Source organism: Vreelandella rituensis, assembly GCF_003336665.1.
GTDB lineage: Bacteria > Pseudomonadota > Gammaproteobacteria > Pseudomonadales > Halomonadaceae > Vreelandella > Vreelandella rituensis.
In genome coordinates this window covers 1-56,759 of record NZ_QPIJ01000015.1, presented here as the reverse complement: position 1 = coordinate 56,759, position 56,759 = coordinate 1, and the positions used below count along the sequence as shown (strand labels likewise).

At 57.9% G+C, this 56,759-nt stretch carries 54 protein-coding genes and 2 pseudogenes (1 of these 56 running past the window's edge); 16 read left to right on the top strand and 40 right to left on the bottom strand.

Features of this window, described 5'->3' with window-relative positions:
- Window positions 1-2,917 carry the 3' portion of an efflux RND transporter permease subunit gene (locus DU506_RS08590; protein ID WP_114486525.1) on the top strand. It extends 164 nt beyond the left edge of the window, so 2,917 of the gene's 3,081 nt are visible here — the last part of the coding sequence; its start codon lies beyond the left edge, outside the window; its stop codon occupies window positions 2,915-2,917.
- On the opposite strand, the gene rsd is transcribed toward DU506_RS08590, so the two are convergent.
- The 9 genes from rsd to yrfG all read right to left on the bottom strand — a co-directional run bounded on the left by rsd (window position 2,914) and on the right by yrfG (window position 12,821).
- A complete protein-coding gene (rsd, locus tag DU506_RS08585; RefSeq protein ID WP_114486524.1) occupies window positions 2,914-3,408 on the bottom strand; it encodes a sigma D regulator in 495 nt (164 codons plus the stop codon). The two genes, DU506_RS08590 and rsd, sit on opposite strands and share 4 nt — an antisense overlap.
- A gap of 82 nt (window positions 3,409-3,490) precedes the next feature.
- Window positions 3,491-4,006, bottom strand: coding sequence for a disulfide bond formation protein B (locus DU506_RS08580; RefSeq protein ID WP_114486523.1), 516 nt, complete (start codon window positions 4,004-4,006; stop codon window positions 3,491-3,493).
- A complete protein-coding gene (gene gshA, locus DU506_RS08575; RefSeq protein ID WP_114486522.1) occupies window positions 4,003-5,670 on the bottom strand; it encodes a glutamate--cysteine ligase in 1,668 nt (555 codons plus the stop codon). The genes DU506_RS08580 and gshA overlap by 4 nt, the downstream gene beginning before the upstream one ends.
- Window positions 5,671-5,863: 193 nt before the next feature.
- Window positions 5,864-8,209, bottom strand: a complete 2,346-nt coding sequence (locus tag DU506_RS08570) for a Tex family protein (protein ID WP_114486521.1) — start codon at window positions 8,207-8,209, stop codon at window positions 5,864-5,866.
- 65 nt (window positions 8,210-8,274) lie between these two features.
- On the bottom strand, window positions 8,275-8,772 hold the full coding sequence (gene msrB / locus DU506_RS08565) for a peptide-methionine (R)-S-oxide reductase MsrB (RefSeq protein ID WP_114486520.1): 498 nt from the start codon (window positions 8,770-8,772) through the stop codon (window positions 8,275-8,277).
- Between the two features lie 164 nt (window positions 8,773-8,936).
- Entirely contained in the window at window positions 8,937-10,493 is a 1,557-nt protein-coding gene (locus DU506_RS08560) for a phosphoenolpyruvate carboxykinase (protein WP_114486519.1), read from the bottom strand.
- Window positions 10,494-10,816: 323 nt separating this feature from the next.
- A complete protein-coding gene (gene hslO, locus DU506_RS08555; RefSeq protein WP_114486518.1) occupies window positions 10,817-11,692 on the bottom strand; it encodes an Hsp33 family molecular chaperone HslO in 876 nt (291 codons plus the stop codon).
- Window positions 11,693-11,751: 59 nt separating this feature from the next.
- Complete coding sequence (hslR, locus tag DU506_RS08550) at window positions 11,752-12,144, bottom strand: ribosome-associated heat shock protein Hsp15 (RefSeq protein WP_114486517.1); 393 nt, start codon at window positions 12,142-12,144, stop codon at window positions 11,752-11,754.
- Window positions 12,141-12,821 carry a GMP/IMP nucleotidase gene (gene yrfG, locus DU506_RS08545; protein ID WP_114486516.1) on the bottom strand — a complete coding sequence of 227 codons (681 nt, stop codon included), beginning with the start codon at window positions 12,819-12,821 and terminating at the stop codon, window positions 12,141-12,143. The genes hslR and yrfG overlap by 4 nt, the downstream gene beginning before the upstream one ends.
- A gap of 73 nt (window positions 12,822-12,894) precedes the next feature.
- Between yrfG and nudE the strand changes: the two genes are divergently transcribed.
- Window positions 12,895-13,491: an ADP compounds hydrolase NudE gene (gene nudE / locus DU506_RS08540; protein WP_181870720.1), complete on the top strand. Its 597-nt coding sequence runs from the start codon at window positions 12,895-12,897 to the stop codon at window positions 13,489-13,491.
- Between the two features lie 122 nt (window positions 13,492-13,613).
- Here nudE and ilvD read toward each other — a convergent pair whose 3' ends face one another.
- The 3 genes from ilvD to DU506_RS08525 all read right to left on the bottom strand — a co-directional run bounded on the left by ilvD (window position 13,614) and on the right by DU506_RS08525 (window position 19,118).
- Window positions 13,614-15,458 (bottom strand): dihydroxy-acid dehydratase, encoded by a 1,845-nt coding sequence (ilvD, locus tag DU506_RS08535; RefSeq protein WP_114486514.1) that lies wholly within the window; start codon window positions 15,456-15,458, stop codon window positions 13,614-13,616.
- 140 nt (window positions 15,459-15,598) lie between these two features.
- Complete coding sequence (locus tag DU506_RS08530; RefSeq protein ID WP_114486513.1) at window positions 15,599-17,767, bottom strand: methyl-accepting chemotaxis protein; 2,169 nt, start codon at window positions 17,765-17,767, stop codon at window positions 15,599-15,601.
- A 325-nt stretch (window positions 17,768-18,092) separates the two neighbouring features.
- Entirely contained in the window at window positions 18,093-19,118 is a 1,026-nt protein-coding gene (locus DU506_RS08525) for a sigma-54 interaction domain-containing protein (RefSeq protein ID WP_114486512.1), read from the bottom strand.
- Window positions 19,119-19,609: 491 nt separating this feature from the next.
- Between DU506_RS08525 and DU506_RS22130 the strand changes: the two are divergent.
- The 3 genes and pseudogenes from DU506_RS22130 to DU506_RS08510 all read left to right on the top strand — a co-directional run bounded on the left by DU506_RS22130 (window position 19,610) and on the right by DU506_RS08510 (window position 21,558).
- Window positions 19,610-20,452 (top strand): annotated as a pseudogene (locus DU506_RS22130) (CsgG/HfaB family protein).
- Window positions 20,442-21,098 (top strand): hypothetical protein, encoded by a 657-nt coding sequence (locus DU506_RS08515; protein WP_114486511.1) that lies wholly within the window; start codon window positions 20,442-20,444, stop codon window positions 21,096-21,098. The pseudogene DU506_RS22130 and the gene DU506_RS08515 overlap by 11 nt, the downstream one beginning before the upstream one ends.
- Before the next feature lie 61 nt (window positions 21,099-21,159).
- Entirely contained in the window at window positions 21,160-21,558 is a 399-nt protein-coding gene (locus DU506_RS08510) for a hypothetical protein (protein WP_114486510.1), read from the top strand.
- 77 nt (window positions 21,559-21,635) lie between these two features.
- Here DU506_RS08510 and lon read toward each other — a convergent pair whose 3' ends face one another.
- The 9 genes from lon to nrdR form a co-directional block, all read right to left on the bottom strand.
- The gene (lon, locus tag DU506_RS08505) at window positions 21,636-24,116 is read right to left on the bottom strand and encodes an endopeptidase La (RefSeq protein ID WP_114486509.1); all 2,481 of its coding nucleotides are present in this window, start codon (window positions 24,114-24,116) and stop codon (window positions 21,636-21,638) included.
- A gap of 80 nt (window positions 24,117-24,196) precedes the next feature.
- The gene (locus DU506_RS08500) at window positions 24,197-25,450 is read right to left on the bottom strand and encodes a DUF945 family protein (RefSeq protein ID WP_114486508.1); all 1,254 of its coding nucleotides are present in this window, start codon (window positions 25,448-25,450) and stop codon (window positions 24,197-24,199) included.
- Between the two features lie 61 nt (window positions 25,451-25,511).
- Window positions 25,512-25,985 carry a phosphatidylglycerophosphatase A family protein gene (locus DU506_RS08495; protein ID WP_114486507.1) on the bottom strand — a complete coding sequence of 158 codons (474 nt, stop codon included), beginning with the start codon at window positions 25,983-25,985 and terminating at the stop codon, window positions 25,512-25,514.
- On the bottom strand, window positions 25,982-26,956 hold the full coding sequence (gene thiL / locus DU506_RS08490) for a thiamine-phosphate kinase (RefSeq protein WP_114486506.1): 975 nt from the start codon (window positions 26,954-26,956) through the stop codon (window positions 25,982-25,984). Before thiL ends, DU506_RS08495 begins: the two co-directional genes overlap by 4 nt.
- A gap of 23 nt (window positions 26,957-26,979) precedes the next feature.
- Complete coding sequence (gene nusB / locus DU506_RS08485) at window positions 26,980-27,483, bottom strand: transcription antitermination factor NusB (protein ID WP_114486505.1); 504 nt, start codon at window positions 27,481-27,483, stop codon at window positions 26,980-26,982.
- Window positions 27,480-27,968: a 6,7-dimethyl-8-ribityllumazine synthase gene (gene ribH / locus DU506_RS08480; protein ID WP_114486504.1), complete on the bottom strand. Its 489-nt coding sequence runs from the start codon at window positions 27,966-27,968 to the stop codon at window positions 27,480-27,482. The genes nusB and ribH overlap by 4 nt, the downstream gene beginning before the upstream one ends.
- Before the next feature lie 13 nt (window positions 27,969-27,981).
- Window positions 27,982-29,139 carry a bifunctional 3,4-dihydroxy-2-butanone-4-phosphate synthase/GTP cyclohydrolase II gene (gene ribBA / locus DU506_RS08475; protein WP_114486503.1) on the bottom strand — a complete coding sequence of 386 codons (1,158 nt, stop codon included), beginning with the start codon at window positions 29,137-29,139 and terminating at the stop codon, window positions 27,982-27,984.
- A 45-nt stretch (window positions 29,140-29,184) separates the two neighbouring features.
- Window positions 29,185-30,315, bottom strand: a complete 1,131-nt coding sequence (gene ribD, locus DU506_RS08470; RefSeq protein ID WP_114486542.1) for a bifunctional diaminohydroxyphosphoribosylaminopyrimidine deaminase/5-amino-6-(5-phosphoribosylamino)uracil reductase RibD — start codon at window positions 30,313-30,315, stop codon at window positions 29,185-29,187.
- A 38-nt stretch (window positions 30,316-30,353) separates the two neighbouring features.
- Window positions 30,354-30,815 (bottom strand): transcriptional regulator NrdR, encoded by a 462-nt coding sequence (nrdR, locus tag DU506_RS08465; protein WP_114486502.1) that lies wholly within the window; start codon window positions 30,813-30,815, stop codon window positions 30,354-30,356.
- Window positions 30,816-30,943: 128 nt separating this feature from the next.
- Between nrdR and DU506_RS08460 the strand changes: the two genes are divergently transcribed.
- The 5 genes from DU506_RS08460 to dsbG all read left to right on the top strand — a co-directional run bounded on the left by DU506_RS08460 (window position 30,944) and on the right by dsbG (window position 37,085).
- Window positions 30,944-32,698: a sugar phosphorylase gene (locus DU506_RS08460; RefSeq protein ID WP_114486501.1), complete on the top strand. Its 1,755-nt coding sequence runs from the start codon at window positions 30,944-30,946 to the stop codon at window positions 32,696-32,698.
- A 117-nt stretch (window positions 32,699-32,815) separates the two neighbouring features.
- Window positions 32,816-33,106 (top strand): type II toxin-antitoxin system HigB family toxin, encoded by a 291-nt coding sequence (locus DU506_RS08455; protein WP_114486500.1) that lies wholly within the window; start codon window positions 32,816-32,818, stop codon window positions 33,104-33,106.
- A gap of 2 nt (window positions 33,107-33,108) precedes the next feature.
- Entirely contained in the window at window positions 33,109-33,540 is a 432-nt protein-coding gene (locus DU506_RS08450) for a helix-turn-helix domain-containing protein (RefSeq protein WP_114486499.1), read from the top strand.
- 397 nt (window positions 33,541-33,937) lie between these two features.
- The gene (gene katG / locus DU506_RS08445) at window positions 33,938-36,115 is read left to right on the top strand and encodes a catalase/peroxidase HPI (protein WP_114486498.1); all 2,178 of its coding nucleotides are present in this window, start codon (window positions 33,938-33,940) and stop codon (window positions 36,113-36,115) included.
- A 157-nt stretch (window positions 36,116-36,272) separates the two neighbouring features.
- A complete protein-coding gene (dsbG, locus tag DU506_RS08440; RefSeq protein ID WP_415843558.1) occupies window positions 36,273-37,085 on the top strand; it encodes a thiol:disulfide interchange protein DsbG in 813 nt (270 codons plus the stop codon).
- Window positions 37,086-37,175: 90 nt separating this feature from the next.
- Here dsbG and DU506_RS08435 read toward each other — a convergent pair whose 3' ends face one another.
- The 11 genes from DU506_RS08435 to DU506_RS08385 form a co-directional block, all read right to left on the bottom strand.
- Window positions 37,176-38,222, bottom strand: coding sequence for a c-type cytochrome (locus DU506_RS08435; RefSeq protein WP_114486497.1), 1,047 nt, complete (start codon window positions 38,220-38,222; stop codon window positions 37,176-37,178).
- 12 nt (window positions 38,223-38,234) lie between these two features.
- Window positions 38,235-38,885: a c-type cytochrome gene (locus DU506_RS08430; RefSeq protein ID WP_114486496.1), complete on the bottom strand. Its 651-nt coding sequence runs from the start codon at window positions 38,883-38,885 to the stop codon at window positions 38,235-38,237.
- A 30-nt stretch (window positions 38,886-38,915) separates the two neighbouring features.
- Window positions 38,916-40,238, bottom strand: coding sequence for an ATP-binding protein (locus tag DU506_RS08425; RefSeq protein WP_114486495.1), 1,323 nt, complete (start codon window positions 40,236-40,238; stop codon window positions 38,916-38,918).
- On the bottom strand, window positions 40,235-40,936 hold the full coding sequence (locus DU506_RS08420) for a response regulator (protein ID WP_114486494.1): 702 nt from the start codon (window positions 40,934-40,936) through the stop codon (window positions 40,235-40,237). Before DU506_RS08420 ends, DU506_RS08425 begins: the two co-directional genes overlap by 4 nt.
- A 206-nt stretch (window positions 40,937-41,142) precedes the next feature.
- Entirely contained in the window at window positions 41,143-41,553 is a 411-nt protein-coding gene (locus DU506_RS08415) for a DUF6691 family protein (protein ID WP_114486493.1), read from the bottom strand.
- Entirely contained in the window at window positions 41,550-42,011 is a 462-nt protein-coding gene (locus DU506_RS08410; RefSeq protein ID WP_114486492.1) for a YeeE/YedE family protein, read from the bottom strand. The genes DU506_RS08415 and DU506_RS08410 overlap by 4 nt, the downstream gene beginning before the upstream one ends.
- Window positions 42,012-42,040: 29 nt before the next feature.
- On the bottom strand, window positions 42,041-42,232 hold the full coding sequence (locus DU506_RS08405; RefSeq protein ID WP_114486491.1) for a YgaP family membrane protein: 192 nt from the start codon (window positions 42,230-42,232) through the stop codon (window positions 42,041-42,043).
- Between the two features lie 80 nt (window positions 42,233-42,312).
- Window positions 42,313-43,179, bottom strand: coding sequence for an MBL fold metallo-hydrolase (locus tag DU506_RS08400; RefSeq protein ID WP_114486490.1), 867 nt, complete (start codon window positions 43,177-43,179; stop codon window positions 42,313-42,315).
- Between the two features lie 130 nt (window positions 43,180-43,309).
- Window positions 43,310-44,530 carry a glycosyltransferase family protein gene (locus DU506_RS08395; RefSeq protein ID WP_114486489.1) on the bottom strand — a complete coding sequence of 407 codons (1,221 nt, stop codon included), beginning with the start codon at window positions 44,528-44,530 and terminating at the stop codon, window positions 43,310-43,312.
- Entirely contained in the window at window positions 44,527-45,441 is a 915-nt protein-coding gene (locus DU506_RS08390; protein WP_114486488.1) for an HAD-IIB family hydrolase, read from the bottom strand. The genes DU506_RS08395 and DU506_RS08390 overlap by 4 nt, the downstream gene beginning before the upstream one ends.
- Window positions 45,442-45,733: 292 nt before the next feature.
- Window positions 45,734-46,747, bottom strand: a complete 1,014-nt coding sequence (locus tag DU506_RS08385; protein WP_114486487.1) for an OmpA family protein — start codon at window positions 46,745-46,747, stop codon at window positions 45,734-45,736.
- Between the two features lie 251 nt (window positions 46,748-46,998).
- Between DU506_RS08385 and DU506_RS08380 the strand changes: the two genes are divergently transcribed.
- From DU506_RS08380 to DU506_RS08370, 3 genes are all read left to right on the top strand, one after another.
- The gene (locus DU506_RS08380; RefSeq protein ID WP_328587963.1) at window positions 46,999-47,736 is read left to right on the top strand and encodes a hypothetical protein; all 738 of its coding nucleotides are present in this window, start codon (window positions 46,999-47,001) and stop codon (window positions 47,734-47,736) included.
- A 5-nt stretch (window positions 47,737-47,741) separates the two neighbouring features.
- Complete coding sequence (locus tag DU506_RS08375) at window positions 47,742-48,350, top strand: FlgO family outer membrane protein (RefSeq protein ID WP_268877313.1); 609 nt, start codon at window positions 47,742-47,744, stop codon at window positions 48,348-48,350.
- A 221-nt stretch (window positions 48,351-48,571) separates the two neighbouring features.
- Complete coding sequence (locus DU506_RS08370) at window positions 48,572-49,753, top strand: DcaP family trimeric outer membrane transporter (protein ID WP_114486485.1); 1,182 nt, start codon at window positions 48,572-48,574, stop codon at window positions 49,751-49,753.
- Between the two features lie 125 nt (window positions 49,754-49,878).
- Here the strand turns inward: DU506_RS08370 and DU506_RS08365 are convergent, their stop codons facing one another.
- The 4 genes and pseudogenes from DU506_RS08365 to DU506_RS08350 form a co-directional block, all read right to left on the bottom strand.
- Window positions 49,879-50,115, bottom strand: coding sequence for an MBL fold metallo-hydrolase RNA specificity domain-containing protein (locus DU506_RS08365; protein ID WP_114486484.1), 237 nt, complete (start codon window positions 50,113-50,115; stop codon window positions 49,879-49,881).
- Window positions 50,116-50,226: 111 nt separating this feature from the next.
- Window positions 50,227-50,685 (bottom strand): annotated as a pseudogene (locus tag DU506_RS08360) (RNA-guided endonuclease InsQ/TnpB family protein); the annotation flags it as partial.
- A 262-nt stretch (window positions 50,686-50,947) separates the two neighbouring features.
- Window positions 50,948-51,268, bottom strand: coding sequence for an RpnC/YadD family protein (locus DU506_RS08355; protein WP_181870719.1), 321 nt, complete (start codon window positions 51,266-51,268; stop codon window positions 50,948-50,950).
- A gap of 105 nt (window positions 51,269-51,373) precedes the next feature.
- The gene (locus DU506_RS08350) at window positions 51,374-52,975 is read right to left on the bottom strand and encodes a hypothetical protein (protein ID WP_114486483.1); all 1,602 of its coding nucleotides are present in this window, start codon (window positions 52,973-52,975) and stop codon (window positions 51,374-51,376) included.
- Between the two features lie 173 nt (window positions 52,976-53,148).
- Between DU506_RS08350 and DU506_RS08345 the strand changes: the two genes are divergently transcribed.
- On the top strand, window positions 53,149-53,880 hold the full coding sequence (locus DU506_RS08345; RefSeq protein ID WP_114486482.1) for a LexA family transcriptional regulator: 732 nt from the start codon (window positions 53,149-53,151) through the stop codon (window positions 53,878-53,880).
- Window positions 53,881-53,921: 41 nt separating this feature from the next.
- Here DU506_RS08345 and DU506_RS08340 read toward each other — a convergent pair whose 3' ends face one another.
- The 3 genes from DU506_RS08340 to DU506_RS21445 form a co-directional block, all read right to left on the bottom strand.
- Window positions 53,922-55,118: a Calx-beta domain-containing protein gene (locus tag DU506_RS08340; RefSeq protein ID WP_114486481.1), complete on the bottom strand. Its 1,197-nt coding sequence runs from the start codon at window positions 55,116-55,118 to the stop codon at window positions 53,922-53,924.
- A gap of 111 nt (window positions 55,119-55,229) precedes the next feature.
- On the bottom strand, window positions 55,230-55,439 hold the full coding sequence (locus tag DU506_RS08335) for a DUF6447 family protein (protein WP_114486480.1): 210 nt from the start codon (window positions 55,437-55,439) through the stop codon (window positions 55,230-55,232).
- A 31-nt stretch (window positions 55,440-55,470) separates the two neighbouring features.
- Complete coding sequence (locus tag DU506_RS21445; RefSeq protein ID WP_147273743.1) at window positions 55,471-55,659, bottom strand: hypothetical protein; 189 nt, start codon at window positions 55,657-55,659, stop codon at window positions 55,471-55,473.
- A 177-nt stretch (window positions 55,660-55,836) separates the two neighbouring features.
- Between DU506_RS21445 and DU506_RS22685 the strand changes: the two genes are divergently transcribed.
- Window positions 55,837-56,034: a type II toxin-antitoxin system RelE/ParE family toxin gene (locus tag DU506_RS22685; protein ID WP_235825484.1), complete on the top strand. Its 198-nt coding sequence runs from the start codon at window positions 55,837-55,839 to the stop codon at window positions 56,032-56,034.
- A gap of 93 nt (window positions 56,035-56,127) precedes the next feature.
- Entirely contained in the window at window positions 56,128-56,448 is a 321-nt protein-coding gene (locus DU506_RS08325; RefSeq protein WP_114486479.1) for an addiction module antidote protein, read from the top strand.
- A 78-nt stretch (window positions 56,449-56,526) separates the two neighbouring features.
- Here the strand turns inward: DU506_RS08325 and DU506_RS08320 are convergent, their stop codons facing one another.
- Window positions 56,527-56,700: a hypothetical protein gene (locus DU506_RS08320; protein WP_220254328.1), complete on the bottom strand. Its 174-nt coding sequence runs from the start codon at window positions 56,698-56,700 to the stop codon at window positions 56,527-56,529.
- Window positions 56,701-56,759 lie beyond the last annotated feature (59 nt).

Sequence of the window (56,759 nt, the reverse complement as noted above, 5' to 3'; positions counted from 1 at the left end):
TAGCCCCGAAGACGGCGAACGGCTACTGGTTCGGCCCATGGAGCAGGAACTCAGCGGTATCGAAGGGCTGCGAAAACTCAGCGCCCAGTCCAGCGAAGGCCATGCCTCCATCACCCTGGAATTCGACCCGGGTTTCGACCCCGACGCCGCCCTTTCGGAAGTGCGCGAGCAAGTCGATATCGCCCGCACCACCCTGCCTTCAGAGGCTGATGAACCTCGCGTCATGGAAGTCAATGTCTCGGAGTTTCCGGTACTGAGCCTAGGACTTTCGGGACAACTGGACACCCGCCAGCGAATCACCCTGGCCCGGCGACTCAAGGAGGAGTTCGAAGGCATCGCCGACGTTCTGGAAGTGGATATCGGCGGTGACCGCGACGAGCTTCTGGAAATCGTCATCGACCCCCTGGTGCTGGAAAGCTATGACGTGAATTTCGATACCCTGTTCAATCAGGTAGCGCGCAACAACCGCCTAGTGGCCGCGGGCAGCCTGGATACCGGCGCGGGTCGCCTGGCACTGAAGGTTCCCGGGATTATCGAGACGCTGGAAGACGTCATGAACATGCCGGTCAAGGTGGAAGGGGACCGCGTGGTCACTTTCGGCGATGTCGCCTGGATTCATCCTACTTTCAAGGACCCGCAAGGCTTTGCGCGCATCGATGGCCAACCGGCGGTGGTATTGGAGATCTCCAAACGGGCCGGTGCCAATATCATCGCCACCATCGGCGCTGTGCGTGAGCGGCTTGCCGAAGCCGAGGAGATGCTTCCGGAGTCGCTGCATATCACCACCATTCTCGACGAGTCCACCACGGTTCGAGACATGCTCTCGGAGCTTTTGAACAATGTGCTTACCGCCGTGGTGCTGGTGTTGATTGTGGTGGTGGCGGTCATGGGGTGGCGTACCGCCTTGTTGGTGGGCCTGACCATTCCCGGCGCCTTCTTGACCGGCATCCTGCTGATAGGCACCTTAGGCTTCACCCTCAATATCGTAGTGTTGTTTGCGCTGATTCTGGTGGCAGGCATGCTGGTCGATGGCGCCATCGTGGTGAGTGAGCTGGCCGACCGTCATCTGCGTGAGCATCAATCCCCGCGAGACGCCTGGCTGAACGCCTCGGCGCGCATGAGCTGGCCGGTAATTGCTTCTACCGCCACTACCCTGGCGGTGTTCATTCCTCTGTTATTCTGGCCCGGGGTGGTCGGCCAGTTCATGAAATACCTTCCGGCCACGGTAATCCTCTGCCTGCTGGCGTCACTGGCCATGGCCCTGATATTTCTACCCACGCTAGGCAGTATTTTCACCCGCAAGACGGCTCGCCCCACCAAGGGTTCTTCCGACCAGCAACGCACGACCACCCTGGGCAGGTTCTACCGAACCACGCTAAGCCGACTGCTTGTTCATCCCGGCTGGGTCCTGACGTTCACCTTGCTGCTCATCGCCTTGATCTACACCGGTTATGCCCGTTTCAACCACGGGGTGGACTTTTTCCCGTCGGTGGAACCGGAGAGCGCCCAGGTACTGGTACGCGCTCGAGGTGATTACTCCGCCGAGGAAACCGATGCCATCGTGCAGCGCGTCGAAAGACGCCTGACCGGCATGAGCGAAGTCCAGGCGCTGTATGCCCGCTCCTTTGCGGTGCCCAACGAGCAGTTAGGTAATGATGTTATTGGAGTGCTTCAGTTTCAGTTGATCGACTGGCATCAAAGGCGCCCGGCTCAAGCGATTCTGAACGACATGGCCGAGCGCAGCCGCGATATCCCCGGCATCATTCTGGAGTTTCGCGAACAGGAGATGGGCCCCGGGGGCGGCAAACCCATCGTACTGGAAGTCAGCGCCGTTCAACCGGAACGTATCGCCGATGCGGTAGAGCTTCTGCGCCGGCAGATGGCTGAGCTGGGCGGCTTCGAGGATATTCAGGATAACCGCAGCTTGCCGGGCGTGGAGTGGCGGCTAAACGTGGACCGTGAGGCGGCGGCTCGTTTCGGAACCGACGTCACCACCATTGGCAGTGCCGTGCAGTTATTGACCACCGGCTTGCGCGTTTCCTCTTATCGCCCCCAGGGGGTCAATGACGAGGTGGATATTCGCGTTCGCTTGCCTGAGCAGTGGCGCTCTTTGAATCAACTCGAACGTCTGACCCTCAATACCCCACGCGGCCAAGTGCCCATCACCAATTTCGTCAAGATCACGCCGGGTCCCAAGGTAGGCACTCTGCACCGCATCGACGGTCGCCGGACGATTACCCTGGAAGCCGACCTGGCCCCCGGCTACCAGGCTGACGAGCGCCTGCGCGCCCTGGCCGAAACCGCTTTTTCCTCATTGCCAGAGGGTGTCATGGTCAATGTCGCCGGCGAACAGGAAGATCAGCAGGAATCGGCCCAGTTTCTGGGAACCGCCTTCATGGTAGCGATCGGCTTGATGGCGTTGATCCTGGTGACTCAGTTCAACAGTTTCTATCAGGCGGGGTTGGTGCTCTCGGCGATCGTGTTTTCCACCGCCGGCGTCTTGATGGGGTTGCTTGTGACCGGGCAAGCCTTCGGTATCGTGATGGTCGGCATGGGGGTGATTGCCTTGGCGGGCATTGTGGTCAACAACAATATCGTACTGATCGACACCTACAATGAGCTGCGCGGCACAGGGCTTGAGCCGGGCGCCGCAGCCCTTGAAGCGGGTTGCCTACGTTTACGCCCGGTGCTGTTGACCGCCATCACCACGGTGCTGGGTCTAATGCCCATGGTGCTGGGCGTGAACGTGAATCTGTTTGCGCCATCTCTGGGCTTCAATGCCCCTTCGGCTCAGTGGTGGTCGCAGATGTCGAGCGCCATTGCCGGCGGCTTGACCTTTGCCACCGCCCTTACCTTGCTGCTGACCCCCTGCATGCTGGTGCTCGGCAGCAGGCGGCATCGCCAAAGGGCCGTTTAGGGTGCTGCTGAAGCCACGACTGCACTGGGACTATGCACGGCGTGCATCCGGGCGATCAGCTGATCCTCGAGAACGAAGCGATCGCTCAACCCCTTGGCCAGACGCTCGAGCCAGGCCGGCAGGCGAGAAAGATTATGCTCACAGCTCAGTGCGGTGGCGTAATCGGTATCGAACGCCAAGACCAATTCGGTGGACATTTCCAGGCGTTCAAGCAGCTTGTCGGCAATCAGCAGCGCCTGATCATCATTGAAGGCGCGAGCTTCTTCCGCCAGTTGCGGGTAGATCTCGAAATGCCCCGCACTGATGTAATCCATCAGCACTTCACTGAAATGATCGATCCCCGCCTTGCTGACCGTTTCAAGCTCCGCATCACAGGCGTCATTGAGTTCAACGAAACTCACCAGTAGCTCGTGGCGCTGATCCAGCCAGCGATCGATCAGCGAGTGCACACCGCCCCAGCGTTCCCGGGCATTTTTACAATCTTCGAGCATGGAATTCTCTCCTTGGTGATACCAGCTCTCTCTATACGAGGCTAGATTCGCTTGTTCCTGTTCCCGCTGTCAATCCCGCCGACTAATGAACTTGGCGGTCCTTGGCCCATGCCAGCCAAAGGAGCCTCAGCGGGACCAGCGCCAGGATGGCAAAACCGATCAGCGTCCAGGCGGGCAGAGAAAGACCCAACAGCATGAAATCTATCTCGGCGCACTCGCCTGAGCCTGAAAGCACCATTCCCACCACGTCCTGAAGCGGCAGAATATCCAGCATGTAGTCCAGCCCGGGCCCACAGCTGGGAACTTTATCCGCAGGCAGCGTCTGCAGCCATACATGCCGACCGGCGATGAATGCACCACCACTCACAGTCACAAGCCCAAGCACACCGTATACCGCCGCGCCCAACCGCCCGCCGGGGTTATGCACGGCTGCCACCGCAAGTACCGCTGCCGTGGCCAATACCGCCACACGCTGAAAGATGCACAGCGGACACGGCGCCAGCCCGGCGATATGCTCAAGACTCAGTGCGACGACCATCATCAGGGCGCAGAATGCCAGGCCCACCAGCGCTACCGGACGTACGGTCGTGACATTCAAGAAGCGGCTCCGGAGGCAAGCGAGCTCGACACACGCGATTCGCGAGCCCGGCTGAAATAATCGTCAAGAAACGCATCGAAACTCTGCGTATCGGCTTGCTCGATATCTTGCTGCTGCTGATGAGAGGTTTCCACCAGCTGCTCCAGCAACGCCTCCCGGGCGCGCTGAGACGCAGGCTGCGCCATGAATTCCGCCTGCTGTTGCTTGGCCAGCGCCAGCATGGCATCGCTCAGCGATTCTTGATTGTCCTGCAGGCGAGTCAACAAGCGGCCGGAAGGAGTGAGATCCGGGTTCTCCAGCAGAGGCGCCAGGGCTTGCAACGCCTCGGCATGCGGCGAGCCGTCTTCCATGGCGTCCAGCAAACGGCTTACCTCAGCCATTTCAGCAAAGATCTGCCCACCCCACTGGGCGATGGAACAGGCGTCGCCATCGTTGAGCAGACGCAACGCCGGGTCACGGCCGCGCTCCACCACCAGGCGCCGGTTGTCATCCAGACGGTCGCATTCCTCGTCGCTGATCCAGGGGCTGTCACTGAGCAGACACCACATCAGGAAGGTATCCATGAAGCGCATCTGCGTCTCGGTAATCCCCAGGGCATCAAAAGGATTGAGGTCCAGGCAGCGCACTTCGATGTACTCCACGCCACGCGATTCAAGCGCCTGGCTTGGGGTTTCATTGTGACGTGTCACGCGCTTGGGGCGAATATCGCTGTAGTACTCGTTTTCGATCTGCAGGATATTGGCGTTGAGTTGTTGCCACTGCGTCTCGCCCGACTCGTCGGTAACCTTGACGCCCAGCTTTTCATAATCCGGCCAGGGGCTGGAGATCGCATGGCGCAAGGTGTTGACGTAATTCGACAAGGAGTTGAAGCAGATCTTGAGCTGTGCCTGCACCTTGTTCTGATAGCCCAGGTCGGACATGCGCAGGGTGGTCGCATAAGGCGCGAAGTACGTCTGTTCATCGAGCACCTTGAGTTTTTCCGGCACCTTGCCGCCGGGCAGGGCGTGCTTGTCGAGAAAGCTCTTGTCGATGGCCGGTGACGCACCGAACAGGTAGAGCAACAGCCAGCTGTGTCGCCGAAAATGCCGGATCAAACCAAAATAGCGTGTCGAGCGATAATCGTTGAACGGCGTTGCGGTGGCGCCATCCAGCTCACGCAGCGCCTGCCACATGTCGTCGGCCAGCGAGACGTTGTAATGCACGCCGGCAATCGCCTGCATGATGCGCCCGTAGCGCACATCCAGCCCCTTGCGATAAACCTTTTTCATCTTGCCCACATTGGACGTGCCGTAATCGGCAATCGGAATACTTTCATTGCCCGACAGACGCGCGGGCATGCTGCCCGGCCAGATCAACTCCTCACCCAGGTAGCGATAACTGAAGCGGTGCAGATCAGCCATGAAGGACAGCGCTTCGCGCGGCTGCGAATATACCGGGGTGATATATTCCAGCAGGGCTTCGGAGTAATCCGTGGTGATATGCGGATGAGTCAGCTTGGAGCCTAACGCCCAAGGGTGCGGGGTCTGAGCGATGCGCCCCTCAGGATCAACGCGCAAGCCCTCTTTTTCCAGACCACGGCGCAGACGGCTGATACGCCCCTGGCGGGCCGCCGGGATCAGGCGATCCACCTGCTGGGTAAGTGCAGTGGGCACCGAGTCTGTCATTGACTCAGTGGATGAGCTTGGCACAGCAAGAGGTTCAAGCAAGGTGAACGCTCCTTGTCAAAAGGCCCGCCGAGCGGGCCTGGGTGAAATCGATCGGCGGAGCCATCAAACCAGAAGGATATGGCGTCGCCATGGCAAGATTCAAGCCACACAGGCTTAGAGTCATCTCACAGGCTTGGTTATCTCACAGGCATTAGTTATCCCGGCGTGCCTTGAGCAGCGCCGCACCCAACGCCCCCATGGGGGCGCTGTCTTCCTGTGTCGCTTTTCCCCGACTCTTGGCCGGGCGACGCCGGGCATTGGCGCTAGTGTCCGGCTGGCGGGAAGGCGCGGCACCCTCTTCTTCCACGCTGTCATCCAGACGCATGGAAAGCCCGATGCGCTTGCGCGGAATATCCACGTTCATCACTTTGACCTGGACGATATCACCGGCCTTGACCACGCTGCGCGGGTCTTCGACAAAACGATCGGCAAGCGCAGAAATATGCACCAGACCATCCTGGTGAACGCCGATATCCACAAAGGCACCGAAATGGGTCACGTTGGTGACCGTGCCCTCCAGAACCATGCCGGCTTCCAGGTCCTTCAGGGTTTCCACCCCTTCACGAAATTCAGCGGCACGGAATTCAGGCCGCGGGTCCCGCCCGGGCTTGTCCAGTTCCTTAAGAATGTCACTGACCGTGGGAATACCAAAGCGTTCATCGGCAAAGTCGGCGGGATCGAGCGCCTTGATCGCGGCGCTGTCACCGATCAAGCCGCCCAGATCACGCCCGCTGTGCTTAGCCATACGCTTCACCAACGAATAGGCTTCCGGGTGGACGGCACTGCCATCCAAGGGATTTTCCGCCCCGTTGATACGCAGGAAACCAGCGCACTGCTCGAAAGTTTTCGGCCCCAGACGGCTGACCTCCAGCAAGGCCTTGCGTGTCTTGAACGCGCCCTGCTGGTTGCGCTGCATGACGATGTTTTCGGCCAGGGTGGTACTCAGCCCGGCCACCCTTGAAAGCAAGGCACTGGAAGCGGTATTGAGATCCACCCCCACGGCGTTCACACAGTCCTCGATCACCACTTCCAGACTTTTCGAGAGCTGCAGCTGGGAAACGTCGTGCTGGTATTGACCCACCCCGATGGACTTGGGCTCGATCTTGACCAGTTCCGCCAAGGGGTCTTGCAAGCGCCGGGCGATCGACACCGCGCCGCGCAGCGTGACATCCAGATCGGGAAATTCACGGGCGGCATATTCCGAGGCCGAATACACCGAGGCGCCCGCCTCACTGACCATGACCTTGCTCAGACGCTGCTCGGGCGCCAGCAGCTGTACCAACTCGGCGGCCAGCTTGTCAGTTTCACGACTGGCGGTCCCGTTGCCGATGGCCACCAGTTCCACATCATGGGTTTTCGCCAAGCGGGCAAGCTCGGCCAGGGATTCCCGCCATTGCTTCTGCGGCGCATGAGGGTAGATGGTGGCATGCGCCACGAACTGACCGGTGGCGTCCACCACCGCGACCTTGCAGCCGGTACGCTGGCCGGGGTCGATCGCCAGGGTGACCTTGGGCCCGGCGGGCGCGGCCAGCAGCAGGTCTTTCAGGTTGGCGGCAAACACTTCGATCGCGGTCAGTTCGGCCTGCTCACGCAGGCGGCCCAGCAATTCCGTTTCCAGGGCGGTATAGAGTTTCACTCGCCAGGTCCAGCGCACCACCTCGGCCAACCAGCGGTCGGCGGCACGCCCTTGATCGCGAAGGCCGAACTGCCGGGCGATCATCACCTGGGCGGGATGCAGCGGTGCCTCCTCTTCCCCCGGCAAACGAATCGCCAGGCTCAGCACACCTTCGTTGCGGCCACGGAACATGGCCAGCGCCCGGTGAGAGGGCACCTTGGCAAGGGCTTCATCGTGCTCGAAATAATCGGAGAACTTGGCGCCTTCCTGCTGCTTGCCCTCAAGCAAACGCGCGCTCAGCCGTCCTTCGGCCCATAACCGTTCACGCAACATGCCGATCAATTCCGGGTCTTCGGCAAAGCGCTCCATCAGAATCTGCTTGGCACCGTCGAGTGCCGCCTTGGCATCTTCGATGGCGGGAATATCACCTTCAGCGGGGCGCAGGTAGTGGGCAGCCTCGGACTCCGGATTCAAGGTCGGGTCGCCAAGCAAGGCATCGGCCAGCGGCTCCAGACCCGCCTCTCGGGCTATCTGGGCCTTGGTGCGACGCTTTTTCTTGTAGGGAAGGTAAAGGTCTTCCAGCCGTTGCTTGGTATCGGCAGCTTGCAGCTTGGCCGCCAACTCATCGCTCAGCTTGCCCTGCTCATCGATGGCGGCGATAACCGCGGCACGCCGCTCTTCCAGCTCACGCAAGTAACGCAGACGTTCGTCCAACTGGCGCAACTGAGTATCGTCCAGGGCACCGGTGACTTCCTTGCGGTAACGGGCAATGAAAGGCACGGTAGCGCCGCCGTCAAGCAGCTCGACAGTGGCGGAGACCTGCTGAGGGCGAACGGCAAGCTCGTCGGCAAGGCGCGAGATAATACGCTGATTGACATTCATATATCGCAAATAACTCATGCGGCATCAAAGATGCGACAAGGTATCACAATCGCCGCAATGGCGCTTCATGCCGGTACAAAGCGCAATGCCACCCCATTGTTGCACCACCGCAAGCCGCTGGGATCAGGCCCATCTCCGAAAACATGGCCCTGGTGACCACCACAACGCGCGCAGTGATATTCGGTACGCGGCCAGATCATGCTGACGTCGAGTTTCGACAACAGGTGTCCCTCGACATGCTCGAAAAAGCTTGGCCAGCCGGTACCCGACTCGTATTTCATGGTGCTTTCGAACAACACCAGCTCACAGCCGGCACACTGATAGCGACCTTCTCTCCATTCATCGTTCAGTGGGCTGGAAAAAGCCGGCTCCGTAGCATGGTCACGCAGGACGTCATACTGCGCCGGCGTCAGTCTTTCCTGCCACTCGGCATCGCTGAGTTCGAGGGGCGTGATGTCAGCAGCACGTGAAAGCTTCAACCGTGGAAAGCCAAAGGCGACACCCGGCAAACTTCCCACCAGACCGGTAGCCGCTGCCAACCCTAAAAAATGCCGACGCTTCATCAGAATTCTCCCGTCTGATCTGTACCAAGGTTGTAAACGATTCTTCGCCCTTCCCCAGATGCCAGAAACGCAACGGGGGAAGCGATATACGCTTCCCCCGTTCAGACTGCCGATTGTGCGGTCAGTTCATCCAGGCAAAATAACTATACAAACCTGTCATGCAATCAGGTCAGCTGCGGACCGGCTTTGACGATGGCCTCACTGACGCCTTCGAATTTCTTGAAGTTATCCACGAACTTGGCCGCCAGCTCCTGGAGGTTGCGATCGTAGGCATCACGGTCTTGCCAGGTATCGCGCGGGTCGAGCAGGCTGGAATCCACCCCCGGCACGGCAACCGGCACCGCCAGATTGAGGCCGTCCACGTGGCGTGTTTCCACCTCACGCAGCACACCGGACTGAATCGCGCTGATAATGGCACGGGTGGTGGGAATCGAGAAGCGAGCACCGCCCTCACCGTAGGCACCACCGGTCCAGCCGGTATTGACCAGATACACCTGGGCATCCTTGGCATCCACCCGCTTGATGAGTAGATCGGCGTATTCACGTGCGGGGCGCGGGAAGAACGGCGCGCCGAAGCAGGTCGAGAAAGTAGCTTCGAGCCCGTCGGAAGAGCCCATCTCGGTGGACCCCACCTTGGCGGTATAACCGGAAAGGAAATGGTACGCCGCGGCTTCCTTGCTCAACACGGATACCGGCGGCAATACGCCGGACATGTCGCAGGTCAGGAAGACGATGGCGTTGGGTTCACCGGCACGGTTTTCCGAGACACGCTTTTCGATGTGCTCAAGCGGGTAGGCAGCGCGCGAGTTCTGGGTCAGGCCGTCATCGGCGTAATTGGGTTCGCGCCGGTCATTCAACACCACGTTTTCCAGCACGGTGCCGAACTTGATGGCCTTCCAGATCACCGGCTCGTTTTTCTCGGAAAGGTCGATACATTTGGCGTAGCAACCCCCTTCGATATTGAATACTGTGCCTTCACCCCAGCCGTGCTCGTCGTCACCGATCAAATAGCGCCCCGAGTCGGCGGAGAGTGTCGTCTTGCCGGTACCGGAAAGCCCGAAGAACAGGCAGGTTTCGCCGTCTTCTCCGACGTTAGCCGAGCAATGCATGGGCAATACATCAAACGCCGGCAACAGGAAGTTCTGTACCGAGAACATCGCCTTCTTCATTTCCCCGGCGTAACGCATGCCGGCGATCAACACTTTCTGCTGGGCGAAGTTGATAATCACGCAACCGTTGGAGTTAGTCCCATCGCGGTTGGGTTCACACTCGAAAAACGGCGCATTGAGAATCTGCCAGTTGTTCTTGGCAGAGGGGTTGTATACCTCGGGACGCACGAACATGGTGCGGCCGAAGAGGTTGTGCCAGGCGGTTTCGGTGGTCACGCGTACCGGCAGATAATAAGTCGGGTCACTGCCGACATGCAGTTCGGAAACGAAATGATCGGCACTGGCCAGATAATCGTCTACACGCCCCCAGAGGGCATCGAACTTTTCCGCATCGAACGGACGGTTGACGCTACCCCAATCGATTTGATCGCGAGTCGACGGCTCGTCGACAATGAAGCGGTCCTTGGGGGAGCGACCGGTACGTTCACCGGTGTTGACTACCAGGGCGCCATCGGCCGACAGGCGGCCTTCACCACGGGCCACGGCGCGCTCGATGAGTTCGGCGCTGCTGAGATTAACATGGACTTGGGGAGCGGCTTGAGTCGTGGTCATGTCGATTCCTTGGCCTTTGGGCCGATTCACTCGTTTACCAGGCGTCACCGACGCCGTAAAAAAATCATCCCAACCCCATGCAACAACCACTTACCGGGCCAGGCTCGATGAAAACGCAGGCATTATGCCAAAAACAACGCCCTCAGGGAACGGGGGCGTTGGCAGAAGATCTTGTAGTTAAACTACGAAAAAACCACCATATGGTGTATTGCTACGCAGCCGAAATTAAAACGCTCATTTGCTCGGGAGGCTGACAGGCCTGAATCGTCTGGCTCTGTACTTTTCCGGCACCGGCAGTCACTTTTAAAACCGCGACTACATAATCAGTGAATCACGGGTGATGGCGCGTCGGGATTATCCAACATTGTTTCAATTTCAGCCGCCGTGTAGTGATAGCGAGAGTGACAGAAGTGGCATTGGGTGTCGATCGCGCCCTGTTCTTGCAGGATTTCGCGCAGCTCATCCGCTCCCAGCGTCAATAGCCCGGCCCCCATACGCTCACGCGAACAGGTGCACCCAAAACGCAGCGCCTTGGGTTCGAATACCCGCACGGTTTCCTCGTGATACAGCCGATACAGCACCTCGCGCTGCTCAAGACCGAGTAATTCCTCGGTCTTGATGGTATCGCCCAATACAACGCTACGTTCCCAGGCATCCACATCCTGATTCTGCGCCTGCTGCGGCAGGCGTTGCAGCAAAAGCCCCCCGGCACGCTTGCCATCCGCCGCCAACCACAGGCGAGTGGGCAACTGTTCGGATTGGGAGAAATACGCTTCAAGGCAACCCGCCAGGCTTGGATGATCCAGCGCCACGATGCCTTGATAACGATTGCCCTCCCGCGGGTCGAGGGTGATCACGATCTGGCCATTACCCACCAGCTCGCGGAATTCGGCATGCTCCGTCGGCAAGCTGGCATCTTCCGCCACCCGCGCAATCGCTCGCAATTCGCCGCCGGGGTTGGACTCGGCCATCAACAGGGAAAGCACTCCCTGGCCGCGCACCTCGATGCTCAGGGTACCGTCGAGTTTGACGGTATCGGTCAAAAGCGCCACTGCCGCCAGCAGTTCACCCAGCAGCACATTGACGGCCGCTGGGTATTGATGGCGGTCGAGGACATCCTGATAGGCGCGCTCCAGGGTGACGATTTCACCGCGCACGTTGGTCTGGTCAAACAGGAATCGTTGTATCTGGTCGGTCATATCACTCTCAATTCAGAACTATCAATTCAGAACTATCAATTCAGAATTCACAAGTCGGTTCATTCATCGCCCTGGTGGCGTTGAAACCGTTGGATGTCGCGGCGCTGTTTCTTGTCCGGGCGTTTCAGAGGATGCTGCATGACCTCGTTGGTCAGGCGGCGGGCTTCGGCTTCGCGCTCACGACGCTCACGGCTCTCGGGGGTTTCTTCATAAAGCTTGCGGGCTTCGGGTGCCCCTCGGCGCTGATCGGAAACCGCCAGCACTTCCACTTCGAGAACATCCCAACCTTGAGGCACGCGAATCAATGCTCCCTGCTCCACGACCTTGCTGGTTTTCGAGCGCCCGCCATTGTAGTGAACCTTGCCACCCTCTATGGCCTTCTTCGCCAATTGGCGCGTCTTGAAAAAACGCGCCGCCCATAGCCATTTATCCAGGCGTACAGTATCGCTCATCCACTCTCTCCTTGGGGGTACGGTAGCTCCGAGGGTAGCAAACGCGCGAAACGATCCAGCGCAATGAATTCTTCCAATTCCTTCTCCGGCTTGCGGCTATCGGGTTGCTTGATACCCATCAAGTAACGGATCCCGAACTCGCGGGCACTTTCCAGCACGGCGGCATTATCATCGATGAACAAGGTGCGTTCGGGGTCGAACGGCTCGACGTCCTGCAAGGCAAACCAGAATTCCTGGGCCTCCTTGGGTACGCCGAAGTCGGCCGATGAGACAATCGCATCCAGATACTGTTCGATGCCGGTCAGAGGCAGCTTGAGCGCCAGGCTTTCGCGGTCGGCGTTGGTGGCCAGCACCACGCGAGGGTGGGCTTGCTTAAGCCATTGGAGAAAATCCAGGGCATCGCTACGCAAACCGATCAAATGTTGGATTTCGCGCTTGAGGGCGACGATATCCACCCCGAGCTCCCGACTCCAGTACGCCAGGCTGTACCAGTTGAGCGTACCTTGCTCGCGGATGATTCGCGCACGCAATGTCTCTTGGGTGGCTTCATCCAGACGGTGCAGTTCGGCATAACGTCGGGGCAAGTGGTCGAGCCAGAAATGGCTGTCGAAATGCAGATCCAGCAGGGTGCCGTCCATGTCCAGCAGGACGGTATCAATAGCGCGCCAATCGATCATCGCGGCTCCGGTCGTGGCGTTGATAAGCATGCTATTGTAGCGTAACCACCTACCGCCAGCCATGGAGGCCAGCATGTCCGAGTCCGAGACAGCCCCCGCTTATTTGCAGAAACCCCATATCCTCAAGCGTACCAGCGTGGCTCGCAGCCGCCTGTTTCATGTCGAGTCGCTCGAGTTGCGTTTTTCCAATGGCGAGGAACGGGTGTTCGAACGCCTGACCGGCTCCGGGCATGGCGCGGTGATGATCGTGGCCATGCCCGACCCCGAGCATGTGCTGTTGATTCACGAGTACGCCGCGGGCTTCGAGGATTATGTGCTGACCCTGCCCAAGGGTCTGGTCGACCCCGGGGAAGACGTGGTGACCGCCGCCAACCGCGAACTGATGGAAGAGTGCGGCTTCGGGGCCCATTGCATCGAGCCGCTGGTGGAATTTTCGCTGGCCCCCAACTACATGAGCCACCGCATGCAGGTCATGCTTGCCACCGACCTTTATCCCAAGCGCCTGCCCGGCGATGAGCCTGAACCCTTGATTGTGGAAACCCACGCGCTCGATGAACTTCCCGCCCTGCTGCTGCGAGAAGATTTTCACGAAGCCCGCGCCATCGCCGCCCTGTATATCGCCCGCGACAAATTGCGCGCCGATAACGCAGAAACACCCAAGCTGCTTTGACATCCACCCCCTCGCACGATGAATCGCCCTCCCACCCGGTCAAAACCCTGTCAGCCCGGCTTTGTGGTGGGAGGCCGGTTTACCGGGCGAGCTCTTGGGGGTGGTGACAGCCTCCTGCCAGCTCAATCCAGCTTGGAAAGATCGCGCACTGCGCCCTTGTCGGCGGAGGTGGCAAGCAGCGCATAGGCCTTGAGCGCGGGAGTCACCTTGCGCAGGCGCTGGATGCTGGGTTTCCAGGCATCCTTGCCGCGTGCGTTCATGGCCTCACGTCGGGCGCTCAATTCAGCGTCGCTCAGTTTGACATTGATAGTGCGGCTGGGAATGTCGATGCGAATCAAATCGCCCTGCTCCACCAACCCGATGGCACCGCCCGCACCCGCTTCCGGCGACACATGGCCGATGGAAAGCCCCGAGGTGCCCCCCGAAAAGCGCCCATCGGTAAGCAACGCACAGGCCTTACCCAACCCCTTGGATTTCAGGTACGACGTCGGGTAGAGCATTTCCTGCATGCCCGGGCCGCCCTTGGGGCCTTCGTAGCGAATCACCACCACATCGCCGGCTTTCACCTTATCGTTCAAAACGTGTTCCACCGCCTGGTCCTGGGATTCGACGACATGCGCCGGACCTTCAAAGACCAGTATCGACTCATCGACACCGGCGGTTTTCACCACGCAGCCGTCAACGGCGATATTGCCGTAGAGTACCGCCAGGCCACCTTCGCGCGAGAAGGAATGCTCCAGATCGCGAATACAGCCCGTGGCACGGTCACCGTCCAGGCTCGGCCAGCGCGCACTCTGGGAAAACGCTACCTGAGTAGGCACGCCACCAGGGCCGGCGCGATAGAACTCCACCACCTCCGGGTTTGGATTGCGCATGATGTCCCATTCATCCAGGGCAATTTTCAGGCTATCCCCGTAAACGGTGGGCACCGAGGTATCCAGCACCCCGGCGCGGTCGAGTTCGCCCAGAATCGCCATGATGCCCCCCGCACGATGCACGTCTTCGATATGGTATTTCTGCGTATTGGGGGCGACCTTGCACAGCTGTGGCACTTCCCGGGAAAGCCGATCGATATCGGTCATGGTGAAATCGATTTCGGCCTCCTGCGCCGCCGCCAATAGATGCAGGATGGTGTTGGTCGAGCCGCCCATGGCGATATCCAGGGTCATGGCATTCTTGAAGGCCGCCAGAGAGCCGATGGCCCGCGGCAAGAGATGCGCTTCTTCGCCTTCGTAATAGCGCCGAGCCAATTCGACGATGCGGTGACCGGCATTTTCGAACAGGCGCCGGCGATCCGAATGCGTGGCCACCACGGTTCCGTTACCCGGCAGCGCCAGGCCCAGCGCTTCCATCAGGCAGTTCATCGAATTGGCGGTAAACATGCCCGAGCAACTGCCGCAGGTAGGGCAAGCGCTGCGTTCGACTTCCGCTAAGGTTTCGTCATCCACGCTGTCATCGGCGGCCATCACCATGGCATCCACCAGATCCAGGCCGTGATCGAGCAGTTTGGTCTTGCCCGCTTCCATCGGCCCGCCGGAGACGAAAATCACCGGAATGTTCAGGCGCATGGCGGCCATCAGCATTCCCGGGGTGATCTTGTCGCAGTTAGAAATACACACCATTGCATCGGCACAGTGGGCATTACACATGTATTCCACGGAGTCGGCGATCAGGTCACGGCTGGGCAAGGAATACAGCATGCCGTCGTGGCCCATGGCGATGCCGTCGTCCACGGCGATGGTGTTGAACTCCTTGGCCACCCCGCCGGCTTTCTCGATCTCTCGCGCCACCAGTTGGCCCATGTCCTTCAAGTGCACATGGCCGGGCACGAACTGGGTGAAGGAATTGGCCACGGCGATGATCGGCTTCTGGAAATCGTCGTCCTTCATGCCGGTGGCACGCCATAAGGCGCGAGCGCCGGCCATGTTGCGACCAGCGGTGGTGGTGCGAGAGCGATACTCAGGCATGGTGTCCTCTATCTATTATCGACCCGCTGCCCGGTTCCAGAACAAGGCCGACAGCGGGAGGTTGAAGTCAGCCGAGGATTTTGGCATGCCCCGCGGCGCCAAGCTAGAGCGCCGCCCTCAGGATAGCGTCGCTGTGTGGCTCAGAATTCATCCCACTCATCCTGTCCCTCTGTCGCCATTGCCGGGCGCGGGGGTGCTTTTGCCGCTTGCCTGGGTGCCGGTGACTCGGGCATCGACAACTGTGCGACAGGGCGTTTGCTCAGACGCTGGCGCGCCGTGGCAACGTCCTCTTCCGTCGCCCCTTCCAAGCGGAAGGCGGCAATCACATTGGCCAGTTCGCGGGCTTCATGGGTCAGGCCTTCCGCCGAACGCGAGATCGAATGCACCCGGGTCGCATTCTGCTGAGTGACATGGTCCATTTCTGCCACGGCGCTGTTGATCTGGGTAATGCCGCTGCTTTGCTCATCCGACGCCGAGCTGATTTCCTCCATGATGTCGCTGACTTTCATCACTTGAGAGACCACCTGCTCGATTGACTTTTCGGCCTGCTTGACCGCCTGAGTGCCGCCATTTATTTCTCCGGACGACACTTCGATCAAGCTGCGAATTTCACGCGCGGCATCGGCGCTGCGTCCGGCCAGTTGGCGCACTTCATTGGCTACCACGGCAAAGCCCCGCCCCTGTTCACCGGCCCGGGCAGCTTCCACCGAGGCGTTCAGCGCCAGGATATTGGTCTGGAAGGCGATGCCGTCAATCACCGTGATGATATCGGTCATCTTGCCCGCACTCTGGGCGATGCGCTCCATCCGCGACACCAGATCCTGCATCCGCTCACCGGTTTCCCGGGTGGTGTTGGCATTCTGCATCGCCAGCTGATTGGCCTGGCGCGCATTATCGGTGTTCTGCTGAACGGTAGTGGTCATTTCCTCCATGCTCGAAGCGGTTTGCTGCAAGGAAGAGGCTTGCTGTTCCGTGCGCGAGGCCAAGTCTTCGTTTTCCTTGGCGATACGCTGAGAAGCCGGGGTGACGACGTTGACGCGCTCACCGATTTCCGTTACCAGACCGGACAAGCTGGCGCGCATGATTTCCAGGGAGCCTAGAAGCTCGCCCAGCTCATCATTGCGTTGACGGCTGACTCTGGTGCTTAAATTACCTGCGGCAATCTGGAAGGTGACCCGGCGTGCTTCGTTGAGCGAGCTGAGCAACGATTTCAACACCGCCATGCTCAGGCCGATCATCAGTATCACGCCGATCACCAGCAAGCCCAATTGTGCCCACAGCATGCGTTGCTCAGCGTTTTTTGCCTCTTGCATCAGGGACTGCGCCTGAACCCTTTCTTCACTGACCAGCTGATTGATGGTGGCACTGATGGCCTCCGACGTGGGTTGCACCCTGTCATTGAAGGCTTCGAAAGCGGCAAAGCCACTGCCACCCAAGATGGCGTCCAGGGTGTCGTTGACGCCTCCCACCAGAGCATTCACTTGCTCGCCCAAAGCTTGTTGCCCCTCACTGGGCGTTGCCCGTTGGGCAATGAAATTCTGCCAGGTGAGCTGCATGCTTTCGATGCCGTCGTTCAATTGAGTGCTCAGGGCGTCGCGGTCGGCCGCACGCGGGTTGCGTACCGCCGGTTCCAACGTCTGTAGCGACTGCCCCATCAACTGCTCGATTCGCTGCAGGTCCGCAATTCCCTCAAGCCCGGTACTGTTCAGGGTGTGAAGGCGCTCCGCCGAGCTCATCAAGCCGTAAACCCCCAGTCCACCGGCCATGACCAGCAGCACTAATGACGCCAGCACCATGCCCATCAACTTGGCCTGCATGCTGCTGAAGCTGAAGCGCTGCACCCAGCCACGCAAGCCAGTACGGTGTATCGCGCCTCGCTTGAGTCTGAAGCCGCCACTTTTACCCTGGTACATGCGGGCGTAGACCTTTTCCGCCAATCTCACGGCATTGGCGGAAGCCTTGCGGCGCACCGAGGTGTAGCCAACTACCGTCTCTCCCTCGATCAAGGGCGCCACGGTGGTTTGGATCCAGTAGTGCTCACCGTTTTTGCAGCGGTTCTTGATCACGCCTTGCCAGGTTTTGCCCTGCTTGATCGTTTCCCAGAGGTCCTTGAACACAGCAGCGGGCATATCCGGGTGTCGTAACAGACTGTGGGGTTCACCTATCAGTTCGTCGGCGTCATAGCCACTGGCCGCAATGAAGGCAGGGTTGGCATAGGTTATATGGCCTTGACGGTCGGAACGGGAAATCAGCACATCATCGTCCGTTAAAACGTGCTCCCGCTGGGCTATAGATTGGTGATCATGCATTGCAAGGCCCCTGATGCTGAAATTTTGATGAAATACGCCTGCTGTAAGACGTTTTATTTACCCATAATAAAAAAAACACCCTACCTTTTGGGTAGAGTGTGTTTAATATCATTAAAATAAGCTCATCATAAAGTTGTAAATTGACGCCTAATCAACGCAACCATGCTTGAAAATACGTGATTAGCCAAACACTACCTTGGCCACGTCAGGGTAGCGATCGGCAAAGTGCACCGCTCATCGCCAGCGGTCGGTCGGTCGGTCGAGGTAAGCGAGGGGCAGTGGAATACGTTTACAAGGACAGCACCCAGGCCAGCTGATTACCGGCTTAGCTTAGAGGGTTGTCAGTGCATGACTTCCAAGCCTGCCGCTTGCGGTAAAGCGTTGAAGGAGCGACCTCCAGTAGTGAAGCAGCGCGCTGAATGTTTCCATTGCATGTCTTAATGGCATTCTCTATTGCCTTCTGCTCCACCTTCCACAGTGGAGTAATTGCATGAGAGCAGGCCTCTTCCACCTCTTGCCCGTCTTTATTTGAATGCTTTTCAAAACTTTCGTCTAAATCCAGCATTTCTACAGTAAGCACAACCCCTTCATGCATTATTACCGATCTTCTTATAACATTTTCAAGTTCTCTAACATTTCCGGGCCATGAGTAATCGAGTAATACTTTTTCAGCGTCGGAGGAAAAATACTGAAAGCTTTTCTTCTCTACTGAAGAATAACGTTTCAACAGATCTTGGGCGATCTCAATTACATCTCGCCCACGCTCACGCAATGGTAAAAGCTTTACAGGCACCACATTCAAACGATAGTAAAGGTCTGGGCGAAACAGGCCCTTTTTTACTAGCTCCAGGGGATTCACGTTAGTTGCACAAACAATACGGCTGTTCACCGCATAAGTAGTCGTCGACCCGACCGGCATGACTTGCCCAGTCTGAAGAAATCGGAGCAGCTTACTTTGCATGGCCAGATTCAGTTCGGCAATCTCATCTAAAAAGAGAGTCCCCCCATCTGCGGCTCTTGCGTATCCGACACTGTCGCATGTAGCCCCTGTAAAAGCCCCCTTCAAGTGACCGAAGAATTGAGACTCAAAAATATCGAATGGGATTGCCGCACAATTTACAGCAATAAACGGTTTGTCACGCCGAGGGCTTTTCTCATGCAACATAGTAGCGCAAAGTTCTTTTCCGGCACCACTCTCTCCGGTTAAAAAAACCGGGACATCGGATTTAGCCAAACGATCCAGGGTTTCGTAGAGCGCATGCATTCCTCCCGAGTCTCCTGTAATACATTGTTTTTTTGAACTCTTTCCATGTGGAATAAAGTTTTTATTTCGGCAAATATATTGATTCATTTTTCATTCCTTGAAAGCTTTCTCCGCCCTGGTTGAAAATCTAAATAGAATCCAAGAACGCCATGCTTAATCAAACCTAAAATAACTAAAAAATCGAGACCTATACGGAGCTATTTTTCTAGCAAACAATTAACACAAAAAATACATTTTTTTAATTTTCTTAATACTACCGACACACTCATTTCTGGCCATTCAAGGCCAAACGACTTTTTACTATTCTCTTATCACCATATCTAATACCTTTTAACAAATAAAAAAATATCAAAAGTAGCAAAAAACCCATACCAAAATAACCATTCTGTACAAGCATAAAACTTATCCTCTAAAAAACCGCATATCAAGAAACTTATGTTAAAACGAATCGCAAAATGAAAAAAACAAAAGCACACAAAAACTTAACAATCGGATAACTCTTTGTAAAAAAAGCTTGATTCAGTTTCTGGCATACCTTCTGCCTTGATAGGGCAAGGGAACCAGCCAGGGCATTCAAAATGAAAATGTATAGATACAGCTTTGCATGCTGCCTAATTAGCCTTATCAGTGGTTGCGCGGCTATTGAACCTAACGTGGATACAGTGCAGCCACTCACAGGCCCACCTGTGACCTCGAACCACACGCCTTATTCGCAATGCCTGGCTGATCTGCGTGATGGCTACGAAGCTAACAATCTCCCCGTCATCGCGGTGGGACAGATCAGTGATAAGACAGGGCAGCGGACTTACTCCACCGTTACCGAAAGCAGCGCCCTGACTCAGGGCGTTTCCGAAATGCTGATCAGCGCTTTCCATAAAACCGGCAAGGTCAACCTGACTGAGCGTCTGGATGTGAGAGTCCCTTTGGCGGAGCAACAGCTGTTTGAGCAGAACGCGCTGGCATTCGCCCCCCAGCCCATTGCGGTAGTGCCGGCGAATTTCGTGGTTCTGGGTGCATTGACCGAGCTCAATTAAAACATTTCCACCGGGGGAGCGCGCCTGTTCGTGAGCGGTATCGGCGGTAGCGTACGCACCGCGGTCATCAACGTCGGCCTGGATCTTCGCCTGGTCGATGTCAGGACATTCAGCACCTTGTACGTATCGAGCCTGCAGAAGCAAGTCGTCGGCTACGAGGTTGAATCGGGCATCTATCGCTTCTTTGGAAACCAACTTATCGAATTCGATACCGGCGCTGTGAGGAATGAACCTTTACAGCTCGGTGTTCGATCGGTCGTGGAGATGAGTGCTTTTCAGATCCTGACCGAAGGCCTGGGTCTCCCGCTCCCCGAGGGAAAAGCGTGCGAGCCGGAAGCCGGGCATCCTGTAGTCGCTAACCATGAGGTAAGCCACAATGAAACTTAACAAACTCGCCGTAGGCATCAGCGTCGCAAGTGCCATGATACTGGGCATTTCTCAGGTACAGGCCTTCGACAATGTCAAATGGAAATGGAATCTTGACGTCGACACCGACATAGACCAATACATCGACATCAAGGTTGAAAATGCTGAGGAACTAGCCGTGATCGAAGTCGACCAGACGTTCGATGGCTCCCTAAAAGCGGTTAGTATCGTAAAAGACATCGACAATGACGGTCTTGGCCTTAAAGAATTGGGCAACGTGGTGAGTAACGCAACCGCCGTTGCCAACAATGCCAGCTTGACCACCGATGTCATGACCAATATTGATGTCAATCAGGACTGGGATGGTTCCGGCAGCATTCTGGCATCGTCTTACGTCAAGGGTGTCGATAACATGACGGTGGATAGCGTGGCCACTGCCGTGGCCAACAACCTGTCGGTAGCGCTTTCTCCAAACGACGATGGAAGTTCCATCTTGCTGGCTAATATCGTGCAGGATGGCGTAGGGGATGTATCGGCCTATTCGACTGTGAAGGACGTCAATATCAATGTAAAAGCATCGAATGGCTTCGAAGGTCCCCACGTTAACTCCGTTGCCACGGCGGTAGGCAATAACGTCAGTGTCAACATGGGAAGTGTGAGCAATTAGTAATTTTCACCACCGAGGATCCGGAGGGCTGACGTCAGCCCTCCGGAGCGGAGGAGATCTCATGAAGTTTTACCTTTTTCGAACCGGCTTGATGGTGTACAGCATTCTGTTCGCAATGATGGCCGTTCCCACGCTTGCCATGGCAAGCGATGGCTCATTGATCGGGCCGAAACCCTATACCTTCCCGGCACGCAGCGCTCAATCGGCTCTGATCCTCTATGAAAGCAAGCGCAACGATAGCCTAGGGCAAGGCGTGGGGTCGACCAGGGTGTACAGCAATACGAACATTTCAGCGAACAATTGGCAGCAAATCGAAATGACACTGGGAAACGATGCCGAAGCCGCGCTAAACGTCGACTCCAGCCAGAGTTCCGAGGGTAGCCAATCGAGCACCCGCTCGGAATTTTTCAATAGCCGTGAAGAAATGCAAGATGAGGAAGAAATACAGGTCCAGGAATAACCAGCTCCCGAGGGCCGCGCTGAATTTATTGCCAACCGGCGCCCCGTCACGAGACGCCGGTTGGCATGCCATTGCTCTCAACCGAAAACGACTTTCGCCACGTCAGGGTAGCGATCGGCAAAGTGCACCGTCATTCCTTCCTTGAGATAGTCCGGCAATTCCTGATAATCGCGGCGGTTGGCATCCGGCAGAATCACCTCGAAGATATCGCTGCGCCGGGCAGCGATAATCTTCTCGCGAATGCCTCCCACAGGCAGTACCTGGCCGGTCAATGTCAGCTCACCGGTCATCGCCAGCGGCCGGTCTACCGCTTGGTGCTTGGCCAGGGAGAGTAGCGCCGTGGTCATGGTGACCCCTGCCGAAGGGCCGTCCTTGGGGGTCGCCCCTTCGGGTATGTGCATATGCACGAAGGCGGTGTCGAAGAAAGCCGGTTCCGCGTCGTATTCGTTCAAGTGGCCCAAGGCATAGCTATAGGCGATGTTGGCCGACTCCTGCATGACATCGCCCAATTGCCCGGTAAGCTTGAAGCCGCGATCCAGGGTATGCACCTTGCCCGCTTCGATGGCCAGCGTCACCCCGCCCATGGCCGTCCATGCCAGACCGGTTATCACGCCTTCACCTTTGAGTACCTTTTCCTTGCGGAATAAGGGGGCACCCAGGAATTCCTCAAGGTTCTTGACCGAAATCTTGATCGTGCCCTGGTCGTTTTCCAGCAGTTTGACCGCCGCTTTGCGCACGATGCGGTGCAGCTGTTTTTCCAGCTGGCGCACCCCGGCCTCTCGCGCATATCCCTCGATGACTTCCCTGAGCGCGGCATCGGTCAGGTTGATGCGCTTCTTGGGGATATTGTCGCGCTTGAGCAGTTTCGGCCAAAGGTGATGCTTGGCGATGAGCTGCTTCTCCTCGGCGATATAACCGGAAAGACGAATCTGCTCCATACGGTCCAGCAGCGGACCGGGAATGCCGTCCGTGGTATTGGCGGTACAGATGAACAACACCTTGGAAAGATCCAGCCGAACATCCAGATAGTGATCGAGAAAATCCACGTTCTGCTCGGGATCGAGCACCTCGAGAAGCGCCGAGGCAGGATCGCCCTGGAAGGACTGTCCCAGTTTATCGATCTCATCGAGCATGATGACCGGGTTTTCCACCTTCACTTCCTTGAAGGTTTGTACCAGCTTGCCGGGCATGGCACCGATATAGGTGCGCCGGTGGCCCTTGATTTCCGCTTCGTCACGCATGCCGCCAAGGGAAAAACGGTAGAATTGACGCCCCAGCGCCTCGGCGATCGAGCGGCCTACGGATGTCTTGCCCACCCCCGGCGGGCCTACCAGCAGTATGATCGAGCCACCCACATCGCCCTTGAAGGTACCCTCGGCAAGAAATTCGATGATGCGTTCCTTGACGTCCGTGAGGCCGTCATGGTCACGGTCGAGTACAACACGCGCCTGATTCAGATCCAGTTTGTCATCGGTGGTGATCCCCCACGGCATGGACGTTAGCCAGTCGAGGTAATTGCGCGTGGTGCCGTATTCGGGCGAACCGGTTTCAAGGACCTGAAGTTTCTGAAGTTCGTCGTCGATGCGCGCCTGGACCCGCTCCGGCACCACCAGCCCTTCCAGGCGAGCGCGGAAGGTATCCACATCATTTTCACGGTCATCCTTGGAAATGCCCAGCTCACGCTGAATGACCTTGAGCTGTTCACGCAGGAAGAATTCCCGCTGGCGATCCTGCATCTGAGCATTGACCTGCTCGCTGATCTCGCCCTGCAGCTGAGCCACCTCGATTTCCTTGCGCAACAAGGGCAACACCTTGTGCATGCGCTCGGTGACCGGCAAGGTGGCCAGGACATCCTGCAGATCGCGTCCCTTTGCCGAGGTAATGGCGGCGGCAAAGTCGGTCAGCGGCCCAGGCTGGTGCGGGCTGAAACGGTTGAGGTATTGCTTGAGTTCCTCACCGTACAGCGGATTCAGCGGCAACAGCTCCTTGATACCGTTGATCATCGCCATGGCATAGGCGCGGGTCTCTTCCTCTTCGGTATCCACTGGCTCACGGGGGTAATTCACCTCCACCAGATAGGGAGGTTCCTTGGAGAGCCAGCGTGTGATACGAAAACGTTTCAAACCTTGGGCGATGAACTGAATCTGCTGTTCGTCACCCTTGAGCTTGTGCACCTTGACCGCCGTGCCGAACTCGGGAAAGGCCTCGTGATCCAGTGCCTCCACGCCCTGCTCACCGACGAAGGCCACTCCGATGGTGTGATGCGGCGTATTGCCTACCCGGCGCATGGTCTCTTCCCAGCGCTCACGGTTTATCACCAACGGCTGTACCTGAGCCGGGAAGAAAGGTCGATTGTGGATGGGAAGCAGGTAAATACGCTCAGGCAGCATCTCGTCAGCGGGCACCACCGACTTCGAATGCTCATCATCGGAGCGATATGCCTCACCTTGGGCGGCACTGTTATCATCATTCGAATCGGCAAACGTGTCCAAACCTTCTTGGGTATCGTCCTGGCCGTCCTGCTGTTCGTTATCCCTGTCAAATTCCTGGTCGCTCATGCTCCCTCCATTGAACCGTGGCTGTCGGTTGAAATACCGTCGGGCCTTTGCTCATGGAATGCGGGCACCGGACGCTAACTTCAAGGCCGGAGAGTCGGCATCGGTCTTCCGTTGACCCTTAAGGCACCTCGAACCACATCGAATTCCAGCGTTTGGGTACCCAACGGCAAGCCTAGCCACAAGGCGGCCACGGTAGGGGCGTCATGCCAGGTGAAGTCGCCATCGATGCGTTCGAGCCAGCGTGCCTGTTCGTCAGGCTGGCCGAGATTTTCCAGACTCAGGGCCTGCATGTCTCGGGCATCGAAAAACAGGGCGCCGTCGGCATCCACCTTGATGCCCAATAACGGGCTGTGCAAGGCAATAGTGTCGACATCCAGACGCGGGGAGTCACTCAACACCTGCAGAATATGCGGTTCCAAACGGGCCAGGAGGCCCTCGCTCATAGGCATTTCAGGGTCGCCCCAGGCAGCTTGCTGACGTAGATGGCGAATCACTCGACGAATGGCGTCGGCATCCAGTCGCGAAAGCTCCATCGACACCCGCCCATTGAGCAAAGGGACATTGGGGGCTTCGTCCGGCAATATCACGTCACCCAATTCCAGCTCACCACGCAGGCGCAGTTCGCGCTCGTCAAGGTGCATGTGGCTACGCACATCGATCGGCTGGATACGCATATGCAGATCCGGGTGCTGCAATACCAGAGACTCGATGTGCAGGTGATCGCGCTGGTTGAAGTGGTAGGCGTCTTCAATATAAGTGTAGTGGCTGGCGAGCTCCACCGGCCCGAGCGTCAAGCTGGCGGAGGCATCGGTCAGGATCAATTGATCCAGCATTGCGCGTAAATGCCAGTCTCCCAGCACCCCTTCCAACTGGAAGCGGGCACCCCGCACATCCAATTCCCGACCGCTTTGCTGTATCACGAAAGGGGCTAGTGCCAGGCGCAGCTCACTGTACCCACTCAAGGTATGATAACGGCCTTGCCAGCGAGGCACGGAGGGCGCGGAAACCTCGCCGACGGCTTGCTGCAGAGCGCTGTCGAGTCGCGGCAACAGCGTGCCTTGAACATCGGTGCTGAAAATACCGTGGCGGGCGTTGTAGGTGATTTCAAGACGCCAAGGGTGTCCCAACAGAGGAGACAGGATCAAACGGCCACGCGAACTCAACCAGCCTTGATGGCTTTCCGGGCGGTTCACGCGCCATTCGCCCCGCGCTTCGAGATCTTCAAGCGACTGACGCAAGCTACGTTCGAAAAACAGGCTGGAAAGTAGCTGCGCCACCACCCAGACCACCGCCACTACCACAAGCACGGGTACGATCAATCGTTCCTTGCGCATCCTACCTCCCGGATGACGCCGAATGGCAAGAGACCATTCGGGAGCGCTCAGCCGGTGGCTATCAGTGCAGCCAGAACCACAAGTGCATGGTACTCCAGGCGTACACGCCCGCCATCACATCATCGATCATGATACCGAAGCCACCGGCAACTCGACGGTCGGCCCAGCGAATCGGCCAGGGCTTGAACACGTCGAAAATACGAAACACCACGAACCCCCACAAGGCGGCCTCCCAGGAAAACGGTACCGCCGCCATGGTGATCCAGTAGCCAACGAACTCATCCCAGACAATCCCCGAGTGATCGTGAACCCCGAGATCGCGTGACGTTTTCTCACATAGCCAGACACCCACCACAAAGGCGGCAAATGACAGCATTAAATACCAGCCTAGTGGTAAATCGGTCATCAGCCAATAGAATGGTATCGCAGCCAGCGTGCCAAAGGTACCCGGCGCCCAAGGGACGGCGCCACTGCCCAGGCCGAAGGCAAAGAAATGCGTCGGGCGGCGCCATACGCTTGCAGGTGCACGGTTCATGGCGTCTCTCCGGAAAAATGCTGCCAGCCATCACGTGAATACCGGCCGACGCCTGATATGCCCAGTGCTTCGCGACAGTGACCGATCACTGTCAGCGTCTGCCCTAGCGCTGCCAGACGGCGTTGCGCCTCATCCAGCTGCGCCCTGGGCAGCGTCACTAAAAGCTCATAATCGTCACCCCCGCCCAATGCCGCCTGAATCGCGGCATCACGCCCCAGAGTGTCTTCCAGATTCGTTGCCAGCGGCATGCTTTCCGGCATCAGCACGGCCCCCACGCCGGACGCCCGGCGAAGATGACCGAGATCCGCCAGCAACCCATCGGAAATGTCGATCCCCGCTGTGGCCAGGCCGCGAAGGGCTTGCCCCGCGGCCAAGCGTGGCTGCGGTAAAAGATAGCGTTCGAGCAAGGGGTGGCTCAGATCGCGCTCGCCGCGCTGCCACAATGCCAAGCCACCGGCGCCACCGCCCAAACTGCCGGTCACCGCGATCAGATCATCCGCCTTGGCTCCCCGGCGGGTGATTGCCTGGCCGTCGGGCACCTCTCCCATCACGGTAACGCCAATGGTCAGCTGCCCGCCAGTGACGTCTCCGCCCGCCAGCACGCTGCTGCTCTCCCGGCAAAGCGAGAGAAAGCCTTCGGCATAGTCAGCCAGCCAGGCATCGCTTTCACCGCTTAATGGCGCTGAATGTTGATCAAGCGTCAACGCCATGAAACACCAGCGCGACCGAGCCCCCATGGCCGCCAGGTCACTCAGCGCCACGGCCAGGGCGCGATGGCCGATTGCCCGCGCCGGGGCGTCTACGGGAAAGTGAATATCCACCACTGACGTATCCACGCTGACCACCAACTGATGCCCGGCAGCAGGCGCCAGCAAGGCAGCGTCATCGCCTACCCCCAGGCAAACGCCTGTCGCGGCATCAGCTATCGGCGCAGTGAAATAACGACGTATCAGATCGAACTCGGCAACCACGGAAGTCCCTCGCAGATCGCGATTCAGCGCCGACGGGCGCTGACCTCGGCACTGCGCAGGCGACTGGCCAGCTTGTCGAGAATACCGTTGACGTACTTATGCCCGTCGGTGGCGCCGAATGACTTGGCCAGCTCCACACCTTCGTTGATCACCACGCGATAAGGCACTTCCATACGATGCGAAAGCTCGTAGGCACCCAGACGCAGGATCGCCAGCTCCACACCGTCGAGATCCACCAGGCGACGATCAAGCAGCGGCGCAATGGCTGCGTCCAATTCACCCTTGAAGCGTGCCGTGTTGTGCAGCAGCTCATGGAACAGAGCCATATCGGCAATTTGCATCACCTTGGCCCAGTTCTCATGATCTTCCATGTCATCGTCGGGCAATTGGCTGCGAAATTCGGCTTCGACGGTGGTCATCGACTTGCCGGTCATCGCCCACTGATAAAGCCCCTGTACGGCCAGCTCACGGGCGGCATGGCGCGCCTGCTTTGCCGCGGAAGGCTTGTTCGCACGAGGTTCGCTCATCGTTCGGCTCCAGGGCCCAAGGCGCGCAGCAGTGAGACCATTTCCATGGCCGCCATGGCTGCCTCGGTGCCCTTGTTGCCGGCCTTGGTGCCGGCACGCTCGATGGCCTGCTCGATGGACTCGACCGTCAGTACCCCATTGGCCACCGGGGTTTCGAATTCCAGCTGCAGGTTGTTCATTGCCGTATTGCAGCCACCCGCGACATATTCAAAGTGCGGTGTCCCCCCGCGGATCACCGCGCCCAGGGCAACCACTGCGTCCGGCTTGACCACTTTCAGCACCCGCTTGACCGCCAGCGGCAACTCCCAAGCGCCGGGCACATGCACCAGGTCGATATTTTCAGGGTCTACACCGTGACGCACCAGGCTATCCACGGCGCCTTCCACCAGGCTATCCACCACATGATGATTGAACCGGCCCACCACGATCACGTAGCGGCCATTCACATCAACGAAACTACCTTCGATTTGGGAAAGGGGTTGCATCAATTATTCCTGCTCAAGAGTGTTGCTCGGGTGCCGGATCGTTCGGCCCCAGACGATCCACCACTTCCAGGTCGAAGCCCGAAAGTGCCGAGAATTTCCACGGAGAACTCAACAGCCGCATCTTGCCTACCCCCAGGTGACGCAGGATCTGCGAACCGGTACCGATAGTCAGATAGTTGCCGGCGCCATCGGAGTCGCTGGTGCGAGGCACACGCACACGCTCCAGAAAGACATCCAGCTGATCCTTGAGATCGCGGTGCGGACGACCGTCGTCGATCAGCACGAAGACACCGTTTTCCGACGCGGCTATCTCGTCCAGGGCGCGATGGCCATCCCAACGGCGTCCATCGTTCTTGAGCAGACCCAACAGATCACGCAGGGTATCCGCCAGATGAACGCGCACGGTTGTGGGCTGCTCCGGCTGCGGCTGGCCTTTCACCAGGGCCAGATGATGCGCCCCTTGAATGCGGTCACGGAAGACGTGCAGCGTCAGGTCGCCATGAATGGTCGAGACCGGGGTCGCTTCCAGGTGGTCGATGGTCTGCTCATTGACGATACGGTAATGAATCAGGTCGGCAATGGTACCCATCTTGATGCCGTGTTCGGCGGCAAAGACCTCAAGTTCCGGGCGGCGCGCCATGCTGCCGTCATCGTTCATGATTTCGCAGATCACGCCACTCGGGTCACAGCCGGCCAAGGCTGCCAGATCGCAGGCGGCTTCGGTATGCCCGGCACGCCGCAGCACGCCACCGGGTTCGGCCATCAACGGGAAGATATGCCCCGGCTGAACGATATCCTCGGCGGTTGCGCCAGGCGCAACCGCTGCCTGCACGGTACGCGCTCTATCGGCTGCGGAAATCCCCGTGGTCACCCCGACGGTGGCCTCGATGGACAAGGTGAACTTGGTACCGAAACCCGACTCGTTGTCGCGTACCATCAGTGGCAGATTGAGCTGTTCACAACGCTTACGGGTCATCGGCAAGCAGATAAGACCACGGGCGAAACGCGCCATGAAATTGATATGCTCGGCCTTGACCTTTTCAGCGGCCATGATGATATCGCCTTCGTTCTCGCGATCCTCATCGTCCATGAGGATAACCATCTTGCCCTGCCGAATATCCTCGACAAGGTCAGCGATGGGGGCCAGGCCCCCAGAGGAGGATTGCACCATGGAATCTCCAGAAAATGTGCTTCGCATTACGTGCGATTTCGCGCGTCAGGGTACCTTGGTATCGTCTGTGGCGCTAGTCGGCTCAGGCGTGGCGATAATCCGCCAGTCACGCCCCACTGCCCGCATGTCATGAATCATCAGGCGCTGCTGATCGGCCATCAACGCAAGTCCGGGCAAGGCAAACAGCGGCCGGGCGTCGCCTCCCAGCAAGGTGGGAGCGACGAATAACTGCATTTCATCCACAAGCTTGGCATTCAACATGGCACCGGCGAGCGTGGCGCCGGTTTCCAGCAACAGCTCGTTGATCTGACGGTTTTTTGCCAACCAGTGCAGCAATGCAGGCAAGCTGATGCGGCCATCTTCCCCCGCTCCCAGAACCAGCACTTGCGCACCGGCATTTTCCAGACGCCGACGCTTTTCCGGGTCATGATCGGGAACCGTCACCACCAGGGTCTCTCCGGGTTCTTGCAAGCAAGCCGCCGCCAGAGGCAGGCGCAACCGGGTATCCAGAATGACCCGCAGCGGCTGGCGGCGCAGGATACGTTCCGCCTCGTCCAGCTTGAGCTGTTCGGCACGCAGGGTGAGCCGCGAATCATCCATGATGATCGATTCCACCCCGCTCAGAATGGCACTCGAGCGGGCTCTCAGCCGTTGCACCTGGGTACGGGCTTCAGGGCCGGTAATCCACTGCGATTCGCCGGAGCCCATGGCCGTGCGCCCATCCAGGCTCATGGCCATTTTCAAGCGCACGAACGGTCGACCGCGGCGCATGCGCGAAATGAAGCCTGGGTTGAGCTTCTCGGCGTCCTCTTCAAGCAGGCCCACCATGACCTTGATACCGGCCTGTTCCAACAGCGCGATTCCTTGGCCGGCCACTTGAGGGTTGGGGTCGACCATGGCCACCACCACCCGTGTCACGCCCGCATCGCGCAGCGCCAAGGCACAAGGCCCGGTGCGCCCGTAATGGGAGCAAGGCTCAAGCGTGACGTAAGCCGTCGCCCCCTGAGCCTCTGAACCGGCCACCCTCAATGCGTGAATTTCGGCATGCGGCTCTCCGGCCTGTTCATGCCACCCTTCCCCCACGATGTTCCCGTCACGTACCAGGACGCAGCCCACCCGCGGGTTAGGGTCGGTGGTATAGAGGCCGCGTCGCGCCAACACCAAGGCCCGCGCCATGCAGCGATGATCCAGGCCGGAGGCCGCTTCCGGGCCGATCAAGATTTCGGCTCCTGGGAAATTCGGTCGATTTCCGCGCGAAATTCGTCCAGGTCCTGAAATTTTCGATATACCGAAGCGAAGCGAATATACGCCACCTGGTCCAGTTGCTTGAGGGTCTGCATCACTGTTTCGCCCACATCCCGCGCCTGGACTTCACGTTCACCTCGGGCACGCAGGCTCTGGCGAATACGCTCCACCGCCGCTTCGATATCTTCCGCGCTGACCGGGCGTTTTTCCAGGGCACGCAGCATTCCTCCACGCAGCTTGGCTTCATCGAAGGTTTCGCGCGAACCATCGGACTTGACCACCCGAGGCATCACCAGCTCGGCGGTTTCATAAGTGGTAAAACGCTCGCTACAATTGGCACATTGGCGGCGTCGGCGTACCTGGTCGCCATCCACCACCAGGCGTGAATCCGTCACTCGAGTGTCGTTGGCACCACAAAAAGGGCAATGCATGAGAGTCACAACCTGTTGTAGACCCGAGCCCGATACGCGAGCACGAGTAAGCGATTTATTTTCTCATTGTAACGACTTGACCTACAGGCTGCAGTGTCTGTGGCATCTGTTTGTGCGGGAGTCTTTTCATGTCAGCCTTTGATACCATCGCCCATCATCACTTGACCCATCTTTACGGCCCAGGCGCCGACGAAGTGCTGCAACGCTTGCGGCGTCTTGTTCAGAAGTACCAGAACGCCCAAGAAAGCCAGAACGTTCAACAAGCCGCCCCTGCCTGGAGTGAAAAGGATCTCTGGCTAATCAGTTACGGTGACTCGATCATCGATGAGTCGCGCCCACCGCTCGAGGTGCTGGAAGCGTTCATCCGACAACGCCTGGGCCAGCGTATCAGCGGCGTTCACCTTCTGCCGTTCTTTCCCTGGAGCAGCGACGACGGCTTTTCGGTGATCGATTACCGGGAAGTCAATCCAGCGCTCGGCGACTGGTCGCATATCCGCGCCCTGGCCGAGCATTACGATGTGATGGTGGACCTGATCCTCAACCACATCTCCCGGGAGTCGCTGTGGTTCGTGGATTATCTCAGCGATAGCTTGCCGGGGCGGGATTACTTCCTGGAATTCGACCCCGAGACCGATTTATCTCAGGTCGTGCGACCCCGCAGCACGCCGCTGCTGGTGCCTGTTGTCACTCGGCGCGGCACCCGGCATCTTTGGGCCACCTTCTCCGACGACCAGATCGATCTCAACTTCGCCAATCCGGACGTGCTGCTGGAATTCGTCGACATTCTGCTGTTCTACCTGGCGCAGGGCGCGCGCATCATTCGCCTGGATGCCATCGCCTTTCTCTGGAAACGCCCGGGTACCGCCTGCGTCCACCTACCGGAAACTCATACGGTGGTCCGCCTATTGCGTGCCCTGGTGGATCACGTTGCCCCCGGCACCTTACTGGTGACCGAAACCAACGTGCCGCACACGGAAAACATCAGCTATTTTGGCCTTGAGCGCACTGACAGCAGCGAGCCGGATGAAGCTCACATGATCTATCAGTTCACCTTGCCGCCCTTGCTGTTGCACACACTGACCCGCGGCGAGGCCGGCACGCTGCGTGAATGGCTGAAAAGCTTGCCGCCCCTGCCACCCGCCTGCACCTACCTCAATTTCACCGCCAGCCATGACGGTATCGGGGTGCGGCCACTGGAAGGCCTGTTGCCCGACCACGAACGCGATGCCCTGCTGGAATTGATGCGCCGTTTCGGCGGATTTATCAGCATGCGCAGCCACCCCGAAGGCGGCGATATTCCCTATGAAATCAACATTACCTGGTTTGAGGCCATGCAAGGCACCCATCGAGGCGCCGACCCTTGGCAGGTGACACGCTTTCTGTGTAGCCAGGCAATCATGCTCAGCTTGCAGGGAATTCCCGCCCTCTATCTGCACAGCCTGACCGCCACCCCCAACGACCTGGAAGGCGTGGAGCGCAGCGGCAGGCTACGTTCGATCAACCGCCGTCGCTGGCAGTTGAAGGAACTGGAACCGCTGCTGGACAGCGCCACGACGCCTAACCATGAGGTATTTACCGCACTCAATCGCTTGCTTGAGCAGCGTCGCGATGAGCCCTGCTTTCATCCAAGCGCCCCGCAGCGGGTACTGCCCGCGCCCGATGAACTATTGGCCGTCGAGCGCGGCCCCCTGCCCGATGGCCGCCGCCTGCTGGCACTGTATAACGTCACCGACCAGCCGTTCGATCTGAACCTGGGCGGCGAGACATTGACCATGCGGCTCAACCAAAGTCAGTGGCGCTCGATCGACCCTAATGCTCCAGACTGGTCCGCCGACACGCCTTTGCCGCCCTACGCCATCCGCTGGCTGGTGAGTGAAGCATGATTAAGGCACCGTCCTGACAAAGCTGCTGCTTTTCATGCGACCTACCTTGCACTATAGCAATTTGCTATTTATAGCAATTTGCTATAAAATGACTGTCGAATAAAGGGACATCACCAGATGCATGTCATTACCCAAAAACGAATATGGGAAGCTAAAGAGAAACATCCAAATGCCACCAATGCGTTAGATACATGGTATCGGCTGATGAAGTCCAATGATCCAAAAGACTTCGACGCCATGAAAAGCTTGTTCCCAGCCACCGACAAGGTCGGCAACTTCCATGTTTTTGATATAGGCGGCAACAAATTACGGCTCATCGCTGTCGTCCAGTATAAAGCCAAGAGAGTCTATATCCGCTATGTCCTCACTCATAAAGAGTATGACAAGGACAAGTGGAAAAAGGAGTGATTATGCACGCACTAGTTGAACAAGCGACCGAGCACTGGGGCTATCTTGCTCCTCTCCTCAGCATGCCGTCCTGCGAAGCTGAGTATGACACTCGGGTCGAGGCGCTGGATGAAATCCTCGATCTTATCGGCGACGATGAATCTCATCCTCTGGCCAGCTTGGCTGGCCGGCTAGGCGATATCATCGAGGCTTACGATGAAGAAAACCGCCCACTGCCGGATGTGTCTGGCACAGAGGTGCTTCGCTACTTAATGCAGGAACATCATATCTCGCAGAGCGACCTGTCTGAAGTCGGGGCCCAATCCGTGGTTTCAGCCATTCTCGCTGGGCACCGCAAGCTGAACTGGCGCCAGATCTGCGAGCTTTCGGAACGCTTCGGAATCTCTACCGAATCATTCAAGGAGCCAAGCGGAAAACTACGGACACTTGGCTGAGAGAGCCGTGTCGATGCCTTCTCGCCACACCATATTTTATCCCGCCAGTCGGCAGGGGCCTGCACTTGTACGTTGGGCCCCATCGCCATCAGCCACCTGGGCAGCACACTCAGGCTGCGCATTGCCTTGCCGATGTTTGCGCCTGCCATAGAAGTGATAGACATAACTTCATAGCTATTGCCTATTAAAACGGTGATAAAAAGTAAATTGTTACTACAGCCCTCATGCTCTATAAATGACGGACGAAGCCAAGGAACTCAGTCGTTCCAATTAAGACAATGATTTTTTAATATCAAGAGGAACGTGAAATAGTTTTGCTGCCAGGCTCGGCACCCATTTTATATGCGATATTTCTTTAGAAGCATTATTTAATTCTAAGCAAGGGGAGAAGCTTTATATGAGCGAGAACACAGGTAAGTGCCCAGTGATGCACGGCGGTAACACGGCAGAGGGCAACTCGAACAGGGACTGGTGGCCGGAAGCTCTAAACCTAGACATTCTCCACCAGCACGACCGTAAAACAAATCCGATGGGTGAAGACTTCGACTATCGCCAAGAAGTCAAAAAACTCGACTTCGATGCGCTTAAGAAGGATGTCCACGCCTTGATGACCGATAGCCAAGATTGGTGGCCGGCTGATTGGGGTCACTACGGCGGCCTGATGATCCGCATGTCTTGGCACTCGGCCGGTACTTACCGTATTGCGGATGGCCGTGGTGGCGCTGCAACCGGCAACCAGCGCTTCGCGCCGATTAACAGCTGGCCGGATAATGTCAGCCTGGATAAAGCACGCCGCTTATTGTGGCCGATCAAGAAAAAGTACGGCAACAAGCTCAGCTGGGCTGACCTTATCATTCTGGCCGGTAACGTAGCCTATGAATCCATGGGCTTGAAGACCTTCGGTTTCTCGTTTGGTCGCGAAGACATCTGGCACCCGGAAAAAGACATCTACTGGGGCGCGGAAAAAGAGTGGCTGGCCCCATCTGACGAACGCTATGGCGACGTCGGGAATCCCGACACTATGGAAAATCCATTGGCTGCGGTGCAGATGGGTTTGATTTACGTCAACCCGGAAGGCGTAAATGGCGTTCCCGACCCGCAAAAGACTGCTGATCAGGTACGCGAGACCTTCGTCCGTATGGCGATGAACGACGAAGAGACCGCTGCCTTGACGGCCGGAGGCCATACCGTGGGTAAGTGCCACGGCAACGGTGACGCCGAAGCGCTCGGGCCAGAACCTGAAGCCGCTGGCGTAGAAGAGCAAGGATTTGGCTGGCACAACCCCAACATGGATGGCAAAGCCACCAATATCGTCACGTCGGGGATTGAAGGCGCCTGGACAACCAACCCGACTGTCTTTGACATGGGCTATTTCGATCTATTGTTTGGCTACGAGTGGGCGTTAAAGAAGAGCCCCGCCGGCGCCTGGCAATGGGAACCGGTCGATATTAAGGAAGAAGACAAACCGGTTGATACCACCGATCCTTCCATCCGTCACAACCCCATCATGACGGATGCCGACATGGCCATGAAGATAGACCCGACCTACAAGGCTATCTGCGAAAAGTTCATGGCGGACCCGGCGTATTTTGAAGACTGTTTCGCTCGCGCCTGGTTTAAGCTTATTCATCGCGATCTTGGTCCGAAAGAGCGCTACATAGGCCCGGAAGCACCCTCAGAAGATCTGACCTGGCAAGATCCGGTATCCGCCGGCAGCACCGATTACTGTGCAGAAGTGGTAAAAGAGCAAATTGCCAATAGCGGCTTGAACGTCAGCGAGATGGTCATCACCGCTTGGGATAGCGCACGCACTTTCCGCGGTTCTGATCTGCGCGGTGGCGCCAATGGTGCACGCATTCGCCTGGCCCCGCAGAAAGACTGGGAAGGCAATGAGCCGGATCGCCTGGCCAAGGTGCTGAAGGTTTATGAAAAAATCGCCGCTGACAACGGTGCAAGTGTGGCCGATGTGATCGTATTGGGCGCTAGTGTCGGTATCGAGCAGGCGGCAAAAGCCGCCGGCCATGACGTCCTGGTACCGTTTACGCCGGGTCGTGGTGATGCCACCGACGAGATGACGGATGCCGACTCCTTCGAGCCGCTGGAACCGCTCGCGGATGGTTTCCGCAACTGGCAGAAGAAGGATTACATCGTTAAGCCGGAAGAGATGCTGCTCGACCGCGCTCAGCTGATGGGCCTGACAGCCCCTGAGATGACGGTATTGATCGGCGGCATGCGGATGCTCGGCACCAACCACGGTGGCACCAAGCACGGCGTTTTCACCGATCGTGAAGGTCAGTTGACCAACGACTTCTTCGTTAATCTGACCGATATGGGTAATACCTGGAAGGTGGCGAGTAACAACGTCTATGAAGTCCGTGATCGCAAGACGGATCAGGTGAAGTGGACCGCTAGCCGCATCGACTTGGTATTTGGCTCCAACTCGATCCTGCGCTCCTACGCTGAGGTATACGCTCAGGACGACAACGAAGAGAAGTTCGTTAAAGACTTTATCGCCGCCTGGACCAAGGTGATGAACGCTGACCGTTTTGATCTGGAAAAATTTCAAAACGCGTAATCAAGCGCATCGCTTAGAGCGTTAAGCTCTCTTAACCGCGACATAGTTCGCGGTTATTTTTTTCGTGGCAAGGGGCCTCATCCCCCATGGAACTCATACGCCGCTAATGAACTCATGAGAAGATGCCGCCATAATCATTACCCCGACGAGGAATCTCATGTCATTACCGACCACCGCCTTACCGTTCCACAAACGATTCGCCCTGCCCGCCCTGGCCGGCGTTTCACTGGCCATGGGCAGCCTTGCCCAGGCCGCCGAACCATTGCCCGCGCCGATACAGGCATTAGCCGACCAGGGCATGGAAATTCACGGCCAGTTCGAGGCGCCCGGCGGCATGCGCGGCTTTGGCGCCAGCACCCAGGGGCGTGAAATGGCGATCTACCTGACGCCGGATGGCGAGCATGCGGTACTGGGTACGCTTATGGATGGCGAAGGCGCCAACCTGACCGAGCCACAGCTGGATGAACACGTTCGCGCCCCATTGGAAGCCCAGACATGGCAGGCACTGGAAGACAGCCACTGGATTCAGGATGGCGAGCGTGATGCCCCGCACGTGATCTATACCTTTACCGACGCCAACTGCCCCTACTGCCAGCAGTTCTGGGAGCAGACTCGCCCCTGGGTAGATGCCGGCAAGGTACAGTTGCGTCATATCATGGTGGGTATATTGCAACCTGACAGCCCCGGCAAGGCTGCCGCCCTGTTAGGTGCCGATGATCCGGCACACGCCCTGCATGAGCATAGCGAAATGGGCAAGTCCATCCAGGCCAGTGCCCAGCCGCGCGTGATCGAAGAACAGGTCTATGCCAATAATCAGCTATTTGAAGAATTGGGCCTCTACGCCACGCCGACCAGCGCTTTTCAACGCCGCAACGAAAACGGCACCTTGCGTATCGACCGGGTACAGGGAGTGCCCAGTGAAGAGCGATTGGTCGAAATGATGGGCGGGGCGTCACCCCAGTCCGAGTAGAGCCACCACGAACCAAGTTCAACCGCAAGCGCCCACCTGAGAGGCTTCAGGCGGGCGCTTTGCCGATGCTGGTTGCTCGTTATTAAATCCTCACTCGCTCAGCTCTTCAAAACGCGGCATCCCGACATTCCAGGGCTTGAGAAAATCCTTTTCCCCGGTGTTGGCATGATCGGCAAGGCGATGGTCATCATGTTCACGCACTTCGCCATAGCGCGAGTTGCGATGGAACGTCGGACCGAACAGTTCCAGCGTTTCATCCACATCCCCGGTGTAACGCGGATCCTGAGGGCGTTCCTGGCTCACCATGTAGTAGGCGACATCCCATGCCTGCTGGTCGGAAAGTGAATTGGGCTGGCCCAGCGGCATGTTGTTCTTGATGAACCCGGCGGCGGTGTGGGTGCGCACGATGCCCGCGCCCCAGTTGTTGGAACCATCGCCCCACAACGCCGGGAAGACATATTCACCGTCTTCATAGTGGCCGGCGCCATCGTCCTGGTGACAGATGGTGCACTGCGCCTGGTAGACCTCCTCACCGCGCGCGTAGTCCGGCTCCAGCTCGGGTTCTGGGGGCGCCGGGAAGCCGCGCCCGTAGATTGGCTGGTCAGGGTACATGGGCGCGCCGGTAGCCAGCCACTGATGGTAGGCGGAAAGCGCGAGCATATCGTCGCTGCCATACTCTGGCGGCGTGCCATTCATCGAATAAGCAAAGCAGCCGGCAATGCGTTCTTCAAGATTGTTGACATGCTGGTTCTTGCCGCGAAAGCCCGGCAGCGTAATCGCCGCTGGCCAAATGGGCGCACTGAACGGCTGGCGACCTTCTCCCAAATGGCAGCTGGAACAGTTCATGTCATTGAAGACGTTTTTACCACGCAGCTGCTGAGTATCGGTGAACAGCTCGTAGCCTCGCCGGATCACCTTCTTGAGCTCAGGATGGATATCCGCCTCCTCCAGGTCGGCCATGGTGGGAGGCACATGAACCAGCTGGCCTTCCTGTGGCGCCGGGTATCCCAGCGCCGTCAGCCCCTGATAAGGCTGTTCAGCTCCACCGCTTTGGCCGCTGGCCGCATAAGCCGTCACGCCAAGGCCGGCGGCCAACGAGGCGCCCAGTACCGCCAAGGTAATTTTCGATAGTTTCATGGTCATTCTCCCTTATTCGGCGGTCACGGATTGACGGGAAAGCCAGGCGGAGACAGCCTGAATATCCTCGTCGCTCATACGTTTGGCAATCGCTCCCATCAAGTTTTGGGGGTCGTTACTGCGCTCATCGTTCTTCCAAGCCTCCAGTTGGGCGGTGATATACCCCGCATGCTGGCTGGCAATGCCCGGAAAATCGCTTCCCACGCCTTCACTGCCCGGCCCATGGCAACTCTTGCAGGACACAATGTAGGCATCCCAATCACCCCGATTCGCCAACTGTTCGCCGCGCTCGAGCAAGGCGTCATCTACCTCTTCACCCCCTTGGGCAGGTGTCACCGGCATCTGGGAATAGTAGGCCGCCACATCCGCGATTTGCTGATCATCGAGCATATTGGCAAACAGCGTCATGCTGGCATTTTCACGGCGACCTTCCTGGAAATCATGAAGCTGCTTGACGATATAGCCGCTATCCAGCCCCGCCAGGCGCGGCCAGGATTCACCGCCAGGCACGTTCATACCGCTACCATCCGCTTGATGACAGGCCACGCAGGTGGCACTCGCTTCCTGACCACGCTGAGCATCACCCTCCAGGGCCATGGCAGCCCCGGCATTCAAGCCGGTCCCCAACAACAGCCCGAGCCCTTTTATCACTGTCTTGTTCATTACTTTCTCCCTCTTGTGATTATATTGATCCTAGTCGAGATCGATAATCGGCACCGTCAATTGTACTTGCAGGCCGCCACCGGGCGGGCTGAAAAACGCGATGCCCCCATCGAAACGCTCGGCGATGGCGGCAACGATCGCCAGCCCCAAGCCGCTGCCCTGCTGGCTTCCGGCCCGCCAGAAACGTCGGGGCAGTTGCGCCAGCGCCTGTGCCGCAATGCCTTGTCCTTGATCACTGACGCAAAACGTCATGCAGCGTCCGGCATGGCTTAATTCGGCGCTCAGCTTTACCGGCGTATCGTCCGGGCCATGGCGCAAGGCGTTATCCAGCAAGTTACGCAAGGCGGTGATCGCCAATTCACGCGGCATCGCCAATGTCGCCTCAGGCCAGATATCAGGCAGCGTAAAACGCCTGGCATCCGGCGTATTGGTATCGGCGATGGCCAATTCGACGATATCCGCCACCCTGCTTGGCTCACCGTCATCAAAGCCCAGGCGCCCTTCCACCCGGGCCAGCGTCAGCAGTTGATCCAGCGTGCAGGCCAGGCGAGCAACGCCCTGTTCGGCATGTTCAAGCGACTCCCGAGCGGCATCGCCATTTACCCGTTTTGCCACCTGCAAATGAGTTTTCACCGCCGTCAGCGGGGTGCGTAATTCATGGGCGGCATCGTTGGTGAAGCGCTGCTCACGTACCAGGGTCTGCTGCACTCTTACCAGCAAGCCATTGAGGGTCTCGATCAGAGGACGAATCTCATGGGGAATGCCGTAGGTTGACACCGGCGCCAGGGCGTCCGGGTCGCGGCGCTCGAGCGAGGCGCGCAGCCTGGTCAGTGGCGCCAACCCGCGCCAAATGCCTAACCACAGCGCTACCAAACTGCCGACCAGCGCCACGATGAAGGGCACCACCGCGACCTTGATCACATCCCTGAGCAGTAGCGCGCGTTCATCCATGCGGTCCGCCGTGATGATGGTCAGCCCCTCGCGCTCATAGGTGAAAACGCGCCAGGTCATGTCGCCTTCCTTGCGGTAGGTATGCCCCTGCTCTCCCCGAGCCAAGATATCATCCATATCGGCATGGGTGCGTGCCATCACTTCGCCACTCGGGGAGTGCACCTGGCAGGCCAGCCCTTCAATCGGCGGAATCGACAATGTCTGCTGGTCAACGGTATCCCAGACCTCGGCGGGCAGTTGCAGCATCAACCCGGCGACCATGCGCGCCGACTGGGCCAGGCGCTGATCCAGCGTTTCCATCAATTTGGCTTCCAGGTCGCGCATCAACCAGGCAGCCGCCACGCCCCATAGCAACGCCAAGGTCAAACCCAGGGTCAGCAATAGCCGCAACCGCAGGCTCATAACTGCCCCTTGGGAACGCTGCCCGGCAAGCAAATGGCTTCCGGCTTGCCCAGCCGATACCCCAGACCGCGCACGGTCTCGATCACGCCCGCGCCCAATTTGCGGCGCAAATGATGGATATGCACATTGAGTGCATTGCTTTCCACGTCGTCGCTCATGCCGTACAAGCTATCTTTCAGCTGATTCGCCGAAAGCACGCTGCGGGGTGCCTGCAGGAAGGTTTCCAGCAGCACCAATTCACGCCGGGAAAGCGGCACCTGGTAACCGTCAACGCTGATTTCCCGGGCTCTCGGGTCGAGGGTCAAGCTGCCGTGCTGAATCATGGCACTCGAACGCCCGGCGGCACGCCGCAGCAAGGCGCGCAAGCGAGCCACCAGCTCATCGAGATCAAAGGGCTTCACCAGGTAGTCATCGGCGCCACCTTGCAAGCCATCCACCCGGTCGCGAACGGCGTCGCGTGCGGTCAGAATCAGTATGGGTGTGGCAACGCCCGCCGTGCGCCACTCTTCCAGCAAGCTCATCCCGTCGCCATCCGGCAGGCCCCGGTCGAGAATCACCACATCGCTGGCCACGGTTTGCATGGCTTGACGTGCGTCAGCCATGGTGGAGACATGATCCACAACGAAATCGAATGTCATGAGTCCGGTACGGATACCGGAAGCCACCAGGGCATCATCTTCGATCAGCAGTACGTGCATGGAGATTTCCTTCTTATAGGCGTGAAGCATGCCAAGACACCATTAAGCGAGCGTTAACCGCACCCGAGACAAAGCTAATCAAGCCAAGGCAATTAGTCGTAGCTTCCCATATGTCTTGGGCTGGTTCCCAGCCAGCAGGCAAAACACCCCCACCGGCAAGCCGGCAGGGGTGTTAGGTTCAGGCAATGTGAAGACTGGCGAGGCTTTTAGGAAGCGCTGAGTCGCCGAGCCGCGAACCAGCCGAGCACCATGGCGATCAACATGGCGAAAAGCGGCAGGGTCAAGCCCCCGATAGAGGCGATTGCCGGCCCTGGGCAGTAGCCCGAAAGGCCCCAACCGATGCCGAACAAGGCGGCACCTCCCAATAGCTTGGCATCCAGATCCTGGCGTGTGGGCAGCTGAAAGGCATCCCCCCACAGGGGTTTCAGGCGCTTGAACACCAGGCGATAGCCAATGAAGGTGGTAACCACCGCCCCGCCGAGTACAAACATCAGGGTCGGGTCCCAGCGACCGGCGATATCCAGAAACCCCAGCACCCGTGCCGGATCGGTCATGCCGGAAATCGCCAGCCCCAAGCCAAACAACAGGCCGGCGATATAGCCCATTAACGTTCTCATACCCCACCTCCCACGACGTGCCGTACGATGTACACCGTAAAAATGGCACATCCCAGAAAGACCCCGGTGGCGGCGATTGAGCGTTGCGACAACCGCGCCAGCCCGCAGACACCGTGGCCACTGGTGCAGCCGCTGCCAAGACCAGTACCCACGCCCACCAACACGCCCGCCAGCAGCATCATCGCCACGCCACCGGCGGGCTCACCCACGACAGCACCCGGCCGACCCACGACATTACCCAGGTCGCCACCCAATGCCATCAGCAATAGCGGGCCGCTGATCAAGCCCAGCACGAAGGTCACACGCCAGGCGCTGTCACCTTTGGGACGCTGGGTCACAAGATTACCGACAATTCCGCTGATGCCGGCAATTCGCCCTAACGTGGCCATCAACCAAGTGGCCGAAAGACCAATCAAGATGCCACCTATCAGCCCCTGAAGGCTTGCTGTCCAATCCACGCCTATCCTCCCTTCAGCTTAAATACCGATCACTTTCCGTTCTTGCAGGTATTGATACCCAGCAAGCTGTACGCGGGGCATACACCAAACAGGCCCGTCGCAAGCGGGATTATCCCAATCCAGCCCCAGACACCAATGACGCCGGCCAGCGCCAGCACGATCAACACCAGGCCGATCACGATACGGGCGATTTTATCTACCTTGCCTACATTCGTTTTCATCTTATTGCTCCTTTTCTTTTTGATTCTTGGGCCTGAAAAGCGTCGACACCGAGGCCGGCATCCCGCCAATGACACCCGGGTTAAAACAGGTTGATGGGCACCTTGAGGTACACCTGGCCGTTATCTTCAGGCGGTGGCATTCGACCGGCGCGCATATTGACCTGCACCGAGGGAATGATCAGCCTGGGCATTCCCAGGGTGGCATCCCGTTGGGTGCGCATTTCAACGAATTCGTCTTCGCTCACGTTTTCGTGAACATGGACATTATGGGCGCGCTGCTCGGCCACCGAGGTTTCATGCTGATACTCATCACGCCCCGGCGCCTTGTAGTCATGGCACAGAAACAGGCGGGTTTCAGGCGGCAGCGCCAGTACCTTGTGAATCGAGCGAAACAGGGTGCGCGCATCGCCACCCGGAAAGTCGCAGCGGGCGGTGCCATAGTCGGGCATGAACAAGGTATCGCCGACAAAGGCGGCATCACCAATCACGTAGGTCAAGCAAGCGGGGGTATGGCCGGGCGTATGCAAGACGCGGCCCTGGAGACTGCCGATAGTGAAGGTATCGCCTTCTTCGAACAGTGCATCGAACTGGCTACCGTCCCGGGCGAACTCGGTACCGGCGTTGAACGCCTTGCCGAAGATCGCCTGAACATCGACGATACGTGCGCCGATAGCCGTCTTGCCGCCGAGCTTTTCCTGCAAGTAAGGCGCCGCCGAGAGGTGATCGGCGTGAACATGGGTTTCCAGCAGCCACTCGACGCTTAGCCCCTCCCGCTCGATAAAGGCAATGATCGCGTCGGCGGAGCGCACATCGGTATGCCCGGCGGCATAATCGAAGTCGAGCACGGAATCGAGAATGGCACAGGCACGACTGTCAGGATCCTTCACCACATAACTGAAGGTATTGGTCGGCTCATCAAAAAAGGGCGTGACGATAGCGGATGTCATGCAAGCCTCCCTAGGTACCGGTACTTCTTCATAACCAAATCCTCTAAACAAATAACTCAATTTACTTACACAGAGGATAGCCGGGTTAAGGCCAGGTTACCTGAGACAAGTTGTCGCAAGGCGACGAAAATCATACGGCGCCTTTATTGTCCTCCTCCACCGCGGCATACATGCGCGTCAGAATATCCGGCACCGCTGCCTGCACCCGGCTCCAGCTGGGAATAAAGGGTCGCTCACGCGGGTTATCCAGAAACAGCGTGCCGGCTTCCAAAAGATTACCCGCGAACAGCTCGACGGCCTGCTCTTCGCTATGCCGGTCCAGGCTCAGGCCGTTCATGGTGGCGTCGTGATCGTAGGCTTCGATCAAATCCAGCGCCAGGCGGTAATAGGTGGCTTTCAGGGTACGAAAATCTTCCGTACTGAAACTCACCCCTTTTGTTGCCAGCTTGCGATACAGCGCCTTGGCGATATCCAGGCTCATGCGGTTGAGGCCGCCACCCGGGTCGTCCTTGCTCACCGGCTGATGCTTGTGGTCGTAGGCATCGGCGATATCCACCTGGCATAGCTGGCGGTTGGAATACCCCCGGTGCAGCTCCGACAGCACACCGATCTCCAACCCCCAGTCGGCGGGGATACGAATGCCTTCCAGGACATCGCTGCGCATGGCGAACTCGCCGGAAAGCGGATAACGGAAACTGTCGAGGTATTCAAGGTAAGGCAAGGGGCCGTACATGATCTTCAAGGCACGTAACAAGGGCGTCACCAGCAAGCGTGTGACACGCCCATTGAGTTTGCCTTCGGCGATGCGCGGGTAATAACCTTTACAGAAACTGTAATTGAAGCGGGGATGGGCCACCGGATACATCAATCGGGCCAGCATGCCTCGCTCGTAGGTCAGAATATCGCAGTCATGCAGCCCCACCACCGACGAACGCCCCGATGCCAATACATAGCCGGCGCAGTACCAGACGTTGCGTCCCTTGCCCGGCTCAAGCGCGCCCAACCCATGGCTTTCCAGCTCCTGGTCAAGCTCACGCAGGCGCGGGCCATCGTTCCACAAGATGCGGGTATGCTGGGGCAAGCGCGAGAAAAAATCGCGGGCATGGAGAAACTGCTCGCGGTCGGCACAATCCAGCCCGATCACGATTTCACCGAGATACGGCACCTTGGAAAGCTCATCGACGATCCCCGACAATGCCGGGCCTTGCAGTTCGGAAAACAGTGAAGGCAGTATCAAGCCCATGGGACGACGCCGAGAAAACTGGACGAGCTCTTCCTCCAGGCTCTCCACCGGACGGCGTGTCAGGTTGTGAAAATCGGTGATCAGGCCGTTTTGATGAAAGTCGCTCATGCCGACACCGCCCTGGCGTCAGCCAGGCCCCCATCATCACCGCCCCACCAATAGCTCACGCCTTCGGCCCAGCCCGCGGGGCCTCTGGCCTGGGTGCGATAAAGCGCGGCAGTTCGTGGCTCCACGGGCAAGTCATGACAGCCGCGTATCACCACCGCCTGATCGACCATTTCCAGCATGGAGATATCATTGGGGCCGTCGCCCAACCCCATGGAAAGCGGCTGCCGACCGCGTAACGAGGTAAAACGTTGGATAAGCCACTCCACGGCATTGCCCTTATCGGCCGAAAGGCCTATCACATGCCAGAACCGCCCTCCCCGCAGCAGGCGTAACCCATCGCCTTTCAGTGCCGCTCGAAAGCTCTCCAGGGCCGTATCGCTATCCTGCCAGATCAAGGGTTCGCTGCCTTCACGCAGCCGGGCCAGACGCACCCCATCGTTATCCAGGCCGGTAAGCGACTTGAGCTCTTCCAGAGACAGCTCGTTCATGCAGGTAAATGTTACGCCCAGACGCTCCCGCCAGACATTGAGACGTGCTCGAATGAGGCCGACATCCACGCTGATATGCTTGATCACCAGCCCGTCCGTGCCATTGCCGGGGCGGTCCAGCCGCGCATGGCACCAGGCTTGCGGCAAGCCGATCACGGCACCATTTTCAGCAATAAAGGGGGTATCGGTCAGCCCCAGGGCTTCACGCAGCGGGGACACTTCAGCGCGGGTCTTGCTGGTGACGGGGATAACCGGTATTCCCAGCTGTTTGAGCCGGGTCAACCAAGGCTTGGCAGGCGATGCTTCATAGCTGTGATGATCCAGCAACGAACCGTCAAGATCGGTCAACACCAGCCGCGGCTGAAGAGCGAGTGCCTCGCTTGAGGTAGCCGGTGCGGAAAGACGGGATAGGCCTGCATTCATGGCGACACCTTCGAGGCTTGAAACCGGCCTGTCGTTGCCGGCTTCCTGTGAATCGAATTAGTGGTAAACGGTTGCCTGGCAACTGCTCTGCGTGATGACTGCGCTGCAAGAAGAAGCACCTTTGCAACTTTTATTTACAAAAAGACCGCTCCTTCCACTTGGCAAACCACTCAAAATATCTATACTGAAGTTGTACCTCATTGGATAGCACGTACACCCCCGCTTACCAATGGTCTACATAAGCCAAGCCTTTATGCCCGCCCCCCTCGGCGGGTTTTTTTTATCTGAATACTTATTCGACACTAAGCACCACTTCAACCCGCCGATTACGAGCTCGACCTTCTAACGTTTCATTGTCGGCAATGGGACGAGTGTCGGCAAGCCCAACGGCACGCAGGCGCTCGCGGGCTACGCCAGCATCTTCCAGCGCGTGCACGATAGCAATGGCCCTGGCACTGGAAAGCGCCCAGTTGGAAGGAAAATCCTCGGTGCTGATCGACTGGCTATCGGAGTGGCCTTCCACCGCCACCTCGCCTTGGTAACGCTGAATGGTTTCCACCAGGCTTTCCACTAACGCCTGGCCATCCGTCGTCAACTGGCCCTGGGCGGAGGGAAACAACAGTTGGTCCTGTACCCGCAGCTTGATGCCTTCCGCCACCCGCGACACTTCCACGCCATCCAGATCCGGCAGGTAAGGCGACGCTTCCACCCGCTGAGATAACGCCTGTTCCAGCGCCATGGCGCCGGATACCGCCTCGTCATCGATTTCCTGGACATTGAGCGGTGGATGGTCCGTCAACACCACCATGAACTCGGCGAGCGGCGACTGGAGGCTAAGCCCCGACGGTACCAGCAAACGCGGCAACGACACCACAACTGGCAGTGCTTCCTCGTCAGGCGCTTCATCTTTCGGCAGGGCCAGCAAAGGCGGAACGCTGATTGCCGGTCGAGCAGGCAAGCCCACCACACCCAGCGCCGCCACGATGGCCACCGGGCTCAAGGCACCGCTATCCAGCATTACAGGGTTTTCAGCCAAGCGTCTTCGGCGCAGCTCAGCCAAGGGCCCAGGCAGCGGCACCCCCAATGCCGGTTCAGACTGGTAGCTATACGCCTGTTGCTCAGGCGTCTCACGAGAAAAAAGCGGCAGTTGCGTAGCGCCTCCGGCGGTAACGATGATCACGAACAATGCCACCAGAAGCGTCATGATGTCGATATAACTCACCATCCAGACATTGCCGCTGTCATCGTCCGAATACGCCGACATCAAGGAGTCATGGCGCGATGCCCCGCGATGATCTTCAAGCATGCGATGCGTCGCTCAACACGGTGTCACTTCTAAGCACAACATAACCCCTTATAAAGAATTCGCAGAAAATCCGCACAGTGCCGTTCAAGCGCTCCACTCAGGTTTTCTTGCCGCGCTATCTTACTGGCTTGGCAGCAACCTTGACCACCTGAAGCAGAACGGCTCAAGTTCAGCGCAGCATGGCCGATGTTTGCATAGCGTGGCAGACTAGCTGCCGATCATGCCGTTTTTGATGCGAGAAGGACTCTCTGGTGCCCACTTCACTTATTTCCGTTCGCCTAAGCGCTTGGCTGCGTCCCCTTATCGTGGGCCTGGCCGGTCTGATGCTCAGCGGCTGTTTTTACGCCAACACCTCCCAGGTGCCGATAGGCGTCACCTATCCCTATACCGAACAGCAGCGCATGCAAGCCGCGCATCATTGGGAAGTACTCGCCCGCCATGAAGCGGCGGGTATTCTTCGCAACGAACGCGTGCGTTTTCTCGACCTGCATGTACCCCAGCCTGACGGGCTTCACGCCGGGGCCTACAGCGGCGGCGAATTCGATCGCGGCTTTCGCTCCTTGCTGACCAGTGAACTGGTGTCTCGCGGTGCCAACCTCACCACGCAATATCAACCCAGCGGGGCCGAAATACAGGTTGAGGTCGAAGTGGTCGAGCATCGCGACCGGGATTATATTCGTCCGCCATTCGGCACTTACACCGCCCTGACCGCGGGTGTGGCCGTCGCGACCATCCCTTTCAACCAATGGAGCGAACCCGCCCTGGCGTTGATTCCCGCTGCCATGGTGGCGGATACGGTCAGCGGCAGCTGGACCCACACCGGCCCCGAAGAGGTGATCGTCACCACCCAGGTGGTCAATGACGCGCGAATTCTGTATTCCTCTTCCAACATCTATTACATCAACGGCGGAGACCGTCGCCACTATGCCCCGCACCGCGTAGCTCGCGAACCGGCCTCTCCCACTATTTCCGTCACGGATTCCTGGTAACGTTCATGTTCACGACAACCTTTTGTTTTTTCCGTTCCTTATGTCTGACTTTTCTGCCGTCTCGGCGTGGTTCGCGGATAATGGCGGGCGGCATCGCTCTGTTGGCGCTGAGCGGTTGCAGCCTGTTGCCCGGGGCAAACTCGACCGACCAGGCACCACAGGAAGAAACCGACCTGCCCACGCTGGCTCATGCAGCCGCCGAACGCATGGTGACCGACAACCCAGACATGACCCGCTACAGCCCGATGATTGCCGCCACCTTCGTCAGCATCGACAACCTCAGCCAGTCCTCCACCCTGGGGCGTATCAGCTCGGAATTGATGGCCTCCTCCCTGGCTCGCCACGGCATGCAGGTTCGCGAGGTCAAGCTGCGCGACAGCATGTTCATCGAAGAGGAAGTCGGGGAATTGATGCTTTCACGCCAGGTACAACGCTTGAGCGCCCAACATGATGCACGTTCCATCTTGATGGGTACCTACGCCCAGGGGCAGGATTACGTCTATGTCAGCACCCGCGTAGTACGCGCCGGCGATGCCATGGTGCTGGGCAGCGCCGACTTCAAGCTGCCATTGAATAACAACACCCGCAGCATGCTGAGTGCCGGGGGTTGGTAATCCGAGATGGCCGTATCACCATAAATTTCACACAACATGCATCAACAAAACCTAATAAACGTTTTTGACTTTTGTCTAGAGAGGAATCTGCAATTCAGTGTGATAGTTTAATGACTGTCGTGTTGCATGCATGACAAAGCTCAACTGCTTTGGTTTAGAAGCAACAATAAATCAATGAGCTGGTATAACTACAAATTATAATTAGCTTGATAAGGGTAACCATGAAAACAATCTACGCTAAGCGTACAGTTCTGCTGGCCGCCGCCGTTGCCGCCGCTTCCTTTGCCGGCACTGCTTCCGCCGTTGACTTTGAAGTGGGTGACACCACCGCCAGTGTCTATGGCTATGCCAAGCTAGACATGATTTATGATGTCGATGCTGACTTGGGCAATGCTGTTACACCTAAAAACATTCGTCTCGATGGTGCAGACGGTCCCGATGGCCACACTAACTTCCATGCTAAACAAAGCCGTATCGGCTTTAAGACGTCTACCCCTTTGGCAGGTAGCACGCTTAACACCACTATCGAAGGCGATTTTTACGGGTCAGGCAATGACACGCTGCGTCTTCGCCATGCGTTCGGTGAGTGGAACGGCATCCTGGCTGGTCAGACCTGGACCAACTTCGGTGGCTTCCTGGGCATGACCCCGACTATTGATTTCACCGGTCAGCCGGGCCAGGGCAACATCGGTCGTCAAGCCCAGTTACGTTACACCACGGGTGGCTTCTCAGTTGCCTTGGAAGAACCGGGCACTGCAGGACAAACTCCCAATGCGGGCTATAGCTTTCCCAATCTGGTAACTGTGAATGGAATGTCAATTCCGATTGGAGAAACAGATGTCGATGCAGCTAAAAATTCTCTTCCTGATCTGACCATGCGCTATCAGCACAGTGGTGGCGACTTCAACTTCGCTGCTTCCGGTGTACTGAGAGAACTGAGTTACGATGCCGAAGGAAAGCCAGCGGCGCCGCAAGGCTGGGATGACGACTCCGCTATGGGCTGGGGCGTCAACCTGGAGGCCAGCGCCAAGTTATCGCCCGCAATGACACTTCGTGCCTCTCTAACCCACGGTGATGGAATCGGCGGTTATCTTTATGGTAACCCCACAGCTCCCGCTCAAGTAGATGACAACGGTGACCTGGAAACTATTGAGGCCACAGGCGGCACCTTGGGCATGAGCATGGCCGCAGGTTCTGGCAATATCAATCTGGCTTACGGTATTGCTACTGCCGATATCGATGCAGGTAATGACAGATTCGACAGTCTCTTTCTAAACTACATCTGGTCGCCTGTTGACCGCATCAGCTACGGGATTGAAGCCGGCTACCACACTCGCGAACAGGCCAATGGCGATGATGGCGATGCCGTTCGTCTGCAAGGCATGGCAATGTACAGTTTCTGATCCTGTTTGAACATGCGTGATAATCACAACGCATAAGCTCGCTTAACTAGTCTTACGATCGTTTCGTTGCTCCGATGGTTAACCATCGGAGCTTTTTTGTGCACAGCGCTGTCTCAAGGGCTTTTTCAAGCGCTGGAACCTGCCAGTATCACCTCTATTTCATGTCCACGCCTGGCTGCCATGTTTTCCATTTCAGCTTTCATGGCTTGGCGGGCATCATCATCGCCATGTACCAGCCGCACCTCTTTCGGCCATTGGCGCATTCGCTTGATGAAATTAAGCAAATCACGCTGATCGGCATGGGCGGATTGACATCCTCCCCCACCTTCAGCGCTAGCGCAATTGTGGAAGGGGACTCCCAAGTCGTCACCTTCCTGGTTCCTGCTTCGTTGTCCGTCGCCTCAATACCTTGGTATTACCGGTCTTACACAAACTCCACAGGCGTAACTTCCCGAGTGCCCCTCGGTATTGCTTCAACTCTCAGCACCGACTAACAGCGCGGTGCCGGCTTGTAGGATGTTGCGGGCGGCATTGACGTCGCGGTTGATGCCTTGGGTGCCGCAGTCCGGGCAGTCCCAGGTGCGAACATCGAGCGACAGAGTTTCCAGTACAAACCCACAGCCATGACAGCGTTTCGAGCTGGGGTACCAGCGGTCGATCTGGACGAACTGACGCCCCGCCCATGCGGCCTTGTACTCAAGCTGGCGCACCAGCTCCCCCCAGCCCACATCGCTGATGGCTTTCGCCAGAGACCGGTTCTTGACCATATTTTTCACCGCGAGGCTTTCAGCACAGATCACTTGGTTCTCGTTGACGATCTGCCGGGTGAGTTTATGAAGGTGGTCAAGCCGGGCATCAGCGATTTTCGCGTGGCGCCTGGCCACTTTCTGCTTGGCTTTCGCCCGATTGTTCGAGCCTTTTTGCTTACGGCTCTGCAGTGACACTTCCAAGTAGCCTGAACTCAGAATATGCCCGGCACGCTTGAGCTTGGCTTGCAGCAACAAGCCGTCGTCATCCACCAGGGTGTGCCAGTGACCGTAATCCAACGGTACCAATTGGCGCTGCACGCGCTGCTGGAATTGCTTGATCAAGCGCCTGTCGCGCACTTCACCGCGCGATGCACCGGGCCGCCTCAAAGCGGTGAGCCACTAGGACTGCCCTCTTTGTGCGTGAGGCGGGGATATTGAGGCGAAGTTACTGCTTGAAAATATCGTCCAGGCTGTCAGCAAACAGGATATTTTTGAGCCAAACATTCAGTTGTGGATGGTCCGCTCTGCCAATACGTGACTTTATCTGGTCTGGCACCTCTTGTTCAAACTTGGCTGTGAGTTGCAAACGAAGACTCTCTCGCGCGCCTTCAAGGCGCCCCTCGTGCAGGGCCTCTCTGTACTCAGCTTCGTTTTCTCGTAACACCTTCTCTCTTACCTCAGCCAACCGGCGTGTTTCTTCGTCGGCACTGAGTTCCTTTAAACGCTCCATCGCGCGCAGAACAGGCTCATGGGTAATTTTTTTCATGCTTAACCTCGCCTCATCAGTTTTTAGGGTCAAACCTCTACATCTGGCATAAATTGAATCCTGCCTTCTCGTGCAGCAACTGCAGCTGGAACTTCCGACAGGGCACTAACTCTCGGTCGCTCTCTTCATTAGGTATGGCCACAGCCGCTTGTCCTCCAATGTGTGAGTCCGGAACTGGCAAAATGAAGCCTCCCGCTCCGTGATCAGCATCAACACGGCCAGCACCCTAAGTACACTGATGTCACTCAGATGGTCGATCTCCTCCCAGGCTTCACGCCACAGGACGATTCCATTGGTCTGGCCAGCCCAATCAATCAATTTTTTATAGTACTCAGGTTCGGTGGCACTGAATGTTTGCGGATGAGTGACCAACATCTGGCCCACCGCAACGCCCAAGACCTCCGCCATAACTTCGGACTCCGTAGGGTCCACTTCTTCCTGCTGTTGCTCTATCTGATGTATGAGGTAGCGCTCTCCTGACAAAAGCTCATCAACATAAGGGGCTGCGTGCTCTTCCCGCCCTGACGGTTCATCGCTCTCTACAACTTCAGACATCACAGCGGCGATCTCGGCGAGCGCCTTACGACAAGCCGCCTCCTCCGCCTGTATGATTTCCCGAAACCGTTCACGCAGCTCGGGCTCGCGCGCTGCAAACCGCTCCAGCAGTTCTACTCCGGGCAGATAAAACCGAACCTCTGACGGCGCCCCCATCAGCGTACGGAAGACACCGTCGAAGGCATCATCGATAGTTGTCAGCTGTCCCGCGGGGCGATCCAGGGCGGACAAAGGTCCACGCTCGGCAGGAGCAATGGTGACAAACCGCCTGCAGAGCGTCTTGAGCAACGCCTCCAGGGACGCCACCAGCTCTGTCCGGAAAGAGGGCGTTGCCATCACCAGGTCAATGAGTCCGTCAATATCCTGGGTAACCTCCAGATACGCTGACAGGAGCCGGCCTACCCCTCTCTGAGACAACGAGTGATAGTGCCCCAGCTCCGCGACGATATGGCGCTGCAGCGCATCCGGCTCGGCGCAGGCGATTAGCGTGCGCAGAGCTTCCTGCTGATCTCCCAAAAACAGAGACTGAAAGCGCTCAATCAGGCACTCCTGATTCTGATAAAAACCGGCTAAGCGCGCATAAAGCGCGTGTCCGTCCAGGCAGACAGGTAACTGAAAATCGGTACCAAGCACCGCGTTCATCCACGAAAGCGTCTGCTCGGTGGGCTCCCTTTCTAGCTGGCCATGTACGAAGCAGTGCTTCGGAAAGCGGTTCTCGAGCAGGATGCCTACCGCCAGCAGCGCCAGGTGGTAAGGATATCCCTGCGTCTTGTTGCCGAAAATATCAACGCCCGCCCCTATCGGGTAGGCAGCATCCTGCTCGTCGACCCACAGGACATCCACATCGGTCTCACTCGCGTTCGGGTTCCGGCTAATTTGCCGATGAAGGTAACGGTGTAGACGAAAGCTCTCCGCACGGCGGCCGCTTATCCGGTCGCCGGATATCTCCCAGCGCTCCTGCTCCGTGCCGGGATCGCAAAGAATCTCGTCGGTGAGTCGATACCGGTGATACCCACCCACTTCACATACTTCGAACCGGAGCAGTGGCGCGGGAAACCGTCGCAGCAGCAACAGACTCTCCTCGTAAGCTGCCTCCCAGGCGTCAGCGTCGAGGGTGTGCAGTTGGACTGTAAGGTGGATATGGAGACCCATGAGTTGCTCCTTACCAGGTTACCGGGCGACAGCTCGCCCTTGAATTCGAAGGAAGCCGCAGCGAATTTACCGCCGGCACCACAGCTAACTTTCTTAAAAATAATACGCCGTCGCATAAATATCAATACCTATGCGTATTACCGCTGTGTCCGGCATTGCTGGACAATACTCAAATGAAATATTCGCCCTCCATAGCAAAGACCTTGCGCCGTCTAATGGATCGCTACGATGAAGGACACGGCATCAGCGAAAACGCCTTGTCGCGAGCAACCTATGAGGTTCTCGGGGAAGAAAGGGGCGTGCCGCAGCCGACGATCCATCGCATCCTTACCGGCATCAGCAAAGACCCGAAAAGCCTTACGGTTCAGCGACTAGCTGAGTTCTTCGGAGTTTCGGAAGCTCAGTTGCGCGGCCATGAAGCCCTTCCCACGCGGTTTGGAGTCGCAGATGGCAAAACCCGTTATTCGGTCGCCTCATACCCTGCTTCAAACAGCTTGGACGCTGCTTTACCCGTTCTCACCTGGGAGCAAGCCGGCAGGCTGGATTACATGCTGGAGGAGATACGAAAAGGTGCGATAAAAGTGCCGTTCGAGACCATCCGACGAGCTGGGCCTCAATCCTTCACGCTCGTCGTGCAAGGCGACGCGATGCATGGCAGCGGCCGACCTTCCTTTCCGGAGGGGACACGGATCACAGTCGATCCATCGCTTGACGCAGGGCATGGCGCTTTTGTCGTGGCGACAGCCAAAGGGTATTCAAGCCCGATATTCCGGCGGCTCGAAATCGAAGGAGGGGTACGTCGTCTGGTTCCGCTAAATGACCGGCCCGGCTACGAGATCGTTACCATGGCATCGTGTGATCACGTTATCGGGAAGGTCGTCGAGTACTACGACTGGCTTCCCTGAACAGAAAGCCGTCAATTACCCCGCCTAAGCGGCTGGGTGGCTTACGCTATCCAGCCGTCGTCATCCGTAATGGTACGCACCGCGGTCAACTGAGCGACGCCCCCGCCGAAGCTTCCGCCTTGCGGGTTGAACACATCCAGGTAGAAGGTTTCGTCGGGCTCGGGGGTATCATCGCCGATCACTTCCACGACAATCGCCGCTTGCGCTTCACCGGGATACAGAATCAGCGTATCCGCCACGGCCAAGTAATCTTCCCCAGCCGTGGCGGTACCGTCTCGCGTGGCGTAATCCACACTCAACCACTGATCCGGGTGGTCTCGCTCGCCGTGAAATTCGAGCAGGAAGTACACCAGCTGGATGCCTTCGTCTCCTTCACGTATCGTCGTTTCGACGTCTTCTGAGCGAGTCGGCGCATTCGGGTCGGCCGCGCGTAGGCTTTGGTCGATCCACTGCTGGTAGTAGCTCACCCGCTGAAAGCCCGCAATCTCGCCGAAGCTACTGTCCTGGGTGTCGTTCACATCCGGGGATTGCCCGTTACGGCTGAGTGACGCCGTATAGGTGGCGACACCTGCCACCTTGTCATCAATGAACGCCGGGCCGCCGCTGTCACCTGGCGCAATCAACCCCTCTGCACTGCCGCGCCCGGTATCGTTCAGGCCCATCAGCACGCCTAACGCATCGTTTGTATCGCTGCCGTTGTCGAAATCGATGATCAGCTGGGATCCAAGTAACGGGTCCCAAGTGATCCCACGCCCCAACGCCTCTTTTAATGCCTCCCCGGTGGTGTCAAAACGATTTTCAACAAGGCGTTTAGCGGGATCGACATTGCCACCGTCCACATGCCCGGTAAGGCCCTCGCCGGTAAGGCCGTAGCCGATCAGGGAGATATCGCTGCCCACTTCATCGTCATGCCGATAGAGCATGCTTCGCTCAGCGCTCACCGGCGCTGATTCAGCCAACCACACCAGCGCAAGATCGCTATTGCCGTTGGCGGCATCATAAAGTGGGTGGCGAGTATACTGCGTGGCCGACACGCTGATACGCCCGGCTGGCGTATCCATACGCACCGTGACGACATCGGAGCCGTCTAGCACGTGGGCGGATGTCAGTACGGCCCGGCCGCCGTTCAGCAGCACACCCGAACCGTAGACGCCGCCCGCCGATACTTGAACGACGCCGTCATACCCCTCGCCGGGCAGTACCCTAAAGCGGTCAGGGTCACGAGTGACAGTTACCATGCACAATTATCTCGCGGTGGTGGTTGAGTAACGTTCAGATAATCGGCACGAATGGCACACAGCCACCAAGTAGAAGCATCGTGACAGCAACAAACGATAGACATTTCATGCTCAATGCTCTTGCTTAGGCAGTTCTTCGGACAGCGCCCTCGCATAGGCGGTGCGCGCCGTTTGATAGATCGCCAGTTGTTGACTGAGCCTGGTAATTTCCTGATCTGTAACACGCAGGTTGACCACCTGATTCTGGGCGTTCTCGGAAAGCTCAGCCACGTTGTACTCGGTGCCGTCGATGGTCACGGTTTGTGTCTGTGCGTCTGCCATGGGTATTAGCTACTTGGTACAAAAGAATTAATCAGCTATCAAGATCAAAACTGAGATCGTCATCATCCATACCATCAGGCACGCTGTCCAGGTTTTCAGGCACTTCCCGGGTGCCTTGCACCTGAGCGATCAATAACCGGCACCGCCAGCACCGCCCGAACAGGCGCTCCCTGCTCAGCCAGTAGATGCCCCCCGGCCGCGATGACCCTGTACCAGACATCTATTGCAGCCCCCTCACGGCCACGCAGACGGGTGTGGGCTGAGCGTCAGAGGTCTCCGACACGCTTCCTCACCGCCGCCACACGGGCCGCGCCTTCGGGCACAGTCACTGTCTCGCTGATTGTTAACCAGGGTTGACACATTCTTAACTGTTAACTAGAGTTATCAGACTATTGTATTGATTAAAACCGATGTCTTCGATGGTTGGCTGCGTGGCCTGCGGGATACGCGCGCCCGCGCCAGGAGCACGGCGCAGATCCGACGCCTGAGCCTGGGTAACCCGGGCGACGTGAAGCCCGTCGGGGAAGGCGTCTCCGAGCTGCGCATTCCCCATGGCCCCGGCTACCGCGTCTACTACATCACCCGAGGGCCGTGATCGTGGTGCTGCTCTGCGGTGGCGATCAAGTCAGCCAGGCCCGCGACATCGATCAAGCCAAAACCATTGCCCCGCAATGGAAGGAGTCATGCCATGACTGAACAAGCCGTCACCTTCAGCCACTACGACGCTGCGGACTACCTGCAGACCGAAGACGACATTGCGGCCTACCTGGATGCCGTGATGGAAGAAAACGACCCGGCACTGCTTGCGGCGGCGCTGGGCGACATCGCGCGTGCTCGCAACATGAGCCAGCTCGCCAAGGAGGTGGGCATGAGCCGTGAGGGGCTGTACAAGGCGCTGTCCGGCGAAGGCAACCCGGCGTTTTCCACCATCAGCAAGGTGGCCAACGCTCTGGGACTGCGGCTTTCCGTTGAGCCGCTCTCACGGCCCGACCAACAGGCCCAAAGCTAAGCCGCTGGCGCCTGATATCCTCTCGTGACTGCTCCCCGCCCTAAGCGCTGACGCGCCACGGGCGAGGCTTCCCACTTCTTAGGCAGCAACCGGCGATATGCCGGATTTACGCAAGCCTCGATGGGCAGCGACGGACAGTCCTTCCGCCTTCAATTTCAAAATACCTTGATGCTTGATGTTAAGCGCCGCATTGATGTCCCGGTCGCTATCTAAACACTCTAACCCTGTCGGTGAGTGAATGCCTTTATCCATGGAGCTTCATACTTTGTAGACAATTCTATATAGAAGAATCATGAAGCTTTCCATATACA

What these genes read in the sequence shown, in the direction of transcription:
- rsd (WP_114486524.1), bottom strand. Translation starts at nt 3,408, where the DNA reads ATGCTCGAAGATTGTAAAAATGCCCGGGAACGCTGGGGCGGTGTGCAC.
- gshA (WP_114486522.1), bottom strand. Translation starts at nt 5,670, where the DNA reads ATGACAGACTCGGTGCCCACTGCACTTACCCAGCAGGTGGATCGCCTG.
- DU506_RS08570 (WP_114486521.1), bottom strand. Translation starts at nt 8,209, where the DNA reads ATGAATGTCAATCAGCGTATTATCTCGCGCCTTGCCGACGAGCTTGCC.
- msrB (WP_114486520.1), bottom strand. Translation starts at nt 8,772, where the DNA reads ATGAAGCGTCGGCATTTTTTAGGGTTGGCAGCGGCTACCGGTCTGGTG.
- DU506_RS08560 (WP_114486519.1), bottom strand. Translation starts at nt 10,493, where the DNA reads ATGACCACGACTCAAGCCGCTCCCCAAGTCCATGTTAATCTCAGCAGC.
- hslO (WP_114486518.1), bottom strand. Translation starts at nt 11,692, where the DNA reads ATGACCGACCAGATACAACGATTCCTGTTTGACCAGACCAACGTGCGC.
- hslR (WP_114486517.1), bottom strand. Translation starts at nt 12,144, where the DNA reads ATGAGCGATACTGTACGCCTGGATAAATGGCTATGGGCGGCGCGTTTT.
- yrfG (WP_114486516.1), bottom strand. Translation starts at nt 12,821, where the DNA reads ATGATCGATTGGCGCGCTATTGATACCGTCCTGCTGGACATGGACGGC.
- nudE (WP_181870720.1), top strand. Translation starts at nt 12,895, where the DNA reads ATGTCCGAGTCCGAGACAGCCCCCGCTTATTTGCAGAAACCCCATATC.
- ilvD (WP_114486514.1), bottom strand. Translation starts at nt 15,458, where the DNA reads ATGCCTGAGTATCGCTCTCGCACCACCACCGCTGGTCGCAACATGGCC.
- DU506_RS08530 (WP_114486513.1), bottom strand. Translation starts at nt 17,767, where the DNA reads ATGCATGATCACCAATCTATAGCCCAGCGGGAGCACGTTTTAACGGAC.
- DU506_RS08525 (WP_114486512.1), bottom strand. Translation starts at nt 19,118, where the DNA reads ATGAATCAATATATTTGCCGAAATAAAAACTTTATTCCACATGGAAAG.
- DU506_RS08515 (WP_114486511.1), top strand. Translation starts at nt 20,442, where the DNA reads ATGAAACTTAACAAACTCGCCGTAGGCATCAGCGTCGCAAGTGCCATG.
- DU506_RS08510 (WP_114486510.1), top strand. Translation starts at nt 21,160, where the DNA reads ATGAAGTTTTACCTTTTTCGAACCGGCTTGATGGTGTACAGCATTCTG.
- lon (WP_114486509.1), bottom strand. Translation starts at nt 24,116, where the DNA reads ATGAGCGACCAGGAATTTGACAGGGATAACGAACAGCAGGACGGCCAG.
- DU506_RS08500 (WP_114486508.1), bottom strand. Translation starts at nt 25,450, where the DNA reads ATGCGCAAGGAACGATTGATCGTACCCGTGCTTGTGGTAGTGGCGGTG.
- DU506_RS08495 (WP_114486507.1), bottom strand. Translation starts at nt 25,985, where the DNA reads ATGAACCGTGCACCTGCAAGCGTATGGCGCCGCCCGACGCATTTCTTT.
- nusB (WP_114486505.1), bottom strand. Translation starts at nt 27,483, where the DNA reads ATGAGCGAACCTCGTGCGAACAAGCCTTCCGCGGCAAAGCAGGCGCGC.
- ribH (WP_114486504.1), bottom strand. Translation starts at nt 27,968, where the DNA reads ATGCAACCCCTTTCCCAAATCGAAGGTAGTTTCGTTGATGTGAATGGC.
- ribBA (WP_114486503.1), bottom strand. Translation starts at nt 29,139, where the DNA reads ATGGTGCAATCCTCCTCTGGGGGCCTGGCCCCCATCGCTGACCTTGTC.
- ribD (WP_114486542.1), bottom strand. Translation starts at nt 30,315, where the DNA reads ATGGCGCGGGCCTTGGTGTTGGCGCGACGCGGCCTCTATACCACCGAC.
- nrdR (WP_114486502.1), bottom strand. Translation starts at nt 30,815, where the DNA reads ATGCATTGCCCTTTTTGTGGTGCCAACGACACTCGAGTGACGGATTCA.
- DU506_RS08460 (WP_114486501.1), top strand. Translation starts at nt 30,944, where the DNA reads ATGTCAGCCTTTGATACCATCGCCCATCATCACTTGACCCATCTTTAC.
- DU506_RS08455 (WP_114486500.1), top strand. Translation starts at nt 32,816, where the DNA reads ATGCATGTCATTACCCAAAAACGAATATGGGAAGCTAAAGAGAAACAT.
- DU506_RS08450 (WP_114486499.1), top strand. Translation starts at nt 33,109, where the DNA reads ATGCACGCACTAGTTGAACAAGCGACCGAGCACTGGGGCTATCTTGCT.
- katG (WP_114486498.1), top strand. Translation starts at nt 33,938, where the DNA reads ATGAGCGAGAACACAGGTAAGTGCCCAGTGATGCACGGCGGTAACACG.
- dsbG (WP_415843558.1), top strand. Translation starts at nt 36,273, where the DNA reads ATGTCATTACCGACCACCGCCTTACCGTTCCACAAACGATTCGCCCTG.
- DU506_RS08435 (WP_114486497.1), bottom strand. Translation starts at nt 38,222, where the DNA reads ATGAAACTATCGAAAATTACCTTGGCGGTACTGGGCGCCTCGTTGGCC.
- DU506_RS08430 (WP_114486496.1), bottom strand. Translation starts at nt 38,885, where the DNA reads ATGAACAAGACAGTGATAAAAGGGCTCGGGCTGTTGTTGGGGACCGGC.
- DU506_RS08425 (WP_114486495.1), bottom strand. Translation starts at nt 40,238, where the DNA reads ATGAGCCTGCGGTTGCGGCTATTGCTGACCCTGGGTTTGACCTTGGCG.
- DU506_RS08420 (WP_114486494.1), bottom strand. Translation starts at nt 40,936, where the DNA reads ATGCACGTACTGCTGATCGAAGATGATGCCCTGGTGGCTTCCGGTATC.
- DU506_RS08415 (WP_114486493.1), bottom strand. Translation starts at nt 41,553, where the DNA reads ATGAGAACGTTAATGGGCTATATCGCCGGCCTGTTGTTTGGCTTGGGG.
- DU506_RS08405 (WP_114486491.1), bottom strand. Translation starts at nt 42,232, where the DNA reads ATGAAAACGAATGTAGGCAAGGTAGATAAAATCGCCCGTATCGTGATC.
- DU506_RS08400 (WP_114486490.1), bottom strand. Translation starts at nt 43,179, where the DNA reads ATGACATCCGCTATCGTCACGCCCTTTTTTGATGAGCCGACCAATACC.
- DU506_RS08395 (WP_114486489.1), bottom strand. Translation starts at nt 44,530, where the DNA reads ATGAGCGACTTTCATCAAAACGGCCTGATCACCGATTTTCACAACCTG.
- DU506_RS08390 (WP_114486488.1), bottom strand. Translation starts at nt 45,441, where the DNA reads ATGAATGCAGGCCTATCCCGTCTTTCCGCACCGGCTACCTCAAGCGAG.
- DU506_RS08385 (WP_114486487.1), bottom strand. Translation starts at nt 46,747, where the DNA reads ATGCTTGAAGATCATCGCGGGGCATCGCGCCATGACTCCTTGATGTCG.
- DU506_RS08375 (WP_268877313.1), top strand. Translation starts at nt 47,742, where the DNA reads ATGTTCACGACAACCTTTTGTTTTTTCCGTTCCTTATGTCTGACTTTT.
- DU506_RS08370 (WP_114486485.1), top strand. Translation starts at nt 48,572, where the DNA reads ATGAAAACAATCTACGCTAAGCGTACAGTTCTGCTGGCCGCCGCCGTT.
- DU506_RS08355 (WP_181870719.1), bottom strand. Translation starts at nt 51,268, where the DNA reads ATGAAAAAAATTACCCATGAGCCTGTTCTGCGCGCGATGGAGCGTTTA.
- DU506_RS08350 (WP_114486483.1), bottom strand. Translation starts at nt 52,975, where the DNA reads ATGGGTCTCCATATCCACCTTACAGTCCAACTGCACACCCTCGACGCT.
- DU506_RS08345 (WP_114486482.1), top strand. Translation starts at nt 53,149, where the DNA reads ATGAAATATTCGCCCTCCATAGCAAAGACCTTGCGCCGTCTAATGGAT.
- DU506_RS08340 (WP_114486481.1), bottom strand. Translation starts at nt 55,118, where the DNA reads ATGGTAACTGTCACTCGTGACCCTGACCGCTTTAGGGTACTGCCCGGC.
- DU506_RS08335 (WP_114486480.1), bottom strand. Translation starts at nt 55,439, where the DNA reads ATGGCAGACGCACAGACACAAACCGTGACCATCGACGGCACCGAGTAC.
- DU506_RS21445 (WP_147273743.1), bottom strand. Translation starts at nt 55,659, where the DNA reads ATGTCTGGTACAGGGTCATCGCGGCCGGGGGGCATCTACTGGCTGAGC.
- DU506_RS08325 (WP_114486479.1), top strand. Translation starts at nt 56,128, where the DNA reads ATGACTGAACAAGCCGTCACCTTCAGCCACTACGACGCTGCGGACTAC.
- DU506_RS08320 (WP_220254328.1), bottom strand. Translation starts at nt 56,700, where the DNA reads ATGGATAAAGGCATTCACTCACCGACAGGGTTAGAGTGTTTAGATAGC.